A 43,359-nucleotide genomic window follows, 5' to 3' on the forward strand; every position below is an offset into this window, starting at 1 on the left:
ATTGGCAGAAAGCAATGGTTTTTTGCTGACAGAAAATGATAAGGAAGCCAATATCATTATCAGTGTCGGAGGAGACGGGACCTTTCTACAGGCCGTCAGAAAGACCGGCTTCCGACAAGATTGTCTGTATGCAGGAATCACTATGTCCGGAGAATCAGGACTTTACTGTGATTTTGACCTGGACAACTCTCAGGAAATGCTGAAATCCCTGCAGAACGAGGAGTTGGAGGTTCGGCGCTTTCCTGTCATCGACGCTGTCATTAATGGGGAAAGAACTTACCAATGTCTCAATGAACTGAGTCTCCGTTCTTCCATCATTAAGACCATTGCCATCCAAGTGCAGATTGATGGCAATGCCTTTGAGACCTTCCGGGGAGACGGACTGATTGTTGCTACACCGACGGGAAGTACAGGCTATAACAAATCCATCCATGGAGCGGTCATGGATCCGCTACTTGAGGGGTTCCAAGTATCAGAACTGGCCTCTCTGAACAATAACCGTTATCGTACCCTTGGGTCCTCTTTCATTTTAGGAAAAGAACGTACACTCACCTTGGAAGTCATCCAGGATGGAAATGATTATCCGATTATCGGGTTGGACAACGAAGCTTATCCTATCCAAAACATCAAGGATGTAGAGGTGACATTGAGTGATAAAATGATCAAAACAGTAAAACTCAAACATAATTCTTACTGGGAAAGAGTAAGACGGACTTTCTTATAGACAAAAGAAATCCTTCCCGCTACGCGCGGGAAGGATTTCTTTCGTATACTATGTCTCCATCAACAACCGTCATTTCGATCGGTATGTCACTGATTTTTTCGGCGTCTGTCTGGAAGATATCTTCTCCAAGAACCGTAAAGTCTGCACGGTATCCGTCTACAATAACACCTCGGCTATCTTCCTGATTGACTACATATGCACTCCCTGCGGTATATAACCGAACCGCCTGATACACGGAAAGCTTTTCTTCTGGATGATATACCTGATCATTGATGGTAGATTTTCGAGTGACGGCCGCTTCAATTCCGACCAGTGGATCAACCTCCTCAATCGGGGCATCAGATCCGCCTGCACAAAAAATGTTGTTTTCGATCATGGTCTTCCAGGCATAGGAAAGTTCCAGCCGCTTCTCTCCTAGCCGGTCGATGACCCATGGAAAATCGGAGGTCATAAAAGAAGGTTGAATATCCACCACTGCTGGGAGTTCTTTGAGCAAGTCCAAGGTGGATTCATTCAACATGACCCCATGAATGATACGATCCCTCGCTCCGTTTTCAAGCGGATACTTCTTTATTAATCCAGCAATTTCTTCGACAGCCTTATCGCCGATAGCATGGACAGCAACCGGAAGCTGATGTTTCCTTGCCTTCTTTATGATTTGTTCCAATTCCTGGGTCTCATGAATGGCAAATCCTTTGTTACCCGGATCATCGGAATAATCTTCGGAGAGCCAAGCTGTCCTGCCTCCAAGAGCACCGTCGGAAAATATCTTCACCGCCCCCATTTCTACATAGCGGGTACCATCCAAATAACGGAGACGGTCTTGGATCAACTCATCTACCACCTCATGATGGACAAGCAGATGTGCCTTGAACTTACGATCTTTATGGAGAGCACTATGGTAAGCATCGAGCGTCTTTCTGTATCCATAGTAATTCAAATCTTCGGTATGGCCGCCTACCAATCCTTTGGAATGCAGATCATCAACCGCTATCTTGATCACTTGCTCCAAGTAACTTTGGGAGACATCAGGGAGCGAAGTCTTCACCAGATCCTGTGCATTATCCAGAAGGTATCCGGTCACTTCCCCATTTTCATCCCGGACAATCCTTCCCCCTTGAGGGTCAGCTGTATTTTTATCGATGGAAGCAATTTCCAATGCTTTTGTATTGGCGATCAGAGCATGCCTGCAGATCCGGGTGAGCATCATAGGATTATCTGGTGCAATGCTGTCGAGCTCTTCTCTGTTAATGATGGAAGGCGTATCCCATTGATTTTCGTTCCATCCCTCTCCAATGAGCCATTCTCCATCAGATAAATATGGTATGCGATTCTGCAACGCTTCTTTTACCTCTTCTGCTGAGGTCATTTGTGACAGGTCAAGCCTGAGGAGCTTCTCCCCATGCATGACAATATGCAGATGACTATCGACAAGGCCGGGTATCATCGTCCTTCCTTGCAAGTTTACCTCTTTATCAATATCATCATAAAACGTATGGTATAATTTCTCATATGTACCAGCAGCCTTGATCGTATCATCTACCGTGAAAACAGCTTCTACCATAGAGCCTTCCTTTTCCATGGTATAAATTTGTCCTCCAAACCATAAAATCCCCATGTTTTCATTCCCCTTCCAAATATCCATCTATCTTTTACTTTACCTATTTTTACGACAAAATACAAAACTCGAGGGCTATCCTCTAAGAGGATAGCCCAATAACCATAGTATTTTATTGAATTTTACTTATTGTTGGCCTTGTTGGCCGCCAAATTGTTGTTCAGCCATTGAAACTAGACGTTTTGTGATTTCCCCACCAACAGACCCATTGGCACGGGAAGTAGTATCTGCACCAAGTTGTACACCAAATTCCTGAGCAATTTCCATTTTCATTTGGTCTAAAGCTTGTTGAACACCAGGCACTAGCAATTGATTTGAATTATTGTTATTTGCCATGTCAGTTCACCTCCTTGGTACGCTTATGATGTGTACCAAGAGAGCAAATCATACACAGAGAAGACTGGTATTTGTTGGCTGAAAAACCATTGATTTCTTATTAGAATAGTTCATCAAGTTCATCCGAGCGTTTCTTCTTATCATCTAAGCGGATGGTCTCAATCCCCTCTACCGCCTCATCAATCAGCTGACTGAAGTCCTTCTGTGCCTCAAATTGATTAACTTTCTCCCTTGTAGGCTTGGTTTTGGGAGATTTCGGCACAAAAATCGTGCAGCAGTCTTCATAGGGAAGGATAGAGGTTTCGTATGTCCCTATATTCCGTGATATGTCAATGATCTCATGTTTATCCATAGCAACAAGGGGGCGAAGAATCGGATAGTTGGTCACTTCATTGATCGTGTGCATGCTTTCCATCGTTTGGCTTGCAACCTGTCCTAAATTCTCCCCGGTAGTCATGGAGAGAATGGACTCCTGTTCGCACACCCTTTCACTGATCCGCATCATCATACGCCGCATGATCGTCATTGCATAATTCTCTGGCATCTCCCGAAAAATTTCCTGCTGAAGTTTAGTGAACGGAACAATATGCACCTTTACCGTTCTCCCATAGTTCGTCAGCTGCTCTGCCAGGTCGAGCACCTTCTGTTTTGCCCTTTCACTAGTGAAAGGAGGTGAATGAAAATGAATAGCTTCAATCTGCACACCGCGTTTCATGGATAGATACCCTGCAACAGGACTATCAATACCGCCTGATAACAAGAGCAGCGACTTTCCTGCCGTTCCAACTGGCAATCCGCCCAGACCAGGAATGACACGGGAAGTAATATAAGTAGCTTCCAACCTGATTTCCACTTTTATTTCCATATCAGGGTGGTGGACATCCACCTTGTACCCTTCTGTATTGGATAGCAAATGACCTCCCAGGACCTGGTTCATTTCCTGCGAAGCGATTGGAAAGTCTTTATCAATTCGTTTGACGCTTATTTTGAACGTTTGGATATGATCCCCGCTTTGCAGCGCATACAGTGCCCCTGCCTTCACTGCTTCCACTTCGTTTTCCACTTTGATTGCTGGACTCAGACTGTGAATTCCGAAGATATTCCTCAATTTATCAATGATCGGGCCTGCTTCATGCCCATTCAACAGGACGAACATCCGCCCCTGCGTCCGTTTCACTTTTGCATCAGGAAATTCCTTCAGTTTATGTTGGATGTTTTCCTGCAGTTTAAGTATGAACTGCTTCCTGTTTTTTCCCTTTAAAGCCATTTCTCCATATCTGATTAAAATATGATCATATTGCATATACATCTACTCCATAACTTCTTTGAATTGTTTGATGGACCGTTGAAGAGCGGATAAAAATGTGTCAATCTCTTCCTTGGTATTATCATAAGACAGGCTGACCCTCAAGGCAGAGACATTACGGTCAGTTCCCCAGCCACATGCGGCAAGGATTTTGCTTTCATCTTTCTGTTTGGAAGAACAGGCCGACTTCGTCGAAATGTAGATTTCTTCTTCACCCAGCATGTGGATCAATACTTCCGGCTTTGTACCCAAAACAGAAAAGTTCATGATATGTGGAGCGGAGTTTCTCGGTGTATTGACTTTTATCCCGTCCATCGTCTCCAGCCGATCACGTAGATAGCCCAACAGTTGCCGGAGCTTGTCGGCTTCCGTTCTTTCCCGTTCCTTAATCAGCCGCAACGCTTTGACCATCGACACAGCACCTGCGAGATTCTCTGTCCCCGACCGATGGCCGGATTCCTGCTCGCCTCCATGCAGAAGTGGGAACATCGTCGTCCCCTTTTTTATATACAAAATACCTGTCCCTTTCAGACCATGTATCTTATGCCCAGAGAAAGTGCATAAGTCGATGCCGTTGTTCCCCAACTTGAGTGGGACTTTTCCAGCCCCCTGGACATTGTCCACATGGAAGAACAGCTTGGGATATTGTTTGGCAATAGAAGCCACTTCTTCAACCGGCTGGATGGAGCCAATTTCATTGTTTACATGCATCAAGGAGATCAGAATGGTATCTTCCCTGATTGCCGACTTTACGTCCGTAATTGATACTACACCATCTTCATTGACAGGTAAATAGGTGACCTCAAATCCGAGTTGCTCCAGTCCCCTGCATGCCTCTTCGACGGACGGATGTTCGATTTCCGATGTGATGATATGCCTACCGCGGTTCTGATGCTGTAAAGCAATACCCTTTATTGCTGTATTATTCCCTTCTGTCCCTCCCGAAGTGAAAATGACCTCCTGCTCCGAAACGCCAAGCAAATTTGCTGCCTGCTGTTTTGCCCGTTGCAAAAGCTTCTCTGTCTCTCCGCCAAATTGATGGATGGAAGAAGGGTTCGCATAGTATTTATTGGTGACTTCTTTAAAACTTTTCACTACGGATGGATGCGGTTTTGTCGTTGCACTGTTATCTAGATAAATCATTCATTAAAGCTCCTTATTTCAGAAAACTTGCCTGCGCCTTTCATCGGCGCAGGCTGGATCATCCTCTTATTTTCCTGGTTAGACTGCCTCTCTGCAGCCAGTCATATTACTGGTCCTTTTTTGCATTATAGCAGCTAAAAGACAAAAGGGAAGGCTGACTTAGGAAGGATCCTTTTCATATCCTTTTCCTAATGACAGCCTTTATCCCTTTTTTATGAACCACTGCTTACCATCTGGAATTCTTCTATGCGTTTTAATGCGCCAGGTTCAATTTCTTCTACCGCTTTGGCTGCTTGTTCCAAGGCCAATTCATATTCATAGGACCTGAACAGCCGTTCAGCCTCCGCCAATTTCCCTGCAAGTACTGCATCCTGGCTGCGGTAACGGTTGGCATACTGGATGACCTGCTCTGTCAGATAGGCCTGTTCCAGCATCATTTCCGTCTGCTCCATAGCCTTATCCACAGCTTCTTTTGAATCGTTCAGAGCTTCCTGTACCTTGACCATATCAAGCGGTTGTCTCTCCAATGCCTCTAGTACCCGTTCGTTTTTGCTGGATGCTTCATCTAGAAGGTTCCATATGAAGGTCGGCACTCCCGGAATATTGCTTTTCTTCAGCTTCCTGCCAACACCCTGAAGCTGTGTACGTATTTCCATGAGTTTTTCTTTAGCTTCCAATTCGTCCTTCCGGAGATTTTGGATTCTCTTCTTGAATTCCTCGTGTTTTTCCTGAAGCTCTTCCACCTCGCGGAAACCTTCTTCCACCTTCTGGCGCACTTCCGAGTGGGCTGCATCTTCATTCTCCAAATCCTCAGCCATGTCGACAAGCTGATCTCTTAAGGAAGAAATCGTCGACTCGATGCTGAGATATTTTTCCATATCACCGTCTTCCAACTGATAAGCTTCCCTTAGCTCCTGAAGGTCTTCTTTTGTTTCGGAAAACGTGATGGTCAACTCATTTAACGTATTTTCATATTCTGGCATTTCCTTTTCTAGGTAATTCTTTGCCACAGCTTCTTTTTCCAGCTGATCATACATTTCTGTTATAGCTGCTTCCACCTCTGCCACGGTTTCGCTTGCACCTTCCATTTCCGCATTTTCCAACTTGCTGACATTATTTGCCAGTTTCTCCTGATATGTAAGAATTTCAGTTTTAAACCCAAAATGGGACACATGGTAGCCGGCCTCTTTCATTTCATTCAAGCCTTCCATGAGGTTATCCAGCTGAGCAGGAAGCTCCTGCTTCGATTTCTTATACAGAGGAGGGAAACTCTCGATTTGCTGCTGCAATTCCTCTACTCTTTCCTCCAGCTGATCGACGAATGCCTTTGCCTCCAGATAATTCCCTCCATCAATAAGCACCTCATATTCTTCCAGCATATCTTCCAGTTTGTCGATTTCCCTGTCAAAATGCAGCTCTGCTTTCCCATACTGGTAGCGGTTCTGTGATACCTGTTTCCTGAGGGCTTTCACCTGCGGCTGAATTTTCTCAACCCCCGTTCGGCTGGACTTTTCAGAGTTCACCAACTGGTCTACCTCTGCCAAAATGATTTCAATTCTTTTTTCAATCGATTGAAGAATTTCTTCCACATCCCCCAAAATCCGTTTGGACTTGGCAAATAGGTAGCGGTCAGCCGCTTCTTCTGCATCGAATAGATGCTCTTCAATATCCGGCAGCTCCTTAGATGCGATGGTATCCCAGCGCTCTTTCCAATCTTCAAACTTCTCCTGTGTTTCACCTGATAGGTTGAGGCTCTTAATACGGGATAAATGGGCTGCAATGTTCCGATCCATGATATCCATTTTCCATGCCTCATACTTATCTACTTCATCATAAACCCGCTTACGTATAATCAGGCCGACTATGATTAATAAGATGATTGCCAATATGATTCCAATAACGTATGCCATATGTATGTAAGCCCCCTAACCTAATTCCCATAAGAGGCAGCGATTACAGAAGCCTCCTGAAGAACAATTTGCCATTAAGATTCCGACGTAATTTTTCTATTACCTATAATACCATGTCACTAGCAATTTTGGCTAAAAATATACAAATTTATTAAGGATTCTCCTTCATGGGAGATATTCTGCTGTTGGAAGTCCTGCCATGCGTTTTCCCCTCTGTATGGCCTTCCTTCCCAGCCACAAGAAAGTCCAACCATTGATGGACGGTTTTGACATACTTCCTGACAAATGCTTGATGGGAATATTCACCAACCACTTTATCCTTCCATTCGTTCTGCATGACATAAGGGGTGATTAGCATACCTTTTAACTGGAGCAGCAAGAAATCAGCTTCCGGTACGTTCCCCCTGTAACTTTTCAAAGCTTGATAGAAGGCATTGCTGATCAAGTGATTTTCTTTTGCCAGGTATGTCACTGCCATTTCACGCACGAAAACGGAGTCTAAAGAAAGCTCCCTATGGATGAAACAGGAGAATTGATGATGTTCCTGTTTATACTGTATGATGCTGAACACCAATTGTTTCAGCCGCTCCAAATTAGAAGCTTCTTCCATTTGGTCCCAAACCTCTTCCATTCTTTTCAGATATGCTTCATAATATTGAGTAACAGCATACTCCAGCAGTCCTTGCTTGCTTTTAAAGTAGTAACTGATCAGTGAGACATTCACGGAAGCTTTATCAGCAATATCTCTCACAGAGGTCCCGCTGAAACCCTTTTGATAGAACAAGGATGAGGCTGCTTTAATCACTTTTTGCTTAGAAGGGTTCTTTTTCATCTGATTCAACTCCTTACATGTCATTTACGACAGGGAGACAGAATATCCTGCATTTTTATCTCGACAAAATACATATTCAATGTCGACTATTGGTAAGTCAAATGTTCATTATGAAAGGAAGATGTATATGTTTCAAGCAACTGCCTACTCTGGAGACAGGGTGAAAGATTACGAGTTACTGAACAAGCAATTGAAGGCCCTCATCGAGGACGAAACTGATTCCATTGCCATCCTGTCCAATGCCTCTGCACTGTTGAATCAATTCTTGAAGGAAGTGAACTGGGTCGGATTCTATCTATGGAAGGAAGATGAACTGATACTTGGCCCATTTCAAGGATTGCCTGCCTGTGTGAAAATCCCCTATGGGAAAGGGGTGTGCGGAACAGCTGTCAAAGAACGCAGCACCCAACGTGTAGCTGATGTTCATCAGTTCCCAGGGCATATTGCCTGTGACAGTGCAAGCCGCTCGGAAATTGTGGTACCGATTATGGTAGACGGCTTCATCTATGGAGTGCTGGATATCGACAGTCCAATAACAGATCGCTTTGACGAAACGGATCAACAATACTTGGAAGAATTCACTGCCATCTTGGAGGCTCATCTCAGCTAAAACACTCGTTGCCGGAAGGTTTCAAAACTGATCCTCCTCAACTGACTCCCACAACATATGTTTTAAAACCGTACTATTCCGGGTAAATATATTAAAAATTTGTCTTAATGGAATCGTAAGAAACCCTGATTAATAGGAGGTTTTTACATGAAATTGTATCAAGTCAGAAAGGGACAGTTTGTCTTCTTTCAGAATGAACTGCATAAGGTGTATGCCGTAAGGCCCGTATACAAAAAACCGGTGCTGCTTTATCGGCTCAAGGACATGCAGCGGATTCAGGCGAAACCTGGTGAGATCGAGTCGATCCGTCCACAGAATAATGATACGTTCATCTTCTATGGAAAAAGGTATACCATAGAAAATCAGAAAGAACCGGAAGAAGGCGACTACATTCTGATTCACAGACCTGCCCCGGACCTCCTGGATCATTATTCACTGAATGAGATTGAAAAAGTCGGCTATGTTGAAGAGGGGAATGTCCTCACAACCAGGGATAATGGAGTCAAACGCAAAGAATATGTAGTGATGACTCCTGGCAGATCGGAAGGTGCAAGGGAAATTGCCTACCAGGATGCCAGCATTGTTTCTGAATCCCAGATGGCTGATGATGAATCGATCGCTTATCTGATTGAAAGCGATGAATCTCTGAAGCCGCTTGTCGGTGATATTTACATTGATGTTCACCAGCAGACGAAGGCTATGATTGTAGCGATGACAGAAGATGAAGTGATATTCGGCCATGGCGTCCGAGTTCACGTAGCGGAACTGTTGGACAAAAATAATTTCGAACTGGTCTACCAAGTAGATGAAGGGCTCTGATTCCCTTCATCTTTTTTCTGTCTGCGCCTTCATTCCTTATGATTGTCTCTTTCATAAAAGAGTATTTTACAAGTACCTTTCATTATTGTAGAGAAAATTGCTTATGTCCCCCATTAGCTATGGAAAATTTTGAAACGGCAAGAGTGACGGAAAAATATTTTCAAAGTATTGTTGAGCGATGTTGACTTATGCCATCCAAAGTTATATACTATTCTTTGTGTAAAATAATAAAGGTAGCTTAAGTGGACCGCTGCTTGTCCCCATTTTGTTCCTTATGCAATATAAGGTGTATCGTGTAACTCTCTGCTGCTGGAGCGATGGTACATGAAAACAAAATGGCCAACAGAAGGGACACACCGTTTATTTTATGCAAAATATAATATAAAAGGAGGAAATGTCTTATGGCTCGATATACTGGATCCGTATGGAAAAAGTCACGTCGTCTCGGCATTTCATTAACTGGAACTGGTAAGGAACTCGATAAACGTCCTTACGCTCCTGGTCAACATGGACCAAACCAACGCAGAAAAATTTCCGAATATGGATTGCAACTGCAGGAAAAACAAAAGCTTCGTTTTATGTATGGATTAAACGAACGCCAATTCCGTACACTGTTTGACAGAGCAGGAAAAATGAAAGGTATTCATGGTGAAAACTTCATGATCCTTCTTGAATCCCGCCTGGATAACCTTGTATACCGCTTAGGCCTTGCCCGTACGCGCAGACAAGCCCGTCAGCTGGTCAACCATGGTCATGTGACTGTGGACGGTGGACGTGTAGACATCCCATCTTACAGCGTTCAACCAGGTCAGGTAATCGGACTTCGTGAGAAATCCAAGAATCTTGATATTATCAAAGAGGCTGTGGAAGTAAACAATTTCGTACCTGAATACGTAACATTCGATGCAGATAAAATGGAAGGTACTTATGCTCGTTTCCCTGAGCGTTCTGAACTTCCAGCAGAAATCAACGAAGCTCTTATCGTTGAATTCTACTCCCGTTAATATCATAGAGAAGCAGTCGGTAAATCCGGCTGCTTTTTTTCGTTCTTTTGCCAAAAGAAAAGCACTGACTCGAGAGTCAGTGCTTTTTCCTCGTTATTCATAACGGATCAAGGTGTATTTTTTCTTTCCTCTGCGGATGATGGTGAATTGCCCTTCTATCCTATCATCCTCTGTAAGCACATATTGGAGATCCTGAACTCGTTCTCCATTGATGTAAATAGCTCCATTCTTGATATCCTCCCGTGCCTGACGCTTGGAAGAGGAAATCGAGGATTCCACCAGGAGATCGATCAAGCCAATCTCCTCCTTGGCTGTCTGATATGTAGGCACATCTTTAAACCCTTGCTTAATATCACTGACAGACAACTGCTTCAGGTCGCCACTAAAGAGAGATGCAGAAATCTTTTGGGCTTGCTGTAAAGCTTCCTCACTATGGACATCCCTGGTCATTTCTTCGGCCAGTCGTTTCTGTGCCGCCCTCTCCTCCGGTCGCTTATTAACCTCTTCCTCCAACGCATCAATTTCATCATCAGAGAGGAAGGTGAAATAGCGGAGGAACTTGATGACATCCCGATCATCTGTGTTGATCCAGAACTGATAAAATTCATAAGGAGATGTTTTCTCAGGATCCAGCCAAATGGCACCTCCGGCCGTTTTACCGAACTTCGTACCATCAGCCTTCGTTATTAATGGAACGGTCAAACCAAAGACTTTTACTTCTTGCTCTTCATCCTCCCGTGAACGCCTGATCAATTCCATGCCCGCGGTAATGTTCCCCCACTGGTCACTGCCACCGATCTGCAATGTACAGTTTTCCTCTTCGTACAGTCGTAGGTAGTCGAGGGATTGCAAAATCATATAGCTGAATTCCGTAAAAGTAATCCCCTGTTCAATTCTAGCAGAAACGGACTCCTTGGCCAGCATATAGTTGATGCCGAAATGTTTACCTGCGTCCCGGAGGAAATCAATGACAGTCATGCTGCCGAGCCAATCATGATTATTCCGTGCTACTACTGGGTTCTCTCCTCTTCCGAAATCAAGGAGCCTGTCGATCTGCTGTTTGATTTTTTCGCTGTACTGTTTGACAACTTCCCCTTCGTTCAACGAACGTTCCGTCGATCTGCCGCTTGGGTCTCCAATCATGCCGGTTCCGCCGCCAACTAATGCGATCGGCTTATGCCCTGCTTTCTGGAACCTTTTCAGCATGGTCACTGGCAGCAAATGGCCTATGTGCAGGCTGTCCGCTGTCGGATCGAAACCGACATACAATGTCACTTGGTTTTCTTCTAAGTGCTTCTCCAGGCCCTCTCTATCGGTGGTTTGATGGATCAGCCCCCGGCTTTCCAGATCTTCTAAGATATTCATGTTCATCACTCTCCAACTGAATTTTTTGCATAAAAAAAGCCCGTTCCTTACGATAAGGGACGAGTTGAACACGCGGTACCACCCTTGTTGCATGCAATATGCCACTTGGGATTTGTTAACGATGTCTCCACCGTTCCCGAATTCTTCCTCCATCTCCTCCGGAAAATACTCCAGACCGTAATTCATCCGTAGATATATACCGGCTCCCACCTACCGCCGGCTCTCTGTAATAGTGATCTGCGAACTACTTCAATCTTTCATCGTATAGATTATATCATTCTCTATTCATACCATATCCAGCTCCATAAAGCAATAATAAGCTTTAGTTTTTATCTGTTCCGGTCTGTCGGATTATGCTATAATTGATAGGGAATTTTGGGAGGTTTTTCAATGGATTTAAAAGAAAAGTACCGCATATATAGCCGGAAAGTCGGAGAAATGTGGAATACAGGGAAAATACAGCGTTCATCCCGGATTACCTATGACGTGTTCTGGAATGTCGTCATCTTTTTCCTCGTCCTGGTTTTTATCGGCCTCTTTTTTGCTGGAGGAATTGGTGCCGGCTATTTTGCGTCATTGGTGGAAGATGAGCCGGTAAGAAGTTATGAAGAAATGGAACAGCACTTATACGACTATAGTCAAACGTCGAAACTCTATTTTGCAGATGCGACCTACTTTGGAGACATCAGTTCAGATGTTCATCGCGAAGAGACTACTCTTGATAATATCTCGCCACATCTGATTGAAGCGGTAATTGCTACCGAAGATGAATATTTTGAGACGCACGAGGGGATCGTGCCAAAAGCCCTGCTCCGGGCAGTCATGCAGGAATTCACTAATGCTGAAGTCCAGACAGGTGGAAGTACACTGACCCAGCAAGTCATCAAAAATCAGGTGCTTACAAATGAGGTTTCCTTCGAAAGGAAAGCGAAAGAAATACTGCTTGCCCTCCGTTTGGAACGATTTTTTGATAAAGAAGATATCTTGGAAGCATACCTTAACATCGTTCCGTTCGGCAGGGACGCGGCCGGCAGGAATATTGCCGGAGTACAAACAGCTGCCAAGGGAATTTTCAATGTGGACGCCTCGGAGTTGACCCTCCCTCAAGCGGCTTTTATCGCCGGCCTGCCACAAAGCCCTTTCGCCTATACGCCATTTAAAAATGCTGGTGGCCATAAAAGCGAAGAAGGTATGGAAAGAGGATTAAACCGGATGCAGTCCGTACTCGATCGGATGCATGAGGAGGAATACATCACGGATCAAGAGTATCAGGAAGCCAGCAATTATGATGTGGTGGCAGATTTCCGGGAGGATTTCCCACTGCCTCACGATACCTATCCTAAATTGACGGACGAACTAGAAAGAAGAGCGAAAGATTTACTTACTGCAAAGCTAGCTGAAGAGGATGGTTATACGGAAGAAGACTTGGATAATGATGATCAGCTGGCGAAAAGATACAAAGAGAGAGCCACAACAGACCTTCGCACCAGGGGATATCAGATTCATTCAACCATCGACAAAGAAATCTATGACTCTATGCAAGAAGTTACTAATAACTTCGGCAGCTTCGGACCTTCCTGGACAGGTAACATCACCATGTCAGATGGTGAAGAAATAGAAACTACCCAGCAAGTACAGGCAAGCGCCGTCATGATGGAAAATTCCACTGGCCGTATCATCAGCTTTGTAGCGGGTAACGACCCTGAAAGCTATTACAACTTTGCGACAAGAGCTGTAAGATCCAACGGAAGTACCATGAAACCGCTGCTGGTGTTCGCGCCGGCACTTGAAGAAGGTATCGTCCAGCCAGGCACTCCAGTGGCTGATATTGATTTGCCAGTCGCAGGTGACTGGAAACCATCGAACTACAGTGGATCGCACTACGGCCTGATCCCAGCAAGGAAAGCCCTGTTCAATTCTTATAATGTTTCCACCAGCCGTATATACAAAGAGATGCTGGATAGCAATCCGGAAAGGAACCCGGTGAAAGAGTATTTGTGGAAAATGGGAATCAGTACGATTTCAGCGAAGGAAGGCTTCTACCCTTCCCTTTCGATCGGTGGGGCCACCAATGGAGTGACAGTAGAAGAAAACACCAATGCCTATGCCACCTTAGGGAACTCAGGGAAATTCGCCGATGGCTATATGATTGAAAAAATCACCACGGCTGACGGTGAGACTGTTTTTGAGCAGGAAACGGAAACAGAAGAAGTTTTCTCACCGCAGACTTCCTATCTGACCCTCGATATGATGAGAGATGTCATGGATCAGGGAACTGGAACCTACGCGAATTCGCAGCTTGCCAATCGCAGTGTCGACTGGGCTGGGAAATCAGGTACCTCCCAGGATTGGGAGAATGTCTGGTTCATGGGAGTCAATCCGAATATAACCGTCGGTACTTGGATGGGATATGAAATACCGAAATCATTATACAGGTCATGGGATCCGCAAGGCCACAGCCACCGAGTACAAAGGTTCTGGGCCCAGCTTATCAATAGTGCAGCTGAAGTCGATCCAGAATTGGTCACACCAAGTGGATCGTTCGAACAACCGGAAGGAGTTGTCTCTCGAAGCTATTGTGCCATTTCTGGGAAGCTTCCATCTTCACTATGTGAAGCTGCTGGACTCGTGAAAACAGACCTGTTCAACCAAAAATATGTACCAACTGAAACAGATGACAGTTTGGTAAGCGGCAGTTATGTGGAAGTTAATGGCCGATCTGTGGAAGCCGGCTCCGATACCCCTGGAGAGTTCGTTGATGGAAACGGGCTGGCATTCAATCCGGAGTTTCTTAAAAGAAATGGATATGACCAGTTAAACAGTGTCACCCAGCTGTATCCGCGAACGAACCGAGACCGTTGGGAACGAATCGGGGCTCCTCGTTCAAGCGGGACCACGATAGAAGATAATGGGCAGGCACCATCTGCTCCAAGTGCTTTAGGAAACTCCGACGAAAGGCTGGTATGGAACCGTTCGAACAGCCCAGATGTGGCAGGATACCGAGTCTACCGTGCAGCAAACCAAGGAGGCAGCTTCAGTCAGGTCGGCAACACCACCTCGACCTCTTATTCAGCCCCTGGAGATGGTGTATACCAAGTACGGGCAGTTGATTTCTATGGCAGGCAATCCGACCCATCCAATGAGGCTATTGTCGGGAATATTCCAGCCACAGCATCTTCCCAAGATGCAAATGAAGAAGATAACAACTCATCGGTGGAGCAGACATCTGTTGAGAATGTTTCTAGTGAAGGGAATAATAATGAGAGTAATGATGTCGAAGAATGAATGACTTCTGTAAAACCCGCCAGTCAGTGGCGGGTTTTTTTATGTCAGACTTTCTGAATGGCTGGCTATTGCACAAGCCTTCAGTCATAAAGAGTCGACAGTGATTTTTATTCACGTAGAATTTTATTCATAAATTACTAAAAATTGGCTATCGTTTGCTGTATAATGAATGTAAGCGCATTAACTATACAGGTGGTGAAGGGATGGAACATCCAAAGACCCCGTATACCGTGTCCTGGGAAACCAAAGATGAAACGGTAACCATAGAGGGTCCTGTGAAACCAGAAGAGTTGAGTACCTACCATTTTCATGAACAATTGACAGCATTTCGTCCGGCTGACAAACAATTTGAGGCGTTGATAAAAATTGCCGATTTCCCGGAGGGGCGTATCATCATTGCCAGGACAGCAGATACCATCATTGGCTATGTAACCTTTTTACACCCCGACCCGTTGGAGAGATGGTCGGAATTCAACATGGAAGACCTCATTGAATTGGGAGCGATCGAGGTCATCCCTCGTTATCGTGGAGATGGTGTAGCTTCCCAGCTGTTGAAAGTTTCCATGATGGATGAATACATGGAAAATTACATCATCATCTCCACGGAATACTACTGGCATTGGGATTTGGATGGAACAAGGCTGAGTATCTGGGACTATCGTAAAGTCATGGAAAAAATGATGGCTGCAGGAGGATTGACCCCAGCACCTACGGATGATCCTGAAATCATCTCCCACCCGGCCAATTGCCTGATGGTGAGAATTGGAGAAAATGTTCCCGAAGAATCTGTGAAGAGATTCGATAAGCTGCGTTTTCTGCAGAGGCATCAATATCGCAATATGAGGGAGGGTTTCTAATGCTTGTGGAAGAAATTATGAAGACGGAAGTGATCAGCCTACCTCCAACTGCTAGCATTGCTGCTGCTCAACTCCTCCTGGAAGAGAATAAAATCAGGCATATTCCCATTGTTGATGATCAGCAAGCAGTTGTTGGCATTGTCTCGGACCGTGATGTACGGGATGCCACTCCCTCTATTTTCCAAGCCGATGCCGACAGACATGAATTGGAAAATGAAATACAATCCATTATGAGCCATCCGGTTGTTACCATCCACCCGCTTGATTTTGTGGAAGATATCGCACGTATTTTCTTTGACGAAGAATTTGCCGCCCTCCCAGTTGTCCAGAACAACAAACTTGTCGGGATGGTCACAGAGAAGGATATGCTTTATACATTGATCCAGTTGACCGGAACCCATGTACAGAGTTCTCATATTGAATTAAAGGTGCCTCACCGTCCCGGTATTCTTCCAGAGGTAACTGCCATCTTTGGCAAGCGGAAGACCAATATTGTCTCGGTATTGGTCTACCCATTTAAGGATGATCCATCTTTCAAAATACTTGTTTTCCGGATTCAGACCATGAATCCCGCACCGGTAATCCGAGATCTGAGAGAGGCTGGATATGAATTGATGTGGCCCAATAATGTAATGGGGTCCCAATCATGAGCTGCAATGCCCGCTTTGTATATTCTGAGAATCTATTAAAGTATCACTTCCATCGGGAACATCCTTTCAATCAAAAAAGGGTCCTACTGGCTAAGGAACTTTTGGAAGCCGCAGGACAGCTGGATAAACGGGACATTATCCCCCCACGCATGGCGACGGATGAAGAGCTCACTTTATTTCATGACCACTACTATGTAGAGACGGTAAAAAAAGCAGGAATGGGCCTCCTCTCCGATGAAGAAGGTTATGAGTACGGTCTGGGAACAGAAGATACCCCCATCTTCAACGGCATGCATGAAGCTTCCGCCTACTTAGTTGGTGCAAGCTTATCAGCAGTCGACTGTGTCTTGGAAGGCAAAGCATCCCACGCACTGAACTTGGGAGGAGGACTCCATCACGGGTTCAAGAGGAAAGCGGCAGGATTCTGCATTTATAATGACGGTGCCATCGCCATTAACTATATCCGGAAGAAATATGGATTGAAAGTTTTATATGTGGACACAGATGCCCATCATGGAGATGGGGTACAGTGGGGTTTTTATGATGACCCCAATGTGTGCACCTTTTCCATCCATGAGACCGGCAGATATCTTTTCCCTGGTACTGGCAATGTAAATGAACGAGGAATCAAAGAAGGGCATGGATATAGTTTCAATCTGCCCATCGATGCATTTACAGAAGATGAATCTTTTCTACAAGTGTATGAAACAGCACTGAAAGCCATTGCGGAATATTTCCAGCCAGATGTGATCATTACACAAAACGGAGCAGATGCCCATTGCTATGACCCGCTGACACATCTTTGTGCGACCATGGAAATCTATGAAAAGATCCCCCAAGCTGCCCATCAAATTGCCCATGAATATTGCAATGGAAGATGGATTGCACTTGGAGGCGGCGGCTATGACATATGGAGAGTGGTCCCAAGGGCCTGGAGTCAGATATGGAATGTCATGAAAACCGGGAAGCCGGAAGCAGGTGACATCCCTGCGGAATGGCTTGGCAAATGGCAGAAACAATCACCCACCCCGTTACCTGTACATTGGGAAGATAAAAAAGAGATCGTCCCAGAGATTCCAAGAAGACCGGATATTACCGAAAAAAATAATAAATTACTGGCCAGTCTTCTGAAATATACCCAACTTCCTGCGACAAACGAAAACGGAGCTGACTATTGAGGGTCGGCTCCGTTTTTTCCATTCCAGCACTCATCTTAGATGTACGCTGTGATATCTTATCTATCAGTTTGTCGAGTTCCTTTCTTCAATCCGGTGGGGCAGTACCACCTTCTTCTCTTCAACTTCTTCTTTATTCATATATTTTGTCAACAACCGCATGGCTACAGCTCCAATATCATACATCGGCTGCACAACAGTAGAGAGTGTTGGTCTTACCATGGTTGCTAGCCTTGTATTATCAAAACCGACCACCTCGATATCTTCCGGCACCCTAAAACCTTGATCCTGTGCCCCATGAATCACTCCCAATGCCATTTCATCGGAAGCAACGAATACTGCACCTGGCTTCTCATTTTCCAAAAGCTGTTGAATTGCTTCTCTGCCGAAATCGTAAGAATAATTGCCATTTCTTACAACCATATTCTCATTCAGTTGGACAGCTCCTTCCTCAAGAGCTCGTAAATATCCCTGATATTTCAGTTCATTGATTTTTTCATCTTCCTCCCCTGATATGAAGGCAGGATGGGAATTGCCATTGTCAATTAAATATTTAGTTGCTTCATATGCTGCTTCTGCATAATCAATATTCACCGACGGAATTTTTCCGCTTTCATCATAGGTGGCAGCGAGGACAACCGGTACAGATGCACTCTCAAATTGTTGAATGTGTTCTTCCGTTATGTTGCCTCCCATGAACAGAATGCCGTCGACTTGCTTTTCGAGCATGGTATTGATCAGTTGTAATTCCTTATCTTTATTTTGATCGGAATTGCTTAAAATGACATTGTATTTATACATCGTAGCTATATCTTCAATACCCCTGGCAAGCTCAGCAAAGAAGATGCTGGAAATATCCGGAATAATGGCTCCGACCGTTGTCGTCTTCTTACTAGCCAGTCCGCGGGCTACTGCATTCGGACGATATCCCAGTTTTTCAATGGTATTCAACACCTTTTTTCTGGTTGTCGGCTTTACGTTCGGATTTCCATTAACCACCCTGGACACGGTGGCCATGGAAACATTGGCCTCTCTTGCTACGTCATATATAGTTACAGTCATATGTCTTTACCTCCTGGATTCAAACGAACTCTTTTTCCTATATCATACTCCACCATGAAATAAATTACAAAAATTTAAGGCTGATCCCCCTGGTGAGGGACCAGCCTTCATAACAATTGATGACCGATTTTAGTATTCGAGCCTGTTTTTCATTTTATCCAACTCATCAATGAACGTATTGAACATTGGAATATCCATTTGCTGAGCAGAATCTGACAGGGCAACAGCCGGATCTGGATGTACTTCTGCCATGATTCCGTCTGCACCGATTGCCAAGCCTGCTTTTGCAGCCGGCAGAAGAATATCTCTTCTGCCAGTGGAATGGGTCACGTCCACCATGACAGGCAAATGTGTTTCCTTTTTGAGGATTGGAACCGCTGAGATATCCAGTGTATTCCTTGTCGCTTTTTCGTAAGTTCTGATTCCTCTCTCGCATAGGATAATATTTTCATTTCCGCGGGAGATGATGTACTCTGCTGCATTGATGAATTCGGAAATCGTCGCAGATAATCCACGTTTCAAGAGAACAGGCTTATTGACATCCCCAGCAGCCTTCAGAAGTTCGAAGTTCTGCATGTTCCTTGCACCAATCTGAATCACATCCACATAATCAAGAGCTTTCTCAATATGTACAGGATTTACAATTTCACTTACAACAGCCAAGTCATATTTGTCTGCTGCTTCCTTCAAAATTTGCAATCCTTCTACTCCAAGTCCCTGGAAATCGTATGGAGAAGTTCTTGGCTTGAAGGCACCACCACGGAAAAGCTTTACCCCTTTTTTGCTGACCGCTTCGGCCACTTTTTCCACTTGGTCATAACTTTCTACAGAACATGGACCCATTACATACTGTGCAGTACCATTGCCAATTTGGGTTCCCTTGATATCGATCACTGTGTCTTCAGGTTTCTTCTTCCTGGAAACAAGAAGGGCCTTACGGTTATCATCGATCTGCAATTCAAGGCTAGCCTTGAAAATTTCTTTGAAGATATGCTCAATGGTAGAATTTTCAAAAGGGCCATCATTATGTTCCGTGATATGATCGAGCATGGATCTTTCCCTAACCGGATCAAACCTGTTCATGCTCTGCTTGGTTTTAATCTGCCCTATTTCTTGTACAAGCTCAGCACGTTGGTTGATCAAGTTGAGAATTTCGAGGTTAACCTCGTCTAATCGGCCTCTTAGCTGGTCCATTTCATTTTGGCTCATCTAACTCCACTCCCCTAATTGTTTATTCATATATAATTTCAATAATTAGAAACCATTATAACGAAGATAAAATGCTTTGTCATTACTTAGTTAAATTTTTTTTCATATTTTCGGTTAACAAATAAATTTCAGTCAAATTATCCCGAATTTTGCCCGAAAATTTTTCATGAGGCTAAAAAAACAATGCAGCCCGCCAGCGGAGCTGCATTGTTAGGTTTATACCTCTACGTTTTTCAGCTGTTCACTATCCTCGATATATTCTTCTGTTGGGGCATCGGATACTCCTACTTCTCCGTCTTCCTTCTGATCTGCGGACTTTTTGGTGAACCTGTCCTGGAATGTCTTCGTCAGGTCTTTGGTTTTAGCGGAAGCATTGGTGGTTGTATCCATCGCTTTCCGTTTCAGTTCACTCCCTGTGGTATATGCACGGTCTTTCCAATTGGTGCTTTTCTCAGCTGCGATATCCTTCCACTCATAAGCACGGCCCTTCACCTGGCTGGCTCCCTGATTGATGTCCCCTCTCAGTTCCCTGCCGGATTTCGGTGCCAATACCAATGCGGCTCCTGCGCCAATGATTCCTCCAATCAACGTGCCAATGACAAAATCTTTTGTGTTGATGGTGCTGTTGGATTGGTTGTTATTTTCTCCCATCAGTAATTCCTCCCTTTATTTTTTTCTTTTATTCACCATATCCATGATGGCTGAACCCCATTTAACCGCTTGAGACACCTTTTCATCGTCTTGAGCGGAGGTCCGTGAGATACTATTGGATAATTGCTGCAGAGACAGATTGAAATCCTTGACCGTTTCACCGATTCCTTTAGCTCCGTCAAATAATCCATCCAGTTTGGAAGACTTTTCGTTCATATCGTCTGCCAGTTTATTCGTTTTATTTAACAGTTCGGTGGTCTCTGTTGTAACTCCCCGAATCTGCTTATCCAAATCGTCAAGGGTTGTAGAAACTTCGTTCATCGTATTTTTGGCTGCTTTCAAGGTTATGACCACATATACCACGAGAACCACGAAGGCGATTGCAGCGATCAATGCAGCGATATAAAGCATGATTTCCATGTGTTACCACTCCTTTAGTTGTTATGATGTCAGGTATAGTTTGGGCTTCATGGTTAATGCACGTAATAATTCCAAAATACCTTTATAAATGATACCCCTATTTAACAGCTTTCAAACCTTATTGATATGGAGGCCTATACATATATTTCAACAGGCCTGTCCTAAAATCCTGCTGATTCCGCAAGTTTTTATGTACAAACTGAAAATGTGAAAAAAGAGCCTGTTCTCTACTGCAGACTCTTTTTTCAATTCATTTATTGACCTTGAGGTAATTTTCATAGGCCTCCTGGAATTTCTGGATATCTCCAGCCCCCATAAAGATCAATACACTATCCTTATATTGTTGCAGGACACCTATGCCATCCAGCTCAAGGACCACCGCATCGTCTGTCAACTCTTTCAAATCATTGATGGTCAGCTTTCCAGACTGTTCCCTTGCAGACCCGAAGATATCACACAGGTATATGTGATCAGCCAGGTTCAGGCTATCAGCAAAGTCTTGGAGGAAGGTTTTCGTCCTGGTAAATGTATGTGGCTGAAAGATGGCAATTACCTGCTTTTCAGGATACTTCTTACGTGCCGCATCGATGGTAGCCGTTATTTCTTTGGGATGATGGGCATAATCATCCACTAATAGCTGATCTCCCACCTGTTTCTCTGTGAAACGGCGTTTGACACCTCTGAAGCTGCTTAATTGCTTGATTGCATCGGTGTTGATATCTTCATAGTGGCAAATGGCTATTACTGCCAGGGCATTTAATACATTATGGTTCCCATACATCGGAATGGTGAACGTGTCATAAAATGTATTTCTTACAAAGACATCAAATTCGGTTCCTGTTTCTGTTTCCCTCACATTTTGTGCTTGAAAATCATTGGTGTCGAGGAATCCATAATAGACAACAGGAACCTTAGCCTGGATTTGCTGCAGTTTCTCATCATCACCACATGCAATAATACCTTTCTTCACTTGATCCGCCATCGACTGGAAGGCATCGAATACATCATCAATGCTCGTAAAATAATCAGGATGGTCGAAGTCGATGTTGGTCATGATGGCATAATCCGGCTCGTACTTCAGGAAATGACGCCGATATTCGCATGCTTCGAACACAAAGTAGTCGCTATCCGCATGCCCTTTGCCTGTGCCATCTCCAATCAAATAGGAAATAGGATAGGTTTCATTCAGCACATGCGCCAAAAGCCCTGTCGTGGATGTCTTGCCATGTGCACCTGTAACGGCGATACTGGTGTATTGCTTCAGCCACTCACCGAGGAACTCATGATACCTGTAATAAGTAACTCCCTGCCTTTTGGCTTCCTGTATTTCCGGGTGGTCATCTGAAAAGGCATTTCCTGCAATGACCGTATAATTTTCTTTGATGTTATTTTCTGAGAAGGGATAGATTGGAATGCCCTTTTCTTCCAAGGCTTTCTGTGTATAAAATACCTTTTCTATATCGGAACCCTGCACCGTCTCCCCCGAATCGTGGAGAATATGTGCTAGGGCACTCATTCCAGTTCCCTTTATACCAATAAAATGGTAAGTTGTCATATAAGAACCTCCAAATTAACATGAAAAGGATTAAACGAACCCTTACATATTCACTGTTTCAGCTAAAATGCCAATGATATTGCCATATTATATCAGAATTTATACAGGAACAAAATAAACGATCCGTTTATTATACGTCCCCGTAATACTTGACTTCTTCCAGTCTCGGATTCGGACGGTAACGACGGCCTTCCTTAGCCTCTGGTGTCCCGTTCAACAGTACATTATCACCGGTGAAGCCAATGTTAATTTTCAACAGATTCCTGCCTACGCCGTAAATATCAACCGGTACACCAGCCCTTTCGAATTCTGCAATCCTCGTCTCATTGAAACCGCCAGTAGCGACAATCTGTACATGGGAGTATCCTTCTTCATCCAAGGCTTTCCTCAAAGCGAAGATCAACTCGGGATTGACACCTCGAGGGTCGAAAGTCCCCATAAGGTGATGATTCCTTAAGAAGTATTTATCGACCAACGTACGGGAAGTATCCAACCGAACGGATTTCAAATCATCTCCAAATTCCCTTGCAACTTTCAGGGAATCCGTGATGACATCATTATTATAGTCAACCAAAGCAGCAAGTTCATCTTCCGGGAACATATCATGATACGCTCTGCACGCTGCTACAATGTCTCCCCGGTACATCTGGATCAAGGCATGCGGCATGGTACCCATCCCTTCTTTTCCCCACCATTCATTCATCGCATGGGTTGCCTGGGCGGTGGAGCCTCCGATAAATGCTGCATAACCATCTCCTGCCTGCTGCGTATAATGGTCATCACGATCTCCCATAAAAATGACAGGCTTCTGCTTGCCGGAGGTTCGAGCTGCTTTTACCACATTGTATACATTCGTTGCTACGGATGTTCTTCTCGCAAGAATTCCATCAATGATTCCTTCCAGATAGCCGAATTGCTGATAAGAGCCGGAAACGGTCATAACTGTTTCAAAAGGCTTCACCTTGTCTCCATCCTTCAGTGAATGGATCTTCAACGTTTCCGGTCTGTCTGCAAAGGTATGCAGGAGGGCAATTGCTTCATCCGTCCCGCACAGAACAGCTTCTTCTTTTTGAAAAAACTGCATGGTAATATAATTATCGGGCAGCTTCTCCTCTGCAATCTTTTTGGTTTTCAAAAAATAGACGGCAGAGAACCATCCCTCTTTGATCCGTTCATCAAATTTGAACGTCTTGTTCGTCAGTCTTTCGATTTTACCGGAAAGCTTCTGTTCTATTTCCTTCATTATTAAGTACTCCTTAACTGTATTCTTCCTTTATCTTATATAAATTCCAGCTGTATCACAAGGCTTTTAACTTTTCTACTCGGCCTGGGACGGACTAATCAGGACCTCTCTCGGCTTACTTCCATTCTGGCCGGAAATGATCCCTCTGTTCTCAAGAGAATCGATCAGCCGTGCGGCACGGTTATAGCCAATTTTGAAATGTCTCTGCAATAAGGAGGTGCTTGCACTGTTCTGCTGAAGAACAAATTGCATAGCTTCCTCCAGTAAATCGTCTTCTTCTTCATCAATGACTGCCTGCTCAAGGAGCTGTTCTTTTTCAAACAGGTATACAGGTTCAGCAATACTTCGCGCATGACTTGTCACCCGCTCTACTTCATCATCGGAGACAAACGGGCCTTGAAGCCGTATGCTTTTCCCTGCCCCATTTTCTATGAACAGCATGTCCCCTTTGCCCAACAGTTTCTCAGCACCACTTGTATCGAGGATGGTCCGGGAATCTACCTGGGAAGATACACTGAAAGCGATCCTGGTCGGGATATTCGCTTTGATCAGCCCGGTAATGACATCGACGGAAGGCCGTTGTGTGGCTAAGAGCAGATGGATACCACAGGCACGTGCTTTCTGGGCAATTCGGCTGATGGAATCCTCTACATCTTGAGGAGAGACCATCATTAGATCTGCCAGCTCATCGATTACGATGACGATATACGGCATTTTATCTTGCAGTCTGTTCTGATCAGTTATTTTTTGATTATATCGTTCAATATCCCTAACGCCCTCTTCCACAAATTTCTCATATCGGTCTTCCATCTCTTTTACCGCCCACTTCAGGGCAGCAGTTGCAGCTTTGACATCTGTTATGACTGGAGAGACCAAATGAGGTATCCCATTATATGGAGCCAATTCCACCATTTTCGGATCAATCAGCATAAACTTCACATCCTCATGGTGAGCCTTATAGATCATGCTGATCAAAATGGTATTGATGCACACACTTTTACCCGACCCGGTGGCACCTGCTATCAGTCCATGCGGCATTTTTTGGATATTCGTGACCAAAGGTGTCCCTTCGATACTGACACCCAATGCGATGGTTAACGGGGAAGTACTTCTTTGGAAAGCTTCTGTTTCAAAGACGCCCTGAAGGCCGACCATCTCGGCTTTGGGATTCGGTATTTCAATCCCTATAGTATTTTTGCCGGGGATCGGTGCTTCAATGCGAATATCCCTAGCGGACATATTCAACTTCAAGTCATCGCTGAGGTTCTTGACCTTGCTCACCTTCACACCAAGCTCCGGCTGGACCTCGAATCGAGTAACCGATGGACCCTGTGTAGCATTGACCACCTTCGCTTTCACATTGAAATGTATCAGGGTTTGTTCTAGCAATCTCTGCTGCTCTTCCACCCATTTAGCGTCCTCATTCGATTTAAGCACAGGATCGTCCAAAAGATGGTAAGGGATGGACGTGATTTGCTGCTTCTGTCTATCCTGGCTTCTTCTGATTTCCGCCTTCCGTCTCTCCTGTTCTGCTTTTCTCTCGCGGTCAAACTGCCTTTTCTTATCCCTTGGTGTCATAATGACATTAAAAGGAGTGGTGCTATTCGGCCGGTCTGCAGAGGAGTTTTCTGCCCTTTTATCTTCTCCTGCCTTGAGTGTAGGAGCAGGTGAGAGCTTCTCTTCTCCCCGGGTCTGCTGTTTTTTTTCAGCCTCTTCCTTTTTAATTCCCATCTCATCCTCAGTCAATCTTTGCGATTGGTCGGTTCCTGCTGTAGGGTCCATTTCTTCGTAAGAGGATGTGTAACTATCCTGGTGATGGTCCTCTTGTATTATCTCTTCTTCCACATCCTGAGAATCTTCCTCTATTATCTCTTCTTCCACATCCCGAGGATCTTCGTCTATTATCTCTTCTTCCTCATTGTCTTGGGCACTTTCAGGTATCTGTCTGGATGAACGAAGAAGAGAATGAATCTCATTGTCCTGGTCCAATTCCTGTTCTTCCGGTGAAAAGCCTTCTCCTGTATGTAATAGCTCGTTCTCTGGAGTTTTCTCTTCTTGCACCTCTTTCCTGTCTTCTTTCTTTCGGACAAAGGTAGGAACACTCGCCAAGTCCTTATCTTTCCGATAACCATAGATAGGGGAAGGAACGTCTGAAGGTTCAAAAGGAACTTCTGGGTCCTTCTTATAAATTTTTCGTTCCATCTTTTGCTTTTCTTTAGGGGAACTAAAGAAATTTTCACTTTCTGTATAGTTCCTCTCATGCTTGTCTTCTTGTTTCCCCTCTTTCTTTTCTGGTTGCTTATATCTGGGAGGCTCCGGTTTTTTCCTAGGTCTACCACTGGTCTGCAGCTTCTCTTCATCAGGGATGACAGGGAAGCGGAAGGATTTGTTTTCCGGATATTGATACACTGTCTTCGCCTGAAGATTGCTGTAGCCGGGTTTTGACTTCTTACCCGGTTCCTGTTCATTTTCCTGTTGTACTTCCTCTTCTTCTCCAAATAGGCCTTTTAGTTTCTTGTACCATTTCTCCCACACAAACATTCACTCATTTCTATTATTCTTAATTTCCATATGAGGATTATTTTATCAGTTTTCCCCTGTAAATTGAATATGGGTTCTCACTGGTTTCATGAAAAAACAACCCTCGTAACTTATTACTCAGGTTGTTTTTCAGCCTAAAAGTCAAATGCTTCTCCTGTCTTGTAAGAATCATCCAATACATATATTCCCTTTTCTTTTGGTGCATTCGGGATACCGAGCTCTTTTTGGGAACATATCATACCATTCGAAGGTACGCCCCTGAGTTCTGTGGGTTTGATTTCCATCCCACTCGGCATGGTAGCTCCTACCTTGGCCACGACCACTTTCTGTCCCTTCTCTACATTTGGGGCACCACATACAATTTGGAGCTGCTCGTCACCGACATCCACCTGACATACGCTCAATTTATCTGCGTTTTCATGGCCTTCCTTCGTTTCTACATATCCGACAACAAACTTAGGGCTGAGATCGAAGTCAAGGGAGTCTTCCAACCCATTTTCTTTGAAAAGTGCTTCTAACTCACCCAAAAACTTATCAGTCAGTGTGATTTTCCCTGCCCCTTGCAAATTGAGGTGCTCGCTTGCGCGGAAGATATTGTAGCCAAGGACGTCCCCTCCCTTGCCGGTTATTCGGACAATAGGACCATACGATTCATGTGAAACTTCGTACCGGTCCCCTTCTTTCAACGGAATGATTAACACATCTCCGACTCCTCTAGGGTTATGAAAAACAAACATATAATCCTCACTCTTTCTTATTTATTTTCCGGACGGTTTTTTGCAAGTATAAAGATTGGTGTCAACTTTTTATCTTCGTAAACCAGAGCCAATGAAGTAATCGGTATCCGTCCTTCTGCAAAAAACTTCATGGTCATTTGTGCCAGTATATCATAACCGGTCTTATTCTCGACGTCAGCTATGATGAGGACATCTTGATGAGGAACGGCTACTGCCATTTCACCTTTTGCATTAGCCTTCATTTCCTCCAGGAAAGCTTCATTGAGGATCCGGCTGGCATCATACCCATCCTGATTCGCAACAAAATAGAAGTCATTTCCGGCGACCGTATCTTTTTTATAGTCTACAGATAGAGATCGCAGGTTAAAAGAAGCGATTTCTTCCAGCCTGTTGTTCGTCCACCCTTCCTTGTCCAAGAGAGTCTCATCAATTAACTGATAGGATTTGCCAAGGTCAACCGCATAATAGATTCTCGTTTCTGCTGTATGTTCTTTTGTAACTAGTTTGGCTCCACCCTTTGTCTCTTGAGGAAAAGATGTCGATCGAATGACTGGATAGATGCTTTTTTCCTTCCCTTTTAGCTGAACTTCCTGGTTCATGACATGCAATGCCTCATTGATATGCTCTTCCAACTCATCTATTGCAGCTTCGCCTTGTTCATTATATTTGGTTATAATGCTTGGCAGAGAAACGGTCATCCCTTTCCCTGTATCCTGCCATTCAACCCGCAGTGTATCCTTGTCTCTGTCGTAAGAGGTGCGGTATTTCTTTTCAGCCAGCCTTTCTTCCAGTATTTTCTTCAGTTTTATACTGGTCATTTTCACCTTGCAACAACTCCTTTGGCAGTATCAATCAGGAAGCCCGTCAATAAACTGCTTAATTTGCTCTTTTGTTTTACGATCCTTGCTGACAAATCTCCCGGTTTCTTCCCCTTGTCGGAACGCAAGAAAACTTGGAATACCGAATATATCGTATTCCTGGCAAAGTTCGATGAATTCATCCCTGTTCACTTCTACAAAGGTATAATCAGGATACTCCTTCTCTATTTCCGGCAGTTCAGGTTCGATGACGCGGCAATCCGGACACCATCCTGCTGTAAAAAGCATAATGACTTTGCCTTGATTCTTCAACTCTTCAAACTGCGTTGTACTTTCCAATGTAAGCATGGTTCCACTTCCTTATTCAGACTTTTATATGGATAATCGGTATCAATTATATGATTTCCTCCCCTGGAAAGGCAAAAGATTGCAATCATCGTTTTCTCGTTCCACATATCAATTTCTTTCCAATTTTCCCTTTTTTGTTTAAACTTGAGATATGATGATATAAATAGGAGGGTTTTTATGGAATTGACGGTTTACTTAGCAGGGCAAATTCATGATAATTGGCGGGAGGAGTTGAAAGAAAAGGCAAAACAAAAAGGACTCCCGTTGAAATTTGTTGCTCCACAAACCAATCATGACCGATCTGACGATATTGGAGAAGCAATCCTTGGCAACCAACCGGATAACCTATACAGGGATGACGCTGCCTCAAGCATCAACAATTTGCGCACGGAGGTTTTGATGCAGAAGTCAGATGTAGTGATTGCCTTGTTCGGTGAGAAATACAAACAATGGAACACAGCAATGGATGCCAGTGCAGCGCTGACCTTGAATAAACCTACCATCCTTGTCCGGCCGGAATCTCTCATCCATCCGTTAAAGGAACTTTCCAATAAGGCGAATGTCACGGTGGAAACGGTGGACCAAGCACTGGAAGTACTACAGTACATTTTCGAATGAAAAAGCAGCGGAGCACCGCTGCTTTTTAGCTTCCGAATTCCCACTGCCCGCGGAGCAGTTTCACTACATGACTGAACATTTCCTGTCTTGTAACTTGTTCATTCGTGAAAACCCCGATGGCACCTTCCCTGTGCCTTATTCCTTCCCTTTTGGCGTAAGAATCCATGATGTCACCCAATTCTCGTCCTTCTTTCAATTGTCTGGTGACTATCGCAGGCAGCAGGATCCGTGCACCACTGGCGGTATGAATTTTCCCATCCCTGGTAACTAGGGCTCCCCAGTTACAAAGGTATAATCTCCCGTCAACTTCCATCACACCGCCTTCTAAACCGATCGCCAGATCTCCGTTTGTATATTTGAAACAGCCCATCGCCCGATTGACTGCCCCGCTCCTTGTTTCTTCATCAGAAAAAGGCTGTTCAGGAATGAGTGATGGAGCATCCGCGGTGATGACTTCTTCCTGAGCAAAATTCTCTTTTACCGCTCCGATTTTCGTTTCATTCTTCGATCCGACAATTATTTTCAATGTAACTCTCCTTTATTGCTATGCATATCTTCGGATTTGATCAACTGTACCCTTATCGGTTTCCTTTACAAGCTTTACAAGCAGTTCCTTGGCCGCTGCATAGTCATCTACATGGATGATTGATGCAGAGGTATGAATATAACGAGAGCAAATGCCGACGACTGCTGATGGAACACCTTCATTAGCCAAATGTACTTTTCCGGCATCCGTCCCTCCTTGGGAAATGAAATATTGATACGGTATATTATTGCTCTCGGCTGTATCTAGAATAAATTCCTTCATCTTCGGCAGAGTGATCATGGATCTGTCGAAAATTCGAAGCAACGCCCCATTGCCCAGCTGTCCGAATTCCTGTTCATTTCCATCGGCATCATTAGCCGGAGAGGCGTCCAAAGCATAAAAGATATCAGGCTGTATCATATGGGCCGCCACTTGTGCCCCTCGGAGGCCAACCTCCTCTTGAACAGTCGCACCAGAGAAAAGCTGGTTTGGGGTCGTCTCATTCTGTAGCTCCTTCAGCAGTTCTACTGCCAGCCCACAACCATATCGGTTATCCCAGGCTTTCGCCAATATCTTCTTGCTGTTTGCCATGGGAGTGAATGGGGTAAGCGGAACGATTGACTGCCCAGGCTTGATACCGATCTTTTCAGCATCCTCCCGGTCGTCCGCACCAATATCAATCAACATGTTTTTGATTTCCATCGGTTTATTCCTTTGTGCTTCCGTCAAATTATGGGGCGGAATCGATCCAATCACTCCCACAACCGGGCCGTTTTCCGTAATTATCTGCATACGTTGGGACAATAGAACTTGGCTCCACCAGCCTCCCAACGGCTGAAAACGAAGCATGCCATTTTTGGTAATTTGAGTGACCATCAACCCCACTTCATCCATATGCCCTGCTACCATCACCTTGGGTCCGTTGCCCTCTTTGACACCGAATACGCCGCCAAGGTTATCTTGAATGACTTTATCGGAGTATTTTTCCAGTTCTGCTCGCATGAATTTCCTTACCGCATGCTCGTTGCCAGGAGCAGCCGGCAATTCTGTTAGATTTCGGAATAGATCTAACGTATCCTGATTCATAAGTTCCACCTCTACTTTTCATTCATATACCCAGTATAACTGCGGAATCCAATCATTTCCACCACCAGTCGATTATAGCTGTAATATTTTCTATTTTAAATTATTTAGGGTATACTTGATGTTGAAGTACTCATCGATTCAGAGAAGACTAAATTATTGCAAGAGGTGATGACAAATGAGCAAGAGGAATATAATGCTTGCGGCCGGGCTGGGGGCTGCTGCCGGCTACTTGGCCAAGGAAGCAGTTGATGCTTACCAGAAAGTTACGCCGGAAAAAGCTCTCAAACATGCGAAAGAAACCTTCAAAAAAAATGGGCCGATCAGCGGTTCCTGGATTTACATGAAACCGGAAGAAGTAGAAAAGAACGGTTTGCTTTACCAAGCTTATCGTGGGGGTGTGACCCGGAACATCGATGGACAGAATAAGCAGTATGAATTTTACGTGGATACGGAAACAGGTGCGGTCATCGATTCGATCCAAACCTCCTAAATGAAAAAATAGCTGCGTTATGCAGCTATTTTTTGATCATTGGTATGGATCTCTCTCTCGTTTCACTTCATCTACGATTCCTCCGGACGCATCGTATTTCAAGGCACGGTAATAAGCGTCATGATAGAAGGTATACCACGCCTTCCTGGCATAGCCGAAAGCCATCCACTTTTCTTTCTGGTGGACCGAGGTCACGGGATAATCGTCATAGGCTAACGCCCATAATTTATTTTGGTGCGCATTGGTCGGCATGATATCTGCCATATGGATAAAACATTCATCCCCTTCTTCGAAAACCAGTATGCAATGTCCGTCACTATGCCCTCCGGTATGTATCAACCGCAGGCCATCAGCTACCTCCATTTCCTCTTCAAATGTCTGTACCTGCTCGGTAATTGGCTTCCAGTTCATTTCCCAATAGGTATTGACCGAACGGATATTAGGATTTCTCATTTCTTCCCATTCCACCTCAGAAGTATAAATGACAGCATTGGGGAACACAGGCACATATTTGCTACCTTCCTTGCTGGTCAAACCGCATGCGTGGTCAAAATGCAGGTGGGTCATCAGGACGCCATCAATATCTTCCAAAGTCAGCCCTATTTTAAGCAGTGAACGTTCCACCGTAGACTCTTCCAGTACACCAAAATTCCTCCGCTGCTTATCTGTCAGCTTCCCATTCCCCATTCCTGTATCTATCACGTAATTCTTCCCATCCAACTGCAGAAGAATTGGATCTGTTCTCAATTCAATCTGGTTTTTTTCATTACTCGGATATTTCTTTTCCCACAATGGTTTCGGCACAACACCAAACATCGCGCCGCCATCAAGAAAATTAACCCCGCCATCCAACCATGTCAACGAGGCCCTTCCAACCTTTAAAGTCTCCATATTCATCCCCTCCGTCAATAATTTTATCTGAATCATCAAAAATCAGCAAACGTTTACATGAAATGATTAAAAAAAGAACCTGTATAAGGTTCTTCAGACATATTTGGCACAACAGCGATATATCGGTTGTCCTTTTGCTGAAAATTTCTCTTCGTATTCCGTCATGATATTAGTGGAACCCTGTTCAGCATGTAAATCAACATTCACTTCTTCCAACTTCATTCCGAACTGGGAGAAGCTTACCACGGAATACTCAAATAACCCCTTGTTGTCCGTCTTGAGCACGACTTCACCTACATCAACCAATACCTCCTTATACTGACTCAAAAAGGTATGGAAGGTAAGCCGCCTTTTCTCATGACGGTTTTTAGGCCATGGATCGGAAAAATTCAAATAGATGCAGTCCACCTCATTTTCCCCGAAAAGTTCCCGGAGGTCTTGAGCGTCTTCATTCAGAAGAATGACATGATCCATTCCAGAATCCTTCACTTTCTGGGCAGCCGTAACAATAATGCTTTTTGCAATTTCTATTCCGATGAAATTTATATGCGGAAACTGCTCGGCCATCCCTGCAATAAATTGTCCCTTTCCCGTTCCTATTTCAACATGGATCGGATGTTCGTTTCCGAAAAAATCCTTCCACTTATTTTTGTTTTCTTTTGCGTTCGGGATGACAATGTGGCGATTTTCCTGTAAGAAATCATCTGCCCAAGGTTTATGTCGCTGACGCATTGCTTTCACCTTCTCTTATAAATATAGGGTATATTAAAATGATTATGGCTAAGACTATTTTCTGAGGTGATACGTGATGGCACTTACAGTAAATAATCAATTATCGTTGTTATATGACCTTTTGGATGAACAGCAGGTTGACGGTTATGGACAAGCATCCGAATATCAGCAAATCGTTAGACTGGTACAGTCCATGATGGAAAATGACCAACTAACCGATGAGCAGCTTACCCAACTTCTTCCCGAGATTTACAATTATGGAAAGCAGGGAGAATCCACTAAGGATACAACCGCCCATATTACGTCGAACAGACAGAATATCGGCAATTGGACCAACATCATTCAACAGGCTAACTTAGAATAGATGTACTGATTTGCGCATTCAGTTCCTTGATGTTTTCAACCCGTTCCTGTACCTTGTCAGGCTCTTTCCGCTCTTCATGCCAACTCAAATACTGGAGAGCGTCCAATAATAGGTACCAATACATCCGGCCAATGGTATTTGTATCCATGGTGACTCCATAGTTCTGCAGCCAGTTTTCCCAATCCTGCCGGGGTATGTACCATTTAAGAATCATTGCATAATCAGTGGCAGGGTCGGCTATAATAGCATTGTCCCAATCAATGAGAAACAGATCCCCCTCTTTTGTCACCAAGAGATTATTATGGTTCAAATCTCCATGACAGACTACTTTGTTCTGATTCCTTGTGACTGGAAGCAATCGCTCCAAATTCAATAAAGCCTCGGAGATTTCCGATCCATTAGTGGCATGGTTTGCACGTGCAAGCCGTGCTTTTATCATGGCGTAGCTCTCATCAGAACTAACTGGTTTCTTCCCTAACCGCATAAGCATATGGAGAAGCTCCGATGAATGATGGATCTTATGCAGCAATTCCGCTACATGATGATGCTGCATTTCCACCGGCGAAAGTTCCCTGCCTTCCAGCCATTCTTGAGCCGTAATCACGTCTCCGTTCTCCATCCGTTTCGTCCATACAAGCTTCGGGACGATTCCTTCTGCTGACAATACAGCCAGGAATGGGGAAGAATTTCTTTTCAGAAATAGTTTTTTATCATCTTTTACCGCAAAATAAGCATCACCGGTAAGGCCGCCTGCCGGAATGACATCCCAGCCTTCCCCCAATACTCTTTTGAGCCAATCCACCATGGTTTCTCACATCTTTCCAAAATAAGCATTCAATAATACATTTTATTATCATCCATTAAAAAAAACAACTGTCGACTATGCTGCTGGCCGCTTTCATCCCATAGATTGCTGAACAGTTATACCTATCATTTCCCATTGTAGCGCGAAAATACATATTCGCTGGCCATTCAGATTCCTTTACCCTTCAACTGATAACGAGCTGCTACTTCATACTTTGGAGAATGTCCTGGATGAATGCGAAATAACACAACTTCGTCGACGGTGAACTCCTCCTGTCTATGGTCGCTTTCCATAGCTTCTTTCAGCACGGAGGTGTCTGCACCCCCTATCCAATTCTTTGCGATGGTGATATGAGGCTTATAAGGCCGTTTCTCCCTTTGAAAGCCAACCTTTTCGGCGCAAGCTTCCACTGCGTCATAGACATGCTGCAGTTGATCTGTTTTTTCCACTCCGCCCCATAAAACTCTTGGTCTGTCTGGTTTTCCAAAGTAACCTAAACCACCTGTTGAAATGTTGAAAGCTCGTTGATTTTCAAGCATAGAGAGTTCTTCCTCCAACTGCTTGCGTCTACTGTCCGTAACGGCCCCGAGAAATTTCAAAGTGATATGGAGATCCTCTCGATGTGGCCATTGCTTATAAGGCAGTCTTTTTTTCCAGACTTTCTGGATTTCTTTAAAGTAGTTTTTTCTTTCATCGGGTAGTGGAATAGCAACGAAATAATGCGGAACACTATTCATTTGGCATCCTCCATTCAACTTTTAAGGGAAAGACAATAATCGAGCTCTTCGTTTGTCAACTCTCGATAGGAACCTGGTGTCAGCTGTTGATCAAGTACAAGTTCCCCCATACGTTCCCTCTTCAGGTACATAACCGTCTTACCGACCGATTCAAACATCCTTTTCACTTGATGGAACTTTCCTTCTGTAACTGCCACTTCAATTTCCGATATATCGCCCTTCCGAAGGATTTTAAGCTCAGCAGGCTTAGCCTGGTAACCATCTTCCAGCGTAACACCTGATTGGAAGCTCTCTACATCATCATGTGTTACTATACCATCAATACGTGCATAGTATACTTTTTCTATTTCCTTTTTAGGAGAGGTAAGTTGGTGGGCAAGTTCTCCATCATTGGTGATCAACAGAAGTCCTTCTGTATCCTTATCCAGCCTTCCTACTGGGAATGGAGAAAATAGCCGATAGTCATCATCCAACAGGTCAATAACCGTTTTATGGTAGTCATCCTCTGTAGCAGAAATACAGCCTGACGGTTTATGGAGCATTACGTATATGAACTCCCGGTAACTTATTTCCTCACCGTCTACCATAACTGTATCTTCTATAGGATCGACGTGGAAGCTGCTGTTCTTGACAGTATGCCCATTTACAGAAACACGTTTTTTCTTTAGGAGGGTTTTCACCTCTTTCCTGCTTCCAAATCCCTTGCTGGCCAGTAATTTATCCATACGCAACCCAGCCACCTCCTTTATTTATTTACGAAATATACGATCAAGCACTCTTACACGGTTTCCAAAGATGCGCTCAAGCAATGTTGATTCATAGGCAAGCCACATATAAACAAGGCCGCCTATACCCACACCCATCGCCAGCATAGTGATTGTTGCCCATCTTTCCTCTCCATAAGGAAGGAATTGGGCGGCAGCAAATTTTACGATCAAGATAGTGACAATCATGATAAAAGTGAAAATAACAATCAGAGTCACCCTTTTCAACAGAGGTTTCAACGGAAAATCAATCTTCGTGAACACCCTCCACATATTCAAAGCAACTGCTGTTCCTGCTGCCAAACCAGTCCCGAATATGGCTCCTTTCGGCCCGAACATATGGATCAGCTGGATATTGAGCAGCACCTTCAGCATCAAGCCTGCTGCTAGACTAACCACAGCGAATTTCTGTTCATTAATCCCCTGGAGAAGGGAAGAAGATACAGTGAATAGAGCAAAGAGCAGTCCGACTGGCGCATACCATCCCAGCAAAGAACCGGTCAACTCGATCGAACGGAGGCCGTATAACGCACCATAGGCTTCATAAGATAGAACAGACAACCCAGCCACCGCAGGAATCACAAGGACCAGGACAATTTGCAGCGACTGGCTGATCTGCTGATGCAGCTGTTGCATATTATTAGCAGTGAAAGTCTTTGTCAGTGCCGGCAATGCGGCCAGTGACAGCCCAGTTGCCAATGTACCTGGTATGATGACCAACTTATGTCCGAACACATTAATAGCCGAAAGGGCAACTTCCCAGACATTTCCGAAACCAGCTGCGACCATGGCCCGGTTGAAAGTGAAGGTATCTACCAGTTGATATAAAGAAGTGGCCAGTCCCACAATGACAAATGGCCCGGCATAGCTGAATAATTCGATCATGAGATCTTTTTTGGAGATGTCCGTCGTGAAACGCTGTTGTTCCAGCCTTTTATCAAGAGCTGGTTTTCTTTTTTTCCAATAGCCCATCAATACTGCCATTGAGGCTGCCCCACCGATAAAGGCAGAGAAAGTAGCGAAGCCGACAGCGGTGGTAATGGATCCTCCAGCCAGTTTGAGTACAAGGAATGCCGCCGTCAACAGAAAAACGATTCGTACGATTTGTTCAATAACCTGTGAGACAGCTGTGGGTCCCATGGATTGATGCCCTTGGAAGAATCCGCGGATGATACTCATCGGTGGAATGATCAGCAGGGCAAAACTTACCATCCGGATGACGAAGGCAACATCTTCTGTAGTTATCGAACCAGTTTCCTCTGTAATAATGAAACCAGCCAGTACCTCGGCACCCAGGAACAATAGAAGGAATGCCAGAAAACCGCTGGCTGCCATCAATGCGATTCCTGTACGGAACATCCGTCTTCCCGTCTCATAATCACCTAAGGAGTTGTACTTCGCAATAAATTTGGAAACAGCCAAGGGAACACCGATGGTTGAGATGCTCAGTAGAATACTGTATGGAACATAGGCAAAATTATATAAGGTCCCCCCGGTTTCCCCAACGAGGGCATTAAAAGGAATGACATAGATCATCCCTAGGAATTTAGATAAAAAGGATGCTACCGTAAGTAACATTGCTCCCCTAACTATATTTGACATTTTTTCACCTGCATTTATATTCTTTTTCGTCCATAATGGACATTCTACCATATTCACTGAAATACGGTTAACGAATAAGCAATAATTGAAGCTATCCATTAACAATTGAGCATGTTGATTGGATAATGGTAAGATACATAAGAAAGGAATGATCATCATGCAAAAGGATGTTATTGTCATCGGGGGCGGGCCTTCCGGCTTGATGGCTGCTATCGCAGCTGCAGAACAAGGTGCCCGGACAGTACTCATTGAAAAAGGGAAAAAATTAGGAAAGAAGCTGGCAATTTCCGGCGGTGGACGCTGTAACGTTACAAACAGACTCCCACAGGAAGAAGTGATCAAGCATATTCCCGGTAACGGCCGCTTTCTATACAGCGCTTTTTCCGTATTCAACAACTACGACATTATCGACTTTTTCGAAAATATGGGAGTCGAGCTCAAAGAAGAGGATCATGGAAGGATGTTCCCTGTTTCGAATTCTGCGATGACCGTCGTTAACGCCTTAATTAACAGATTGGACGAGCTAAAAGTGGAAGTGCATCTTCAAACACCAGTACAGGCTGTCCATTATGGAGAAAGTGAGCATACTGTCATTTTAGAAAACCAGGAAAAACTCCTTACAAAGACAATCGTCCTAGCAGTCGGAGGAAAGGCTGTTCCACATACCGGTTCCACAGGGGATGGTTATGCCTGGGCTAAGAAAGCGGGACATACAGTAACCGAACTCTATCCTACCGAAGTGGCTCTTACTTCCAAAGAACCCTTTATAAAAGATAAAAGCTTACAGGGTTTGTCATTGAGGAATGTTTCCTTATCCGTCCTGAATAAAAAGGACAAACCGATCATCACTCACCAAATGGACATGATTTTCACACATTTTGGTGTTTCGGGCCCTGCAGTTCTTCGTTGTTCCCAATTCGTCGTCAAAGAACTGAGAAAAGGCAGGGATGAAGTAAAAATGATTCTTGATGCCCTGCCTGAGGAAAATGAAGAGCATTTGATCCAGACTACAATTGCATCCATGCATGCAAACCCGAAAAAATCCATTAAAAATACATTAAAAGGAATGGTGCCCGAAAGGTACCTGTCCTATATACTATCCAATAATCAAATAAGCGAAGAGCAAAAGGCGGGAAATATATCGAATGATCAAATACGTGCCATCATCCACCAAATAAAGAACTTTACCTTCGTAGTTCAAGGGTCTCTGCCGCTGGATAAGGCTTTTGTTACCGGTGGCGGTGTATCGATTAAAGAAGTCGTCCCAAACACGATGCAATCGAAGATCATGGCAGGCCTTTATTTCAGTGGGGAAATCCTTGACATTCACGGATATACAGGAGGATACAATATCACCTCTGCTTTAGTTACAGGAAGACTGGCAGGTATGAATGCTGCTTTGGAATCTGGTGCGTCCGCTGGTATATGATTCCTCGCATGCTCTTCAGCTCTTTGCCCTATACTAATCATGTCAGGACTTCCTGTATAGAAAGGGTGGGTATAAAATGCAGAGAAATGGAATGTGGCTGCCATTGATTGCTTCTGTCGGAGTTGGAGCAGCAACTTACTATACCATGACAAGAAATGACCAGAATTTCGGTGAGACCATGCAAAAAATGATACCACTTGTTACCCAGATGAACGAAGGGCCTACAGGCACACATCAATCTAGATCCTAATTAAACAGAGAAAGCGCACCTTTAATGGTGCGCTTTTCTCATATCCAGCGAACTGCTTACAAACCAAACAAGTTAGGCAGGAATAAACTTATTTGTGGTATGAAAGCAACGAGGAGCAAGACTAGAATGACTGCCACAAAATACGGAAGCAATGGCTTGATTACCTGTTCGATTTTCACTTCAGCAACACTGGCACCAACGAACAAAGCACTGCCTACAGGAGGCGTCATGTTCCCGATACAAAGAGCAAAACAGATGATCATCCCGAAATGTATTGGATCCACTCCCAGTTCCTGTGAAATTGGAAGGAATATAGGGGTGAATATCAATACAGCAGGTGTTATATCCATAAATGTTCCAATGACAATCAAGATGAGCAGCATGATCAAAATCAAACCTGCATAGCTTTCCGTTATGGAAAGCAAGGCATTACTCAAGGCGATCGGAAGTCCTGTATAGGACATTACCAAGGAAAATAATGCAGAAGAAGTGATCAAGAAGAGAATCATTCCGGTGATTTCAATGGTCTCTCTGAAAATGCCAGGGAAATCCTTTATTTTTAAGCTTTTATAAATCAATGATAAAATTATTGCATAGAGAACTGCAACTGCAGCACCTTCAGTGGCTGTAAAGATACCTGCCACGATACCTCCGATGACGATAACAATAAGAAACAGGCTCGGAAGCGCCTGAGCAATAATGTATAGCCTGTCTTTCATGGAAGGAACTTCAGAAACAGGGTAACCTGCTTTCTTTGCACCGAAGTATGCAACAACCATGACGGCTATCCCCCAGAGTATCCCGGGAACATACCCAGCCATGAATAAAGCTGCAATAGAAGTACCGCCACTAGCCAAGGAATAAATAATGATGATGGAACTAGGTGGTATAATCAATCCAGTTGGTGCAGATGCAATATTCACTGCTGCTGAATAGGTCCTTTCATAACCATGGTTTGTCTCCATTGGGGTCATTATTCTCCCCATTGCTGCAGCAGCAGCTACACTGGAGCCTGATATAGAACCGAACAGCATATTTCCAACAACATTAGTATGAGCTAATGACCCTGGCAGGCGTCCGACCAGGACTTTTGCAAAGTTCACCAGACGGAAAGCAATACCTCCATTATTCATGATGATACCGGCCAAGACAAACAACGGAATTGCGAGCATCGTAAAGTCGTCAATTCCCGTAGCCATTCGTTGTGCAGCAGTCAATATCGTTACATCAAAAGGTAATATCAACAAAAATGTCACAACTGAACTTAATATGATTGCAAGCGCTATTGGAGCTCCGAAAAACAGCAGAGCGAAGAAAACTCCGAACAGCACTATTCCTGCTGTCATTGTCATAAACTGGTCACACTCTCTTTCCTTCTCTTTTTATCGGCCGCCATATTGTAGATGGTATAAAAGATGATGAACATACCGCTGACCGGGACAGAAGCATACACAATAGCCTGGGAAATACCTGTAGCCGGCGCGACTTGGGAAACTGTCAATAAAACCGTTTGGAGCCCCCCATATACCATCAATACAGCTGCAGTCAAAAGAATGATCACATTCGTCAATGCACCAAGGACTTCCTGCTTCGTTTCACTCAATTTCTCTCGGAAGAAAAGGATGGCAATATGTTTTCTGATCCCGAAAACATAGGCGGCCCCCAACAGACCGAACCAGATCAATAAAAATCTGATGGCTTCCTCGGTACCCGGGCTGGATACGTTCAGAACATATCTGGCCAATACCTGCCAGACAGATAGTACTACCATGATCACCAATAAGGTGGATGTGATGGAAAGGAGAATTTTGTCCACTGTTTGCTTTAATTTATCCATTATTCTGCAGCTCCTTTCACCAATTTGTATATTTCTCCTGTTTTCTCACTCTGTGCAAAATCTTCGTGCATGGCCTGTACAGAGTCAATAAAAGATTGCTTATCAACTTCCACAAATTTCACATTCATTTCATTCTTGGCTATTTCGGTATTTTCTTTAATTGTCTCTTTCCATACATCTTCGTGGTAAATGGTCGATTCTTCAGCAGCCTCCAGAATGACCTGCTGTTCTTCCTCTGAAAATCTGTCAAACCTAGCACTGTTCATGATCAGCATATCGGGCACAATTTGGTGTTCTGTATACATATAGTATTTGGCTACTTCCCCATGGTTATTGTTAACCAAAGCGGTTTCATTGTTCTCAGCTGCATCTATTACTCCAGCTTGAAGGGCTGTGTATACCTCTCCATAAGCCATCGAGGTCGGAACCGCCCCGAAGGATTCAATCATGCCTACGCTTGTCTGACTAGGCTGTACTCTGACTTTCAACCCCTCCATGCCCGACACGTCTTTTACTTCCCTATTTTTGGTGTAAAGGTTCCTCTCACCGGCATTGTAGTAAGTCAACGCCCTGAATCCAATGTCTTCTGTCTGCAGATACAGCCTGTCCGTTACTTCTTTGTTATTCATGGCTTTCTCGAATTGCTGGTAATCCTCGAATACATATGGAACACTGAATATAGAATAGTCGGACTCAAAAGACTCGAGAGCACTGGCACTAACCTTGGATAGGTCCACAGCTCCCGTCTGTGTCAGCTCAATTGCTTCCCTTTCACTGCCAAGCTGGCCGTTCGCAAAGATTTCTACACTGATTTCTCCCTCGGATTTGTCTTCCACCAACCTTGCAAATTCAGCAAGGGACTTGTGCACCGGGTGGTCTAACGATTGGTTGTGGGCAAGCTTTAATTCTTTTCCTCCTTGCCCAAGAATAGAGCCATCAGGACCACAGGCTGCAAGTAACAGAATCGGTATCAAAACGGCAATTCCGCCAATGAATTTTCTCATATAAATCTCTCCCTAATTTAGTGAAATTCTCTAAGAAGCTTTACAATAGGAAACGCTTACTTAAAAACTAAATGAACCTTCTTTGCTTTACTATGTCTCAGTAGATGATATTCATGCTATTACTCCAGGAAATCAGCTTCCCTGCAGGCGTTTACAAAAAAGATGATTTCGCGACCAGAGGGCAGAAAACCAAGGACTTGCATTAATTTGTTTGCCAAACAAATTAACTTAACTTTATATAGGGTAACGTGTTTAGATGTATTTTGCAATGTTTTTTGGGCAAATCTATACTTGTTTCAATTCTCCGATGCATGGCACATTTCTGGATATCTGGGCGAAATTACCTATAACTATTGTTTCCATAGCAATATAGTGGATAGACGAATGACGGCAAATGTTGTAAAATAAACGTTTATTACATATATAATAAAGGAGTTTTTTGATGAAAGGATTCGGGTTACTTATAAGAATCTTAGTTGCCATCATTCTCGGTGTAACGATAGGCTCACTTGCCAATGAAGGGTTTATACGGGTGTTTGCGACCTTCAATGACCTATTTGGCGCTTTTCTTGGCTTTATCATCCCTTTAATCATTCTGGGTTTTATTGCACCCGGCATAGGTTCCCTTGGACGCGGGGCCGGAAGATTGCTTGGTTTGACAGCCGCACTGGCTTATGGTTCAACCATACTAGCAGGTGTGCTTGCTTTTTTTTCTGCCAATACACTTTATCCAAGCTTGCTTGAAGGGCAATCACTTAAATCGTTTACAGATCCTACAGAGGGACTTAGCTCTGGATATCTACCGGTCGAAATACCGCCTCTCATGGAGGTTACAACAGCTCTGGTACTAGCTTTTGTCATCGGTATCGGGATAGCAGCAGTAAACAGCAAGCTATTGCTGCAGTTGGCTGAAGATTTTCGTGATATTATCCAATTAGTTATTGAGAAGGTAATCATCCCTCTTCTGCCCGTTCATATTTTCGGTATCTTTGCGAACATGACGCATGCAGGACAAGTGACGACGATCATTAGTGTGTTTATAAAGGTTTTTATCATGATTATCATTCTGCACCTGCTATATCTTCTGATTCAATATACAATAGCAGGTTCCTTGAGCAGGCAGAACCCTTTGAACATGCTAAAAAAGATGTCGCCTGCCTATTTTACAGCATTGGGAACCCAGTCATCAGCCGCAACCATACCTGTGACACTACAACATTCTAAAACGCTCAGACTAAAAGGAAATATTGCGGACTTTACGGTACCATTGTTAGCAAATATCCACTTATCCGGCAGCACGATCACCATAACCAGTTGTGCCATGGCTGTAATGTTCCTGCAAGGAGATATGGCGTCTTTCTCAGCTGTCTTTCCTTTCATTGCAACACTTGGAGCAACCATGATAGCAGCACCTGGAGTCCCAGGAGGAGCAGTAATGGCAAGTATTGGTTTGCTGGAGAGCATGTTGGGATTCAGTCCTACCATGGTATCACTGATGATTGCTTTGTACCTTGCGCAGGACAGCCTCGGTACGGCATGTAATGTCACCGGTGATGGTGCAATCACGTCAGTTACCGACTCATTGAGTTCAAAAGTCAAAAATGAAGGGAACTAATAACGAATAAGAAGGAGGCAGGAATGATTGCCTCCTTCTTATTTTTCTATAAACATACTAGAGTGAGCCTCTTTTCAGCCAGCAATATTTATACAACCTGCCAACACGAGACTTTATGCTAACAATATGGGCATGCTTTTATTAGACGAAAACCTTAGACAATACGGTTTCTTATCTACTGCAAATCTCAACACCATGGCTGTCAGATTGTTTGGCCAAACGTTATGATCCTTATAGAGCTAAATCTGACATCCGACTGTTACTTCTGGCATATAAAAAAACAAGGAGGAAAGTAGTTTTTACTTTCCTCCTTGTTTTTTCGGTTGCCTGGCAGCGTCCTACTCTCGCAGGGACAAAGTCCCAACTACCATCGGCGCTGGAGAGCTTAACT

Annotated in this window: 42 protein-coding genes and 1 other annotated feature (1 of these 43 only partly in view); of the genes, 14 read left to right on the forward strand and 28 right to left on the reverse strand. The window is 44.1% G+C overall.

The window, feature by feature from the left end:
* A protein-coding gene (locus ACFOGI_RS07680; protein WP_390270923.1) for an NAD kinase crosses the window boundary here: on the forward strand, window positions 1-724 show its 3' portion. Its footprint begins 77 nt before the window's first position; only the last 724 of its 801 coding nucleotides appear in the window; the start codon falls outside the window, past its left edge; its stop codon occupies window positions 722-724.
* 19 nt (window positions 725-743) lie between these two features.
* Here ACFOGI_RS07680 and ACFOGI_RS07685 read toward each other — a convergent pair whose 3' ends face one another.
* From ACFOGI_RS07685 to refZ, 6 genes are all read right to left on the reverse strand, one after another.
* Entirely contained in the window at window positions 744-2,342 is a 1,599-nt protein-coding gene (locus ACFOGI_RS07685; RefSeq protein WP_390270926.1) for an amidohydrolase, read from the reverse strand.
* A gap of 126 nt (window positions 2,343-2,468) precedes the next feature.
* Entirely contained in the window at window positions 2,469-2,678 is a 210-nt protein-coding gene (locus tag ACFOGI_RS07690) for a small, acid-soluble spore protein, alpha/beta type (protein WP_390270929.1), read from the reverse strand.
* 100 nt (window positions 2,679-2,778) lie between these two features.
* Window positions 2,779-3,981 carry a tRNA uracil 4-sulfurtransferase ThiI gene (gene thiI, locus ACFOGI_RS07695; RefSeq protein ID WP_390270932.1) on the reverse strand — a complete coding sequence of 401 codons (1,203 nt, stop codon included), beginning with the start codon at window positions 3,979-3,981 and terminating at the stop codon, window positions 2,779-2,781.
* Between the two features lie 6 nt (window positions 3,982-3,987).
* Window positions 3,988-5,127 (reverse strand): cysteine desulfurase family protein, encoded by a 1,140-nt coding sequence (locus ACFOGI_RS07700; RefSeq protein ID WP_390270935.1) that lies wholly within the window; start codon window positions 5,125-5,127, stop codon window positions 3,988-3,990.
* Window positions 5,128-5,339: 212 nt separating this feature from the next.
* Window positions 5,340-7,037 carry a septation ring formation regulator EzrA gene (gene ezrA, locus ACFOGI_RS07705; RefSeq protein ID WP_390270938.1) on the reverse strand — a complete coding sequence of 566 codons (1,698 nt, stop codon included), beginning with the start codon at window positions 7,035-7,037 and terminating at the stop codon, window positions 5,340-5,342.
* A gap of 151 nt (window positions 7,038-7,188) precedes the next feature.
* Complete coding sequence (refZ, locus tag ACFOGI_RS07710) at window positions 7,189-7,869, reverse strand: forespore capture DNA-binding protein RefZ (RefSeq protein WP_390270941.1); 681 nt, start codon at window positions 7,867-7,869, stop codon at window positions 7,189-7,191.
* 127 nt (window positions 7,870-7,996) lie between these two features.
* Between refZ and ACFOGI_RS07715 the strand changes: the two genes are divergently transcribed.
* The 3 genes from ACFOGI_RS07715 to rpsD all read left to right on the forward strand — a co-directional run bounded on the left by ACFOGI_RS07715 (window position 7,997) and on the right by rpsD (window position 10,302).
* On the forward strand, window positions 7,997-8,479 hold the full coding sequence (locus tag ACFOGI_RS07715; protein WP_390270944.1) for a GAF domain-containing protein: 483 nt from the start codon (window positions 7,997-7,999) through the stop codon (window positions 8,477-8,479).
* A 147-nt stretch (window positions 8,480-8,626) separates the two neighbouring features.
* Complete coding sequence (locus ACFOGI_RS07720) at window positions 8,627-9,298, forward strand: hypothetical protein (RefSeq protein ID WP_390270947.1); 672 nt, start codon at window positions 8,627-8,629, stop codon at window positions 9,296-9,298.
* Window positions 9,299-9,699: 401 nt separating this feature from the next.
* On the forward strand, window positions 9,700-10,302 hold the full coding sequence (gene rpsD / locus ACFOGI_RS07725; protein ID WP_390270951.1) for a 30S ribosomal protein S4: 603 nt from the start codon (window positions 9,700-9,702) through the stop codon (window positions 10,300-10,302).
* Window positions 10,303-10,395: 93 nt separating this feature from the next.
* Here the strand turns inward: rpsD and tyrS are convergent, their stop codons facing one another.
* Window positions 10,396-11,667: a tyrosine--tRNA ligase gene (gene tyrS, locus ACFOGI_RS07730; protein WP_390270954.1), complete on the reverse strand. Its 1,272-nt coding sequence runs from the start codon at window positions 11,665-11,667 to the stop codon at window positions 10,396-10,398.
* A 52-nt stretch (window positions 11,668-11,719) separates the two neighbouring features.
* Window positions 11,720-11,937, reverse strand: a binding site (T-box leader).
* Window positions 11,938-12,057: 120 nt separating this feature from the next.
* On the opposite strand from tyrS, the gene ACFOGI_RS07735 reads away from it, so the two are divergent.
* The 4 genes from ACFOGI_RS07735 (at window position 12,058) to ACFOGI_RS07750 (ending at window position 17,637) form a co-directional block, all read left to right on the forward strand.
* The gene (locus tag ACFOGI_RS07735) at window positions 12,058-14,952 is read left to right on the forward strand and encodes a transglycosylase domain-containing protein (protein ID WP_390270957.1); all 2,895 of its coding nucleotides are present in this window, start codon (window positions 12,058-12,060) and stop codon (window positions 14,950-14,952) included.
* A gap of 203 nt (window positions 14,953-15,155) precedes the next feature.
* Window positions 15,156-15,809 (forward strand): GNAT family N-acetyltransferase, encoded by a 654-nt coding sequence (locus tag ACFOGI_RS07740; protein ID WP_390270960.1) that lies wholly within the window; start codon window positions 15,156-15,158, stop codon window positions 15,807-15,809.
* Complete coding sequence (locus ACFOGI_RS07745) at window positions 15,809-16,459, forward strand: acetoin utilization AcuB family protein (RefSeq protein WP_390270965.1); 651 nt, start codon at window positions 15,809-15,811, stop codon at window positions 16,457-16,459. The genes ACFOGI_RS07740 and ACFOGI_RS07745 overlap by 1 nt, the downstream gene beginning before the upstream one ends.
* Complete coding sequence (locus ACFOGI_RS07750) at window positions 16,456-17,637, forward strand: acetoin utilization protein AcuC (RefSeq protein ID WP_390270968.1); 1,182 nt, start codon at window positions 16,456-16,458, stop codon at window positions 17,635-17,637. The genes ACFOGI_RS07745 and ACFOGI_RS07750 overlap by 4 nt, the downstream gene beginning before the upstream one ends.
* A 63-nt stretch (window positions 17,638-17,700) precedes the next feature.
* On the opposite strand, the gene ccpA is transcribed toward ACFOGI_RS07750, so the two are convergent.
* The 10 genes from ccpA to ACFOGI_RS07800 all read right to left on the reverse strand — a co-directional run bounded on the left by ccpA (window position 17,701) and on the right by ACFOGI_RS07800 (window position 28,218).
* Window positions 17,701-18,696, reverse strand: coding sequence for a catabolite control protein A (gene ccpA, locus ACFOGI_RS07755; RefSeq protein WP_390270971.1), 996 nt, complete (start codon window positions 18,694-18,696; stop codon window positions 17,701-17,703).
* A gap of 129 nt (window positions 18,697-18,825) precedes the next feature.
* Window positions 18,826-19,905 carry a bifunctional 3-deoxy-7-phosphoheptulonate synthase/chorismate mutase gene (locus ACFOGI_RS07760; RefSeq protein WP_390270974.1) on the reverse strand — a complete coding sequence of 360 codons (1,080 nt, stop codon included), beginning with the start codon at window positions 19,903-19,905 and terminating at the stop codon, window positions 18,826-18,828.
* A gap of 216 nt (window positions 19,906-20,121) precedes the next feature.
* Window positions 20,122-20,556, reverse strand: coding sequence for a YtxH domain-containing protein (locus tag ACFOGI_RS07765; RefSeq protein ID WP_390270977.1), 435 nt, complete (start codon window positions 20,554-20,556; stop codon window positions 20,122-20,124).
* 15 nt (window positions 20,557-20,571) lie between these two features.
* Complete coding sequence (locus ACFOGI_RS07770; RefSeq protein WP_390270980.1) at window positions 20,572-20,976, reverse strand: DUF948 domain-containing protein; 405 nt, start codon at window positions 20,974-20,976, stop codon at window positions 20,572-20,574.
* A 250-nt stretch (window positions 20,977-21,226) separates the two neighbouring features.
* Window positions 21,227-22,531, reverse strand: coding sequence for a UDP-N-acetylmuramate--L-alanine ligase (murC, locus tag ACFOGI_RS07775; protein ID WP_390270983.1), 1,305 nt, complete (start codon window positions 22,529-22,531; stop codon window positions 21,227-21,229).
* 130 nt (window positions 22,532-22,661) lie between these two features.
* Window positions 22,662-23,774 (reverse strand): nicotinate phosphoribosyltransferase, encoded by a 1,113-nt coding sequence (locus ACFOGI_RS07780; protein ID WP_390270986.1) that lies wholly within the window; start codon window positions 23,772-23,774, stop codon window positions 22,662-22,664.
* A 75-nt stretch (window positions 23,775-23,849) separates the two neighbouring features.
* Entirely contained in the window at window positions 23,850-26,315 is a 2,466-nt protein-coding gene (locus ACFOGI_RS07785) for a DNA translocase FtsK (protein ID WP_390270989.1), read from the reverse strand.
* A gap of 134 nt (window positions 26,316-26,449) precedes the next feature.
* Complete coding sequence (gene ytpR, locus ACFOGI_RS07790) at window positions 26,450-27,052, reverse strand: YtpR family tRNA-binding protein (RefSeq protein WP_390270992.1); 603 nt, start codon at window positions 27,050-27,052, stop codon at window positions 26,450-26,452.
* Window positions 27,053-27,069: 17 nt separating this feature from the next.
* The gene (locus ACFOGI_RS07795) at window positions 27,070-27,870 is read right to left on the reverse strand and encodes a DUF1444 domain-containing protein (RefSeq protein WP_390271052.1); all 801 of its coding nucleotides are present in this window, start codon (window positions 27,868-27,870) and stop codon (window positions 27,070-27,072) included.
* A 30-nt stretch (window positions 27,871-27,900) separates the two neighbouring features.
* Window positions 27,901-28,218, reverse strand: coding sequence for a thioredoxin family protein (locus tag ACFOGI_RS07800; RefSeq protein WP_390270994.1), 318 nt, complete (start codon window positions 28,216-28,218; stop codon window positions 27,901-27,903).
* 177 nt (window positions 28,219-28,395) lie between these two features.
* On the opposite strand from ACFOGI_RS07800, the gene ACFOGI_RS07805 reads away from it, so the two are divergent.
* Window positions 28,396-28,836 (forward strand): YtoQ family protein, encoded by a 441-nt coding sequence (locus ACFOGI_RS07805; protein ID WP_390270997.1) that lies wholly within the window; start codon window positions 28,396-28,398, stop codon window positions 28,834-28,836.
* 25 nt (window positions 28,837-28,861) lie between these two features.
* Here the strand turns inward: ACFOGI_RS07805 and ACFOGI_RS07810 are convergent, their stop codons facing one another.
* Window positions 28,862-29,362, reverse strand: coding sequence for a DUF84 family protein (locus ACFOGI_RS07810; RefSeq protein WP_390271000.1), 501 nt, complete (start codon window positions 29,360-29,362; stop codon window positions 28,862-28,864).
* Window positions 29,363-29,380: 18 nt separating this feature from the next.
* Complete coding sequence (locus ACFOGI_RS07815) at window positions 29,381-30,448, reverse strand: M42 family metallopeptidase (protein ID WP_390271003.1); 1,068 nt, start codon at window positions 30,446-30,448, stop codon at window positions 29,381-29,383.
* Between the two features lie 175 nt (window positions 30,449-30,623).
* On the opposite strand from ACFOGI_RS07815, the gene ACFOGI_RS07820 reads away from it, so the two are divergent.
* A complete protein-coding gene (locus tag ACFOGI_RS07820; RefSeq protein WP_390271006.1) occupies window positions 30,624-30,938 on the forward strand; it encodes a PepSY domain-containing protein in 315 nt (104 codons plus the stop codon).
* 36 nt (window positions 30,939-30,974) lie between these two features.
* Here the strand turns inward: ACFOGI_RS07820 and ACFOGI_RS07825 are convergent, their stop codons facing one another.
* Together ACFOGI_RS07825 and trmB are read right to left on the reverse strand one after the other, a co-directional pair.
* Window positions 30,975-31,829: a YtnP family quorum-quenching lactonase gene (locus ACFOGI_RS07825; RefSeq protein WP_390271008.1), complete on the reverse strand. Its 855-nt coding sequence runs from the start codon at window positions 31,827-31,829 to the stop codon at window positions 30,975-30,977.
* 93 nt (window positions 31,830-31,922) lie between these two features.
* Window positions 31,923-32,561: a tRNA (guanosine(46)-N7)-methyltransferase TrmB gene (gene trmB / locus ACFOGI_RS07830; protein ID WP_390271011.1), complete on the reverse strand. Its 639-nt coding sequence runs from the start codon at window positions 32,559-32,561 to the stop codon at window positions 31,923-31,925.
* A gap of 76 nt (window positions 32,562-32,637) precedes the next feature.
* Between trmB and ACFOGI_RS07835 the strand changes: the two genes are divergently transcribed.
* Complete coding sequence (locus ACFOGI_RS07835) at window positions 32,638-32,925, forward strand: YtzH-like family protein (RefSeq protein ID WP_390271014.1); 288 nt, start codon at window positions 32,638-32,640, stop codon at window positions 32,923-32,925.
* Here the strand turns inward: ACFOGI_RS07835 and ACFOGI_RS07840 are convergent.
* The 4 genes from ACFOGI_RS07840 to ACFOGI_RS07855 form a co-directional block, all read right to left on the reverse strand.
* On the reverse strand, window positions 32,912-33,730 hold the full coding sequence (locus ACFOGI_RS07840; RefSeq protein ID WP_390271017.1) for a phosphotransferase: 819 nt from the start codon (window positions 33,728-33,730) through the stop codon (window positions 32,912-32,914). The two genes, ACFOGI_RS07835 and ACFOGI_RS07840, sit on opposite strands and share 14 nt — an antisense overlap.
* A 167-nt stretch (window positions 33,731-33,897) precedes the next feature.
* Window positions 33,898-34,467 (reverse strand): RNA 2',3'-cyclic phosphodiesterase, encoded by a 570-nt coding sequence (gene thpR, locus ACFOGI_RS07845; protein ID WP_390271020.1) that lies wholly within the window; start codon window positions 34,465-34,467, stop codon window positions 33,898-33,900.
* Window positions 34,468-34,481: 14 nt separating this feature from the next.
* Window positions 34,482-35,198 carry a pseudouridine synthase gene (locus tag ACFOGI_RS07850; RefSeq protein WP_390271023.1) on the reverse strand — a complete coding sequence of 239 codons (717 nt, stop codon included), beginning with the start codon at window positions 35,196-35,198 and terminating at the stop codon, window positions 34,482-34,484.
* An 18-nt stretch (window positions 35,199-35,216) separates the two neighbouring features.
* The gene (locus tag ACFOGI_RS07855) at window positions 35,217-36,833 is read right to left on the reverse strand and encodes a putative polysaccharide biosynthesis protein (protein WP_390271026.1); all 1,617 of its coding nucleotides are present in this window, start codon (window positions 36,831-36,833) and stop codon (window positions 35,217-35,219) included.
* Window positions 36,834-36,990: 157 nt separating this feature from the next.
* Between ACFOGI_RS07855 and ACFOGI_RS07860 the strand changes: the two genes are divergently transcribed.
* The gene (locus ACFOGI_RS07860) at window positions 36,991-38,262 is read left to right on the forward strand and encodes a BaiN/RdsA family NAD(P)/FAD-dependent oxidoreductase (protein WP_390271029.1); all 1,272 of its coding nucleotides are present in this window, start codon (window positions 36,991-36,993) and stop codon (window positions 38,260-38,262) included.
* A gap of 76 nt (window positions 38,263-38,338) precedes the next feature.
* The gene (locus ACFOGI_RS07865) at window positions 38,339-38,512 is read left to right on the forward strand and encodes a hypothetical protein (RefSeq protein WP_390271032.1); all 174 of its coding nucleotides are present in this window, start codon (window positions 38,339-38,341) and stop codon (window positions 38,510-38,512) included.
* A gap of 56 nt (window positions 38,513-38,568) precedes the next feature.
* Here the strand turns inward: ACFOGI_RS07865 and ACFOGI_RS07870 are convergent, their stop codons facing one another.
* Genes ACFOGI_RS07870 through ACFOGI_RS07880 form a run of 3 tightly spaced genes read right to left on the reverse strand, consistent with a single transcriptional unit; the run spans window position 38,569 to window position 41,353 of the window.
* On the reverse strand, window positions 38,569-39,864 hold the full coding sequence (locus ACFOGI_RS07870; RefSeq protein ID WP_390271035.1) for a TRAP transporter large permease: 1,296 nt from the start codon (window positions 39,862-39,864) through the stop codon (window positions 38,569-38,571).
* A complete protein-coding gene (locus tag ACFOGI_RS07875) occupies window positions 39,861-40,349 on the reverse strand; it encodes a TRAP transporter small permease (protein WP_390271038.1) in 489 nt (162 codons plus the stop codon). Before ACFOGI_RS07875 ends, ACFOGI_RS07870 begins: the two co-directional genes overlap by 4 nt.
* On the reverse strand, window positions 40,349-41,353 hold the full coding sequence (locus ACFOGI_RS07880) for a TRAP transporter substrate-binding protein (RefSeq protein ID WP_390271040.1): 1,005 nt from the start codon (window positions 41,351-41,353) through the stop codon (window positions 40,349-40,351). The genes ACFOGI_RS07875 and ACFOGI_RS07880 overlap by 1 nt, the downstream gene beginning before the upstream one ends.
* Before the next feature lie 442 nt (window positions 41,354-41,795).
* On the opposite strand from ACFOGI_RS07880, the gene ACFOGI_RS07885 reads away from it, so the two are divergent.
* On the forward strand, window positions 41,796-42,968 hold the full coding sequence (locus tag ACFOGI_RS07885) for a dicarboxylate/amino acid:cation symporter (protein ID WP_390271043.1): 1,173 nt from the start codon (window positions 41,796-41,798) through the stop codon (window positions 42,966-42,968).
* The last annotated feature ends 391 nt before the right edge of the window (window positions 42,969-43,359 follow it).

It is taken from the genome of Virgibacillus xinjiangensis (assembly GCF_042643145.1).
GTDB lineage: Bacteria > Bacillota > Bacilli > Bacillales > Amphibacillaceae > Virgibacillus_O > Virgibacillus_O xinjiangensis.

Coding starts and splice junctions, on each gene's coding strand:
- ACFOGI_RS07835 (WP_390271014.1), top strand. CDS start 32,638: ATGGCACTTACAGTAAATAATCAATTATCGTTGTTATATGACCTTTTG.
- ACFOGI_RS07700 (WP_390270935.1), bottom strand. CDS start 5,127: ATGATTTATCTAGATAACAGTGCAACGACAAAACCGCATCCATCCGTA.
- ACFOGI_RS07685 (WP_390270926.1), bottom strand. CDS start 2,342: ATGGGGATTTTATGGTTTGGAGGACAAATTTATACCATGGAAAAGGAA.
- rpsD (WP_390270951.1), top strand. CDS start 9,700: ATGGCTCGATATACTGGATCCGTATGGAAAAAGTCACGTCGTCTCGGC.
- thiI (WP_390270932.1), bottom strand. CDS start 3,981: ATGCAATATGATCATATTTTAATCAGATATGGAGAAATGGCTTTAAAG.
- ACFOGI_RS07870 (WP_390271035.1), bottom strand. CDS start 39,864: ATGACAATGACAGCAGGAATAGTGCTGTTCGGAGTTTTCTTCGCTCTG.
- ACFOGI_RS07720 (WP_390270947.1), top strand. CDS start 8,627: ATGAAATTGTATCAAGTCAGAAAGGGACAGTTTGTCTTCTTTCAGAAT.
- ACFOGI_RS07740 (WP_390270960.1), top strand. CDS start 15,156: ATGGAACATCCAAAGACCCCGTATACCGTGTCCTGGGAAACCAAAGAT.
- ACFOGI_RS07795 (WP_390271052.1), bottom strand. CDS start 27,870: ATGACCAGTATAAAACTGAAGAAAATACTGGAAGAAAGGCTGGCTGAA.
- ACFOGI_RS07860 (WP_390271029.1), top strand. CDS start 36,991: ATGCAAAAGGATGTTATTGTCATCGGGGGCGGGCCTTCCGGCTTGATG.
- ccpA (WP_390270971.1), bottom strand. CDS start 18,696: ATGACTGTAACTATATATGACGTAGCAAGAGAGGCCAATGTTTCCATG.
- ACFOGI_RS07715 (WP_390270944.1), top strand. CDS start 7,997: ATGTTTCAAGCAACTGCCTACTCTGGAGACAGGGTGAAAGATTACGAG.
- ACFOGI_RS07865 (WP_390271032.1), top strand. CDS start 38,339: ATGCAGAGAAATGGAATGTGGCTGCCATTGATTGCTTCTGTCGGAGTT.
- ACFOGI_RS07875 (WP_390271038.1), bottom strand. CDS start 40,349: ATGGATAAATTAAAGCAAACAGTGGACAAAATTCTCCTTTCCATCACA.
- ACFOGI_RS07855 (WP_390271026.1), bottom strand. CDS start 36,833: ATGTCAAATATAGTTAGGGGAGCAATGTTACTTACGGTAGCATCCTTT.
- ACFOGI_RS07815 (WP_390271003.1), bottom strand. CDS start 30,448: ATGAATCAGGATACGTTAGATCTATTCCGAAATCTAACAGAATTGCCG.
- trmB (WP_390271011.1), bottom strand. CDS start 32,561: ATGCGTCAGCGACATAAACCTTGGGCAGATGATTTCTTACAGGAAAAT.
- ACFOGI_RS07765 (WP_390270977.1), bottom strand. CDS start 20,556: ATGGGAGAAAATAACAACCAATCCAACAGCACCATCAACACAAAAGAT.
- ACFOGI_RS07760 (WP_390270974.1), bottom strand. CDS start 19,905: ATGAGCCAAAATGAAATGGACCAGCTAAGAGGCCGATTAGACGAGGTT.
- thpR (WP_390271020.1), bottom strand. CDS start 34,467: ATGAATAGTGTTCCGCATTATTTCGTTGCTATTCCACTACCCGATGAA.
- ACFOGI_RS07750 (WP_390270968.1), top strand. CDS start 16,456: ATGAGCTGCAATGCCCGCTTTGTATATTCTGAGAATCTATTAAAGTAT.
- ACFOGI_RS07840 (WP_390271017.1), bottom strand. CDS start 33,730: ATGGTGGATTGGCTCAAAAGAGTATTGGGGGAAGGCTGGGATGTCATT.
- ezrA (WP_390270938.1), bottom strand. CDS start 7,037: ATGGCATACGTTATTGGAATCATATTGGCAATCATCTTATTAATCATA.
- ACFOGI_RS07885 (WP_390271043.1), top strand. CDS start 41,796: ATGAAAGGATTCGGGTTACTTATAAGAATCTTAGTTGCCATCATTCTC.
- ACFOGI_RS07745 (WP_390270965.1), top strand. CDS start 15,809: ATGCTTGTGGAAGAAATTATGAAGACGGAAGTGATCAGCCTACCTCCA.
- ACFOGI_RS07800 (WP_390270994.1), bottom strand. CDS start 28,218: ATGCTTACATTGGAAAGTACAACGCAGTTTGAAGAGTTGAAGAATCAA.
- murC (WP_390270983.1), bottom strand. CDS start 22,531: ATGACAACTTACCATTTTATTGGTATAAAGGGAACTGGAATGAGTGCC.
- ACFOGI_RS07820 (WP_390271006.1), top strand. CDS start 30,624: ATGAGCAAGAGGAATATAATGCTTGCGGCCGGGCTGGGGGCTGCTGCC.
- ACFOGI_RS07780 (WP_390270986.1), bottom strand. CDS start 23,774: ATGAAGGAAATAGAACAGAAGCTTTCCGGTAAAATCGAAAGACTGACG.
- ACFOGI_RS07880 (WP_390271040.1), bottom strand. CDS start 41,353: ATGAGAAAATTCATTGGCGGAATTGCCGTTTTGATACCGATTCTGTTA.
- ACFOGI_RS07690 (WP_390270929.1), bottom strand. CDS start 2,678: ATGGCAAATAACAATAATTCAAATCAATTGCTAGTGCCTGGTGTTCAA.
- tyrS (WP_390270954.1), bottom strand. CDS start 11,667: ATGAATATCTTAGAAGATCTGGAAAGCCGGGGGCTGATCCATCAAACC.
- ACFOGI_RS07785 (WP_390270989.1), bottom strand. CDS start 26,315: ATGTTTGTGTGGGAGAAATGGTACAAGAAACTAAAAGGCCTATTTGGA.
- ACFOGI_RS07735 (WP_390270957.1), top strand. CDS start 12,058: ATGGATTTAAAAGAAAAGTACCGCATATATAGCCGGAAAGTCGGAGAA.
- ACFOGI_RS07770 (WP_390270980.1), bottom strand. CDS start 20,976: ATGGAAATCATGCTTTATATCGCTGCATTGATCGCTGCAATCGCCTTC.
- ytpR (WP_390270992.1), bottom strand. CDS start 27,052: ATGTTTGTTTTTCATAACCCTAGAGGAGTCGGAGATGTGTTAATCATT.
- ACFOGI_RS07805 (WP_390270997.1), top strand. CDS start 28,396: ATGGAATTGACGGTTTACTTAGCAGGGCAAATTCATGATAATTGGCGG.
- ACFOGI_RS07825 (WP_390271008.1), bottom strand. CDS start 31,829: ATGGAGACTTTAAAGGTTGGAAGGGCCTCGTTGACATGGTTGGATGGC.
- refZ (WP_390270941.1), bottom strand. CDS start 7,869: ATGAAAAAGAACCCTTCTAAGCAAAAAGTGATTAAAGCAGCCTCATCC.